Source organism: Roseixanthobacter psychrophilus (assembly GCF_043195195.1).
Lineage (GTDB): Bacteria > Pseudomonadota > Alphaproteobacteria > Rhizobiales > Xanthobacteraceae > NCEH01.
This window is the reverse complement of record NZ_JBAFWT010000026.1, coordinates 1-56,217: the sequence shown is the minus strand read 5'-3', so window position 1 is coordinate 56,217 and position 56,217 is coordinate 1. Positions and strand designations below refer to the sequence as shown.

Annotated in this window: 53 protein-coding genes, 1 pseudogene and 1 other annotated feature (1 of these 55 only partly in view); of the genes and pseudogenes, 18 read left to right on the top strand and 36 right to left on the bottom strand. The window is 63.4% G+C overall.

Annotated features, from left to right (window positions below; all coding sequences use genetic code 11):
* Together V5F77_RS19765 and V5F77_RS19760 are read right to left on the bottom strand one after the other, a co-directional pair.
* A protein-coding gene (locus tag V5F77_RS19765; protein ID WP_429007059.1) for an alpha/beta fold hydrolase crosses the window boundary here: on the bottom strand, positions 1-437 show its start. Its footprint begins 484 nt before the window's first position; only the first 437 of its 921 coding nucleotides appear in the window; its start codon is at positions 435-437; its stop codon lies off the left edge, out of view.
* On the bottom strand, positions 434-1,285 hold the full coding sequence (locus tag V5F77_RS19760) for an SDR family oxidoreductase (RefSeq protein ID WP_429007058.1): 852 nt from the start codon (positions 1,283-1,285) through the stop codon (positions 434-436). Before V5F77_RS19760 ends, V5F77_RS19765 begins: the two co-directional genes overlap by 4 nt.
* A 113-nt stretch (positions 1,286-1,398) precedes the next feature.
* Here V5F77_RS19760 and V5F77_RS19755 point away from each other — a divergent pair, with 113 nt between their 5' ends.
* Entirely contained in the window at positions 1,399-1,800 is a 402-nt protein-coding gene (locus V5F77_RS19755; protein WP_429007057.1) for a winged helix-turn-helix transcriptional regulator, read from the top strand.
* A gap of 76 nt (positions 1,801-1,876) precedes the next feature.
* Here V5F77_RS19755 and V5F77_RS19750 read toward each other — a convergent pair whose 3' ends face one another.
* From V5F77_RS19750 to V5F77_RS19730, 5 genes are all read right to left on the bottom strand, one after another.
* The gene (locus tag V5F77_RS19750) at positions 1,877-2,185 is read right to left on the bottom strand and encodes a formylglycine-generating enzyme family protein (protein ID WP_429007056.1); all 309 of its coding nucleotides are present in this window, start codon (positions 2,183-2,185) and stop codon (positions 1,877-1,879) included.
* Positions 2,182-3,413 (bottom strand): IS3 family transposase gene (locus V5F77_RS19745; protein ID WP_429007055.1). Its coding sequence is split into 2 segments (ribosomal slippage): positions 2,182-3,119 and positions 3,119-3,413, totalling 1,233 coding nucleotides; the frame shifts between segments, so codons are not numbered across the junction. The genes V5F77_RS19750 and V5F77_RS19745 overlap by 4 nt, the downstream gene beginning before the upstream one ends.
* Positions 3,013-3,129 (bottom strand) — a sequence feature (AL1L pseudoknot). (Overlaps the previous gene by 117 nt.)
* A 61-nt stretch (positions 3,414-3,474) precedes the next feature.
* On the bottom strand, positions 3,475-4,476 hold the full coding sequence (locus V5F77_RS19740; protein WP_429007054.1) for a S41 family peptidase: 1,002 nt from the start codon (positions 4,474-4,476) through the stop codon (positions 3,475-3,477).
* Positions 4,477-4,528: 52 nt separating this feature from the next.
* Positions 4,529-5,359 carry a VOC family protein gene (locus tag V5F77_RS19735; protein ID WP_429007053.1) on the bottom strand — a complete coding sequence of 277 codons (831 nt, stop codon included), beginning with the start codon at positions 5,357-5,359 and terminating at the stop codon, positions 4,529-4,531.
* A 181-nt stretch (positions 5,360-5,540) separates the two neighbouring features.
* Positions 5,541-6,212: a L,D-transpeptidase gene (locus tag V5F77_RS19730; protein WP_429007052.1), complete on the bottom strand. Its 672-nt coding sequence runs from the start codon at positions 6,210-6,212 to the stop codon at positions 5,541-5,543.
* 221 nt (positions 6,213-6,433) lie between these two features.
* On the opposite strand from V5F77_RS19730, the gene V5F77_RS19725 reads away from it, so the two are divergent.
* A complete protein-coding gene (locus V5F77_RS19725) occupies positions 6,434-7,408 on the top strand; it encodes a LysR family transcriptional regulator (RefSeq protein WP_429007051.1) in 975 nt (324 codons plus the stop codon).
* A 289-nt stretch (positions 7,409-7,697) separates the two neighbouring features.
* The gene (locus V5F77_RS19720) at positions 7,698-7,982 is read left to right on the top strand and encodes a helix-turn-helix transcriptional regulator (RefSeq protein WP_429007050.1); all 285 of its coding nucleotides are present in this window, start codon (positions 7,698-7,700) and stop codon (positions 7,980-7,982) included.
* Here the strand turns inward: V5F77_RS19720 and V5F77_RS19715 are convergent.
* The 6 genes from V5F77_RS19715 to V5F77_RS19690 all read right to left on the bottom strand — a co-directional run bounded on the left by V5F77_RS19715 (position 7,948) and on the right by V5F77_RS19690 (position 13,904).
* Entirely contained in the window at positions 7,948-9,204 is a 1,257-nt protein-coding gene (locus tag V5F77_RS19715) for a tyrosine-type recombinase/integrase (RefSeq protein ID WP_429007049.1), read from the bottom strand. The genes V5F77_RS19720 and V5F77_RS19715 overlap by 35 nt on opposite strands.
* A gap of 294 nt (positions 9,205-9,498) precedes the next feature.
* Positions 9,499-11,061 (bottom strand): glutamine-hydrolyzing GMP synthase, encoded by a 1,563-nt coding sequence (gene guaA, locus V5F77_RS19710; RefSeq protein ID WP_429007048.1) that lies wholly within the window; start codon positions 11,059-11,061, stop codon positions 9,499-9,501.
* A 137-nt stretch (positions 11,062-11,198) separates the two neighbouring features.
* Positions 11,199-11,420, bottom strand: coding sequence for a hypothetical protein (locus tag V5F77_RS19705; RefSeq protein WP_429007047.1), 222 nt, complete (start codon positions 11,418-11,420; stop codon positions 11,199-11,201).
* A 109-nt stretch (positions 11,421-11,529) separates the two neighbouring features.
* The gene (locus tag V5F77_RS19700) at positions 11,530-12,828 is read right to left on the bottom strand and encodes an RsmB/NOP family class I SAM-dependent RNA methyltransferase (RefSeq protein ID WP_429007046.1); all 1,299 of its coding nucleotides are present in this window, start codon (positions 12,826-12,828) and stop codon (positions 11,530-11,532) included.
* Between the two features lie 5 nt (positions 12,829-12,833).
* On the bottom strand, positions 12,834-13,517 hold the full coding sequence (locus V5F77_RS19695; protein WP_429007045.1) for a 5'-methylthioadenosine/S-adenosylhomocysteine nucleosidase: 684 nt from the start codon (positions 13,515-13,517) through the stop codon (positions 12,834-12,836).
* Between the two features lie 48 nt (positions 13,518-13,565).
* On the bottom strand, positions 13,566-13,904 hold the full coding sequence (locus V5F77_RS19690) for an MAPEG family protein (RefSeq protein WP_429007044.1): 339 nt from the start codon (positions 13,902-13,904) through the stop codon (positions 13,566-13,568).
* A 191-nt stretch (positions 13,905-14,095) separates the two neighbouring features.
* Here V5F77_RS19690 and V5F77_RS19685 point away from each other — a divergent pair, with 191 nt between their 5' ends.
* Positions 14,096-14,752: a low affinity iron permease family protein gene (locus tag V5F77_RS19685; protein ID WP_429007043.1), complete on the top strand. Its 657-nt coding sequence runs from the start codon at positions 14,096-14,098 to the stop codon at positions 14,750-14,752.
* 68 nt (positions 14,753-14,820) lie between these two features.
* Here the strand turns inward: V5F77_RS19685 and V5F77_RS19680 are convergent, their stop codons facing one another.
* Positions 14,821-15,459 carry a transglutaminase-like cysteine peptidase gene (locus V5F77_RS19680; RefSeq protein WP_429007042.1) on the bottom strand — a complete coding sequence of 213 codons (639 nt, stop codon included), beginning with the start codon at positions 15,457-15,459 and terminating at the stop codon, positions 14,821-14,823.
* 186 nt (positions 15,460-15,645) lie between these two features.
* On the opposite strand from V5F77_RS19680, the gene V5F77_RS19675 reads away from it, so the two are divergent.
* Positions 15,646-16,395 (top strand): rhomboid family intramembrane serine protease, encoded by a 750-nt coding sequence (locus tag V5F77_RS19675; protein WP_429007041.1) that lies wholly within the window; start codon positions 15,646-15,648, stop codon positions 16,393-16,395.
* Positions 16,396-16,546: 151 nt separating this feature from the next.
* On the top strand, positions 16,547-16,978 hold the full coding sequence (locus V5F77_RS19670) for a CBS domain-containing protein (RefSeq protein WP_429007040.1): 432 nt from the start codon (positions 16,547-16,549) through the stop codon (positions 16,976-16,978).
* A 45-nt stretch (positions 16,979-17,023) separates the two neighbouring features.
* Here the strand turns inward: V5F77_RS19670 and V5F77_RS19665 are convergent, their stop codons facing one another.
* The 3 genes from V5F77_RS19665 to folE all read right to left on the bottom strand — a co-directional run bounded on the left by V5F77_RS19665 (position 17,024) and on the right by folE (position 19,477).
* Positions 17,024-18,082 carry a patatin-like phospholipase family protein gene (locus V5F77_RS19665; protein ID WP_429007039.1) on the bottom strand — a complete coding sequence of 353 codons (1,059 nt, stop codon included), beginning with the start codon at positions 18,080-18,082 and terminating at the stop codon, positions 17,024-17,026.
* 139 nt (positions 18,083-18,221) lie between these two features.
* A complete protein-coding gene (hisI, locus tag V5F77_RS19660) occupies positions 18,222-18,707 on the bottom strand; it encodes a phosphoribosyl-AMP cyclohydrolase (RefSeq protein WP_429007038.1) in 486 nt (161 codons plus the stop codon).
* A 53-nt stretch (positions 18,708-18,760) separates the two neighbouring features.
* Positions 18,761-19,477: a GTP cyclohydrolase I FolE gene (gene folE, locus V5F77_RS19655; RefSeq protein ID WP_429007037.1), complete on the bottom strand. Its 717-nt coding sequence runs from the start codon at positions 19,475-19,477 to the stop codon at positions 18,761-18,763.
* A 332-nt stretch (positions 19,478-19,809) separates the two neighbouring features.
* Here folE and V5F77_RS19650 point away from each other — a divergent pair, with 332 nt between their 5' ends.
* The 5 genes from V5F77_RS19650 to V5F77_RS19630 all read left to right on the top strand — a co-directional run bounded on the left by V5F77_RS19650 (position 19,810) and on the right by V5F77_RS19630 (position 27,351).
* Positions 19,810-20,280: an iron-sulfur cluster assembly scaffold protein gene (locus V5F77_RS19650; RefSeq protein ID WP_429007076.1), complete on the top strand. Its 471-nt coding sequence runs from the start codon at positions 19,810-19,812 to the stop codon at positions 20,278-20,280.
* A gap of 159 nt (positions 20,281-20,439) precedes the next feature.
* Complete coding sequence (gene yidD / locus V5F77_RS19645) at positions 20,440-20,742, top strand: membrane protein insertion efficiency factor YidD (RefSeq protein WP_429007036.1); 303 nt, start codon at positions 20,440-20,442, stop codon at positions 20,740-20,742.
* A 117-nt stretch (positions 20,743-20,859) separates the two neighbouring features.
* Complete coding sequence (locus V5F77_RS19640) at positions 20,860-22,095, top strand: lipase family protein (protein WP_429007035.1); 1,236 nt, start codon at positions 20,860-20,862, stop codon at positions 22,093-22,095.
* A gap of 126 nt (positions 22,096-22,221) precedes the next feature.
* Positions 22,222-24,198: a threonine--tRNA ligase gene (gene thrS, locus V5F77_RS19635; protein ID WP_429007034.1), complete on the top strand. Its 1,977-nt coding sequence runs from the start codon at positions 22,222-22,224 to the stop codon at positions 24,196-24,198.
* A gap of 174 nt (positions 24,199-24,372) precedes the next feature.
* On the top strand, positions 24,373-27,351 hold the full coding sequence (locus V5F77_RS19630) for an autotransporter outer membrane beta-barrel domain-containing protein (RefSeq protein WP_429007033.1): 2,979 nt from the start codon (positions 24,373-24,375) through the stop codon (positions 27,349-27,351).
* Between the two features lie 47 nt (positions 27,352-27,398).
* On the opposite strand, the gene V5F77_RS19625 is transcribed toward V5F77_RS19630, so the two are convergent.
* Both V5F77_RS19625 and V5F77_RS19620 read right to left on the bottom strand, forming a co-directional pair.
* A complete protein-coding gene (locus V5F77_RS19625; protein WP_429007032.1) occupies positions 27,399-27,875 on the bottom strand; it encodes a DMT family transporter in 477 nt (158 codons plus the stop codon).
* Between the two features lie 36 nt (positions 27,876-27,911).
* Positions 27,912-28,919, bottom strand: a complete 1,008-nt coding sequence (locus V5F77_RS19620) for a hypothetical protein (protein ID WP_429007031.1) — start codon at positions 28,917-28,919, stop codon at positions 27,912-27,914.
* A 219-nt stretch (positions 28,920-29,138) separates the two neighbouring features.
* Here V5F77_RS19620 and V5F77_RS19615 point away from each other — a divergent pair, with 219 nt between their 5' ends.
* Both V5F77_RS19615 and V5F77_RS19610 read left to right on the top strand, forming a co-directional pair.
* Entirely contained in the window at positions 29,139-29,702 is a 564-nt protein-coding gene (locus V5F77_RS19615) for a nitroreductase family protein (protein WP_429007030.1), read from the top strand.
* 37 nt (positions 29,703-29,739) lie between these two features.
* Positions 29,740-30,729 (top strand): rhamnan synthesis F family protein, encoded by a 990-nt coding sequence (locus tag V5F77_RS19610; RefSeq protein ID WP_429007029.1) that lies wholly within the window; start codon positions 29,740-29,742, stop codon positions 30,727-30,729.
* Between the two features lie 4 nt (positions 30,730-30,733).
* Here the strand turns inward: V5F77_RS19610 and V5F77_RS19605 are convergent, their stop codons facing one another.
* The 6 genes from V5F77_RS19605 to V5F77_RS19580 form a co-directional block, all read right to left on the bottom strand.
* Entirely contained in the window at positions 30,734-31,837 is a 1,104-nt protein-coding gene (locus tag V5F77_RS19605) for an alginate O-acetyltransferase AlgX-related protein (RefSeq protein ID WP_429007028.1), read from the bottom strand.
* A gap of 4 nt (positions 31,838-31,841) precedes the next feature.
* Positions 31,842-33,260 carry an MBOAT family O-acyltransferase gene (locus tag V5F77_RS19600; RefSeq protein ID WP_429007027.1) on the bottom strand — a complete coding sequence of 473 codons (1,419 nt, stop codon included), beginning with the start codon at positions 33,258-33,260 and terminating at the stop codon, positions 31,842-31,844.
* Between the two features lie 42 nt (positions 33,261-33,302).
* Entirely contained in the window at positions 33,303-34,085 is a 783-nt protein-coding gene (locus V5F77_RS19595) for an NAD kinase (RefSeq protein ID WP_429007026.1), read from the bottom strand.
* A gap of 126 nt (positions 34,086-34,211) precedes the next feature.
* Positions 34,212-35,183: an MBL fold metallo-hydrolase gene (locus V5F77_RS19590; protein ID WP_429007025.1), complete on the bottom strand. Its 972-nt coding sequence runs from the start codon at positions 35,181-35,183 to the stop codon at positions 34,212-34,214.
* A gap of 270 nt (positions 35,184-35,453) precedes the next feature.
* A complete protein-coding gene (locus tag V5F77_RS19585) occupies positions 35,454-36,467 on the bottom strand; it encodes an amino acid ABC transporter substrate-binding protein (protein ID WP_429007024.1) in 1,014 nt (337 codons plus the stop codon).
* A 68-nt stretch (positions 36,468-36,535) separates the two neighbouring features.
* Entirely contained in the window at positions 36,536-37,099 is a 564-nt protein-coding gene (locus tag V5F77_RS19580) for a L,D-transpeptidase (protein WP_429007075.1), read from the bottom strand.
* A gap of 457 nt (positions 37,100-37,556) precedes the next feature.
* On the opposite strand from V5F77_RS19580, the gene V5F77_RS19575 reads away from it, so the two are divergent.
* Positions 37,557-39,233 carry a thiamine pyrophosphate-binding protein gene (locus V5F77_RS19575; protein ID WP_429007023.1) on the top strand — a complete coding sequence of 559 codons (1,677 nt, stop codon included), beginning with the start codon at positions 37,557-37,559 and terminating at the stop codon, positions 39,231-39,233.
* 1,069 nt (positions 39,234-40,302) lie between these two features.
* Here V5F77_RS19575 and V5F77_RS19570 read toward each other — a convergent pair.
* The gene (locus V5F77_RS19570) at positions 40,303-41,010 is read right to left on the bottom strand and encodes a response regulator transcription factor (RefSeq protein ID WP_429007022.1); all 708 of its coding nucleotides are present in this window, start codon (positions 41,008-41,010) and stop codon (positions 40,303-40,305) included.
* 10 nt (positions 41,011-41,020) lie between these two features.
* On the bottom strand, positions 41,021-43,000 hold the full coding sequence (locus tag V5F77_RS19565) for a sensor histidine kinase (protein WP_429007074.1): 1,980 nt from the start codon (positions 42,998-43,000) through the stop codon (positions 41,021-41,023).
* Positions 43,001-43,728: 728 nt separating this feature from the next.
* Here V5F77_RS19565 and V5F77_RS19560 point away from each other — a divergent pair.
* From V5F77_RS19560 to V5F77_RS19550, 3 genes are all read left to right on the top strand, one after another.
* The gene (locus V5F77_RS19560; RefSeq protein ID WP_429007021.1) at positions 43,729-44,970 is read left to right on the top strand and encodes a tyrosine-type recombinase/integrase; all 1,242 of its coding nucleotides are present in this window, start codon (positions 43,729-43,731) and stop codon (positions 44,968-44,970) included.
* Complete coding sequence (locus tag V5F77_RS19555) at positions 44,946-45,392, top strand: hypothetical protein (RefSeq protein ID WP_429007020.1); 447 nt, start codon at positions 44,946-44,948, stop codon at positions 45,390-45,392. Before V5F77_RS19560 ends, V5F77_RS19555 begins: the two co-directional genes overlap by 25 nt.
* 75 nt (positions 45,393-45,467) lie before the next feature.
* On the top strand, positions 45,468-45,641 hold the full coding sequence (locus V5F77_RS19550; protein ID WP_429007019.1) for a hypothetical protein: 174 nt from the start codon (positions 45,468-45,470) through the stop codon (positions 45,639-45,641).
* Positions 45,642-45,850: 209 nt separating this feature from the next.
* Here the strand turns inward: V5F77_RS19550 and V5F77_RS19545 are convergent, their stop codons facing one another.
* The 8 genes and pseudogenes from V5F77_RS19545 to V5F77_RS19510 form a co-directional block, all read right to left on the bottom strand.
* Positions 45,851-46,417 carry a terminase small subunit gene (locus V5F77_RS19545; RefSeq protein WP_429007018.1) on the bottom strand — a complete coding sequence of 189 codons (567 nt, stop codon included), beginning with the start codon at positions 46,415-46,417 and terminating at the stop codon, positions 45,851-45,853.
* Positions 46,417-46,773 carry a hypothetical protein gene (locus V5F77_RS19540; RefSeq protein ID WP_429007017.1) on the bottom strand — a complete coding sequence of 119 codons (357 nt, stop codon included), beginning with the start codon at positions 46,771-46,773 and terminating at the stop codon, positions 46,417-46,419. The genes V5F77_RS19545 and V5F77_RS19540 overlap by 1 nt, the downstream gene beginning before the upstream one ends.
* Positions 46,757-49,144: a DUF927 domain-containing protein gene (locus V5F77_RS19535; protein WP_429007016.1), complete on the bottom strand. Its 2,388-nt coding sequence runs from the start codon at positions 49,142-49,144 to the stop codon at positions 46,757-46,759. Before V5F77_RS19535 ends, V5F77_RS19540 begins: the two co-directional genes overlap by 17 nt.
* Positions 49,145-49,235: 91 nt before the next feature.
* Positions 49,236-49,601: a hypothetical protein gene (locus tag V5F77_RS19530; RefSeq protein WP_429007015.1), complete on the bottom strand. Its 366-nt coding sequence runs from the start codon at positions 49,599-49,601 to the stop codon at positions 49,236-49,238.
* Between the two features lie 2 nt (positions 49,602-49,603).
* A complete protein-coding gene (locus V5F77_RS19525) occupies positions 49,604-49,804 on the bottom strand; it encodes a helix-turn-helix domain-containing protein (protein ID WP_429007014.1) in 201 nt (66 codons plus the stop codon).
* Positions 49,805-50,246: 442 nt separating this feature from the next.
* A pseudogene (locus V5F77_RS19520) lies at positions 50,247-50,363 on the bottom strand (integrase core domain-containing protein); the annotation flags it as partial.
* Positions 50,364-50,752: 389 nt separating this feature from the next.
* Positions 50,753-53,734, bottom strand: a complete 2,982-nt coding sequence (locus V5F77_RS19515) for a hypothetical protein (RefSeq protein WP_429007013.1) — start codon at positions 53,732-53,734, stop codon at positions 50,753-50,755.
* A gap of 380 nt (positions 53,735-54,114) precedes the next feature.
* Positions 54,115-54,651: a hypothetical protein gene (locus V5F77_RS19510; RefSeq protein WP_429007012.1), complete on the bottom strand. Its 537-nt coding sequence runs from the start codon at positions 54,649-54,651 to the stop codon at positions 54,115-54,117.
* Between the two features lie 191 nt (positions 54,652-54,842).
* On the opposite strand from V5F77_RS19510, the gene V5F77_RS19505 reads away from it, so the two are divergent.
* A complete protein-coding gene (locus V5F77_RS19505) occupies positions 54,843-55,727 on the top strand; it encodes a hypothetical protein (RefSeq protein WP_429007011.1) in 885 nt (294 codons plus the stop codon).
* A gap of 261 nt (positions 55,728-55,988) precedes the next feature.
* Here the strand turns inward: V5F77_RS19505 and V5F77_RS19500 are convergent.
* Positions 55,989-56,217, bottom strand: a 229-nt coding sequence (locus V5F77_RS19500; protein ID WP_429007010.1) for a hypothetical protein, incomplete at its 5' end; no start/stop codon positions are given.

The window sequence follows — 56,217 nt, the reverse complement described above, 5'->3', positions numbered from 1 at the left end:
CCGAAACCGGGTATGAGCGATTCCGCGAAAACAAGGGCGCCGATTTCCTGCGGATGGCGAGAAGCATAGGCGTAAGCGACCATCGCGCCGATATCGACGCCAACCAGGTTTATTGGCCCACCTCCGGACAAGCGCACGATCTCGCGGATGTCCTCCGCGACATTCAGGCAATCATAGCCGTCTTCAGGCTTGCTTGAATGGCCCAGGCCGCGCAGGTCGGCTGCAATCACCGTGAAACCCGCGTCCGCAAGAAGCGGCATCAGCTCGCGCCACAGCATCCACGTATAGGGGAAGCCGTGCAGCAGTACGATCTTCGGACCAACGCCGCCGATCACATAGTGCAGCCGCGCTCCATTCACATCCGCATAGCGGTGGACAAAGCGGGGAAGGCCCGCAACCGCACTCTCCGGCGTGGGGTATTCAGGTGCGGGTGTCATCGAGCGAACGCCTTGGCCAGCACGTCGACAAGCGGCATGGGAGCGCGGCCCGCAAGCTTCTCGACATCTCCAGTAACGATGTCATAGGCGCCTTCGGCCTGGCTGGCCTTCATGCTCACGACGGCATCGATCACGAAGTCCGGCAAGCCAGCGCCAGCAAGACCCGAACGCAGTTGCTCCTCGCTGAATACGGCATATCCGTACGGCTTGCCGATGGCCTTGGAGATCGCCTCTGTGCGTTCGGCGCCCGAGAGGGATTCCGGGCCTGTCAGATTGTAGATCGCACCAGCATGTCCGTCGGTGGTGAGTGCGGCGGCAGCAGCAGCAGCAACATCGTCCCGCGAGACGAAGGCAACCTTGCTCTCTGCGATGCCCGGAAGAGCACCTCGATCGAACGACATCCTCGCCTCTTCGACCAAGGTTTCACTGAAATAGTTCATGCGAAGGATGGTCCAGGACGCGATGCCGCTTTTGATCAGCCGCTGTTCGCTTTGCCAGTAGGCCGCACCCATCGAAGGTTCTTGTTTCTCGCGGGTGCCGCATGCCGAAAGGAGGTAAACTGCCTTCACGCCGGCCTCGACAGCCGCGTCGATGGCCGCAATGCCCTGCGCACTGCGAACCCCATAACCCAGGTCTGCGCTGGGGATGATGAGCAAACGGTCCAGTCCAGCGTAGGCTTGAACCAGCGTTTCCGGTCGATCGTAGTCGCCGACACGACCTTCGACGTTCCCGATCGTCTGCGGCGTCCTCGATATCGCAACTAGCCCGTCTGGAGGCAATTGTGCAGAAAGCCTCTCGATCACCTGTTTCCCAATATTGCTGCTTGCACCGCTCACACCGATCTTCATCACAAACTCCATGTGGTAAAAAATTGTTCGTGATGATATGGAAATGCGTAACGCACGCAAGAGCGCATGAAAATGTTCGAAACGAACAGTCACGTACGTAATGGAGTTTTCGGATGAGCAGAGCCGGCAATAAACACCTCAGTCCCACGCTGCCGGCCGACACCGAGGAGGAATGCCGCGCGCTGGCCCAGATTATCGATCGCATCGGAGACAAGTGGGCGGTGATGGTGCTCGGACATCTGTCCGAGGGCACGAACCGTTTCAACGAACTCATGCGGAAGATACCAGGGATCTCCCATCGCATGCTGACGCTCACCCTGCGTGGACTTGAGCGTGACGGGCTCGTACAACGCACAGCGTTCGCAACGATACCGCCCCGCGTGGACTACGCGCTCACGCCCCTGGGCCACACGCTGAAAGAGCCGATCGCGATGCTCGCCGATTGGGCGCGCGCGAAACGCGGCGACATCGAACAGGCCCGTACTCACTTCGACCGGGAAGCCGGCGGGAGATAAACGCGCAATGCCTGAGTTGCAGTTTCTGACCTTATGGTCGAGGTCTTTGGGGGAGAGAGGATACACAGTTACCCCTCTAGTCGCCAGGAAAGGATCCGAGGAGAACACGAAAGCCGAGGTGCTCGTTGCGGTCGGACGGCGGGTACCCGTACCGCATGGTGGTCCGACAGGCGAGGCGCCCGGGGTTGCCCCAGCTGCTGCCACGATCGACCCGCCACGAGCCGCTCTTGGGAGGCGAGAAGTCGTTCTGGACGGTACGCGGGAAGCCCGCCTCGTCCCACCAGTCCTCGCACCAATTGAAGACGTTCCCCGCCATGTCGAGCGCGCCGTAGGGCGACGCCCTGAACCGCTCCGGGTTTCCCGGAGGCCATTTCGTTTGAGTCACGCCGCCATGGCTGGCTCGTCCAGCATGGCGTAATAGCGTTCCTCGGCCTCGGCCGGCGGGATGTTACCGATAGGCTCCAGCAGCCGGCGATTGTTGAACCAGTCGACCCAGCTCAGCGTTGCGAACTCGACGGCCTCGAAGGATCGCCAAGGCCCCCGACGATGGATGACCTCGGCCTTGTGGAGGCCATTGATCGTCTCGGCGAGTGCGTTGTCATAGCTGTCACCAACACTGCCGACGGAGGGCACGATGCCGGCCTCAGCCAGCCGTTCAGTGTAGCGAATGCTCACATATTGCGAACCGCGGTCGCTATGGTGCACCAGGCCGCCGCGATGGGCGGGCCGTCGCTCGTGAAGGGCCTGCTCCAGCGCATCCAGCACGAAGCTGGCATGCGCGGTCCGGCTCACCCGCCAGCCGACGATGCGGCGAGCATAGGCGTCGATCACAAAGGCGACGTAGACGAAGCCCGCCCAGGTGCTGACATAGGTGAAGTCCGAGAGCCAGAGCCGGTTCGGCGCCGGCGCATGGAACACCCGGTTCACACGGTCGAGCGGGCACGGTGCCGACTTGTCCGAGATGGTCGTGCGGACCGGCTTGCCGCGGATCACACCGGCCAAGCCCATGCCCTGCATCAGCCGTTCGACGGTGCAGCGCGCCACATCGAACCCCTCGCGCATCATCTGTCGCCAGACCTTGCGCGCTCCATAGACCTCGAAGTTCTCGGCGAACACGCGCTCGATCTCGGGGCGCAGAACCTCGTCCCGTAGCGCCCGTGCCGAGCACTTCGACGGCTCAAGCCGCCGGGCGACATGCGCATGATAGGTCGATGGGGCGATCGGCAGCACCTTGCAGATCGGCTCGACCCCATACGCACCGCGATGATCATCGATGAACGCGATCATGTCTTCGACCGGCGGTCGAGCTCCGCCAGGGCGAAATAAGCGGATGCCTTGCGCAGGATCTCGTTCGCCTGCCGCAGCTCGCGGTTCTCGCGCTCAAGGGCCTTCAGCTTCGCCGACATATCCGTCGTCACGCCGGCCCGCTTGCCGGCATCGACCTCGGCCTTCTTCAGCCACTCATTCAGTGAGTGCGCCGAGCAGCCGATCTTCGCCGCAATCGACACGATCGCCTGCCAGCGCGAAGGGTGTTCAGCCTCGTGATCCAGCACCATCCGCACCGCCCGGGCACGCACCTCAGGCGAGAACTTGTTCGTCGTCTTGCTCGTCATAGCCCCATCCTCTCAGGAGTTGGGGCCTCCGGCAAAGCCGGGGCGGTTCACAATGTTTCCCCTATCTCGCCGACGGCGTCGCTACCTGGCCCATTGCCATGGCCACGGCAGCTTCCTGAGCGGCCTCTGGCGTAGCCTGAACGTCGGGGCGCACGCCCACACCTCCCCAGTTGCCGCGCGTAATGGGATTTTCGGCCCTGCCTGTCGGCACGACAACGAATAGGTCGGAACCGAGATCATTCAGGCCACCCGGGTTCGCTCCGCCGCGCGTCTTTTCGCCAACTACGGTCACGCGCTTGAGCACCTGCAGATCGTAGGCAAATTCCTCGCCCGCCGAATAGGTTTTGGGGCCAACTAGCACATAGACGGGCTTGTCGAGATAACTCACCGGCGTCGGCGAACTCCAAAACGATTCCGTTCTGAAAGTCGAAGTCCCGCGATTGCGCCAGATAAGGTCGTTGATATGAACGCGCTTGCCGGGATCGAGGAAGAAACTGGCAAGGTAAGCTACCGACGCCGGGTGACCACCACCATTGTCCCGCATGTCGATGATGAGCGCGGCAGTGTCCGACAGGCTGCGCATGACGTCGTCGGCTGCCGGGTTAAAGACATCGGGCGGAACGAACCGCGCCAGGTGGATGTATCCGATATTGCCGTCTAGCCGTTTCACCTCAAAGCCGGCATCCTGCGGCGTGGCCGGTGGAGGCTGGTTGCGGAACGGCGAGCCGAAGATCACCCGCATATGGCTGTCCTCGGTGATCGCCCGCAGTTGTTCGGTCAGTTGCGCCGCAAACTTGCTCGGGTCGGAGACGCCGGCATAGGCGTTCTCTGCCAATGCCTTTTCCAGCGCCTGAGCCGCCTGCGCTCCCCTGTCCGGGAACACGTAATCTTCGCGCAACTTGACGGCAATCCCATCGATTACATTCCTGACCGTAGTCTGGTCCAAGAGCACGTTTTGCGCCGTATCGGGAGCCACCTCGGCACTTGCCATTGATGGCGTGGCCAGAAGTGTAGAAATTGTCGCAAGACAGGCGATAAGAAATGGCGATCGACGATACAGCATATGCTTCCCCTGTTACGGTTCGATTGATGATGCAGTGACTCGGTACGTTTTGTTAGATTGCCGTCAACCGAACTCTCGTTCCCCATGGGTCTTCGACTTCTATTCCCCCGGCAATGGTCTTGAATAGTACGCCCGCTTTACCCAGACGCGCTTTCCGATCATCCAGCACTGATCGATCTGCTATCGCAATCGAGAACCACGACAGTCCCAGATCTGTTTCGCTGCGTTGGCCTGCTCCCGGGCTCTCCCAAATGTTCACTGCTACGTGGTGATGATATTTGCCGGAGGACGTGAATACGACGCCGGGGGCGCGCCGCGTCACATCGAAGCCGATCAATTCGGAATAGAACCGCTCAGCGGCCGCCAGATCACCGACCCTCAGATGGATATGGCCGATGCGCATCGACGTTGGCGCCACCGTGTAACCGTCCTTGCTCCGGTCAACGAGTTTCAAAAGCGGATCAAGGTCGAGGTCGAAGACGCCCATCTCGACTTGCCCGTGCTTCCACTGCCATTGTGCTTCCGGCCGGGAGGCGTAGATCTCGATACCGTTGCCCTCGGGATCGTTGAGATAAACGGACTCGGTGACACGATGATCAGCTAGGCCCGACACCTGGAAATGATTGGTGGCCGCATGAACGATCCAGCGAGCAAGATCCCGCCGTGTCGGCATCTCGAAGGCGAGATGATAAAGGCCCGCCGCATTCGCGGGAGCAGGCGTCCCGCCAAGGTCCCGCGTCAGTTCGAGAAGGCCGGTGCCGCCGATGCCGAGGACGGCACCTTGCTCGGCGCGACTCATGATCTCTAGGCCAATGACCTGTTGGTAAAACAGGATCATTCCTTCCAGATTGCTCACCCACAGTCCCGCACGGTCGATGAACATCGGCGGTCGATGGGCTGGAAGACTATCCGCTCCCCCCGACTGGGCCTTGCCGGTTCCGCAGAGCCCAATCAGAACGCTGGCGCACGCGGCGCTCGCAAGTGCTGCCAGCAACGACCGACGATTCGTCCTGCTTCTACCTGTTGCTAGCATCGCCGCTCTTCCTCTCGCCCTAAGTCCGGTTTCAACTCGTCGCTGGGCTGGCGGGCAGGACGACGACCTTTGCGCCGACGGGAACGCGCCTGTACAGATCCATGATGTCTTGATTGAGAAGTCGGATGCAGCCCGACGACACCATCGTGCCAATGGTCCACGGCTCCACGGTGCCATGGAGCCGGTAATATGTGTCTCGACCATCGCGATAGAGGTAAAGAGCCCGTGGCCCGAGCGGATTCCCAGCGCCGCCCGGGAGACCGTCCTTCAAGGGGCCGTATCTCTCAGGCTCACGCTTGATCATGTCCGGTGTCGGTCGCCAGCCCGGCCATTCGGCCTTGCGGGCAATCGTCGCCTCGCCACGGAAGTTGAACGCTTCCTGCTTGCCTACGCCAACGCCGTATCGAAGAGCACGGCCGTTTTCCAGTACCAGGTAGGCGTAGCGAGCCGCTGGATCGACGATGATCGTGCCCGGCCGCTCGTTTGTCTGATACGCGACCTCGCGGCGCAGAAACTCGGGCCTGACCTTCTTCAGATCGATCGCCGGCAGAGGAAACGGCTCCGTGTCGACTGCCGCATACATGGATAGGTAGGATGAGTTGACCGCCGGCTCGGCCAAGCTGGGGCCTACCTGATCGCGCATGGCGCAGCCTGCCAGGACAAAGGGAAATGCGGCCACAAAGCCACGCCTGTTGATAGTCATACTTCCTTCGCACCTCGCAAGAACAAAAATCCCTGCAATCAGAAACAGATGGCGCGAGTTGCGTCTATGTATTATGATGTAATTGATCCCATAACCAATGGTTATGATCGGGTCGTGCGAGCGATTGGGCGGTCGACGAGCGGGTGCCGTTTCACTCGAAGGATAGATACCCGGGACACGCTGCGTCTCGCTCGCAGGTTTTGGATTTGAGGTCATAACCGATGGATATTGCTGCGGCACTGAGAGCTTTTGTACGCACCGTCGAGCGCGGGTCCGTGACCGCCGCCGCACGTGATCTCGCGATCTCCCAGCCCGGCGTCACGAAGCACCTGCGCAATCTCGAACGCCATGTCGGCGCACGCCTGCTGGAACGCTCGGCACGGATTGTACGGCCGACCCCCCAGGGTCAGGCTCTCTATAACCAGAGCCGAGAGGCGCTGGCCACGATCGAGGCGGCGCTCGAAGGCGTCCGCCGCGACATGGGTGCGGTGGAAGGCAATTTGCGCATCCACGCTCCGTCATGCCTCGGGGCGAAGCACCTCCATGGCATCGTGATGGCCTTCCAGCGGCGCTACCCCGATGTCACCGCAGATCTCGTTCTCGACAATCGCGATGTCGATCTCGTCTACGAGAACTTCGACCTTGCCATTAAGTACGGCCGCCCGGCCGATCAGGAGCTTATCATCCGCCGGCTCGGTTCGATCCGACGCATTCTCGTCGCCGCGCCAGAGTTCCTGGATCGGTTCGGGCCGATCAACACCGTAGAGCGTCTGTCGGAGGTCGGTATAATCACGAGCGCCGCCCTGCTCGCCTCGCGTGACGTCCTCACGCTTCGCCACAGCAGCGGCGAGTTGGTCGGCGTTCCGGTTCGCGCCGTTCTGCGGACCAATAACGCCAACGTCATCGCCGCGACACTGATCGAGGGGCATGCCGCAGGTCCGGTTCAGCAGCTTCTCGTCAACGATGACCTCGCTAAGGGGCGTCTCGTGCACATCCTGCCCGACTATGAGGTCAAGCCGACCGAAGCCTTTCTTGCTTATCCTTCTGTCCGTTTCATGCGGCCAGTCGTACGAGCGTTCACCGACTTCGCTGTTCCGGCGCTTCGTGCGGTCGAAGGCATCGTGAGCATCGGTGAAAGGCGGTCGACTGAAGGCCTCGCAGACGTTGGTGACTGTAAGATCACAGCCAAAGTCTGAGAGCCTCGTTCGTTGAGAGTTGGTGCGGGTGGTCGGAATCGAACCGACACTCCTTGCGGAACCGGATTTTGAAGGGAGTCGTGTCATGCGCAGGCCTCTGCCTTGTCGCGAATATCGCACTTCCGGACTCGTTCATCAGCCTCTACTCGCCCCTATGCTGCACCTAGCGAACAACAGACACCCGCCGATGTGTACGCTACAGCACGAAAACGCCGCAGGGCAGTTCGAGGGGGCTTCCGGTACCGACATCTATTGTTCTCAATCGCCTCAGCAACGAAGGAGATTGAGAATGCCGAAGACCGAAGCTCCCCAAATCAGGCGAACAATCCGGCGCCACCAATTGCGCGAGGTGGTGCCGATGGCTGACAGCACGATTTATGAAATGGAACAACATGGCGAGTTCCCCCGTCGGTTCGCGCTCTCGCCACGGTGTATTGTTTGGGACCTCGCCGAGGTCGAGGCCTGGCTAATGGCACGGCGGGCTGCCCCGATCCGTAGAGCACAGCACCCTGACGTCACCAAGCGCAAAACCCGCCCGGTCAAAGGGCGGGATCAAGCTCCATCACAGGCATAGCTGGCGGCAGAAGCGTTGGAGCGTGCTTCCGACCGTCGATCCAGGCGTCCACGGTATCCGCCCACTGCTGCATCATATGCCGGCGCTGCACCTCATACTCGGCCTTGTTGTAAACGCCGCGCGATGAGCGCCCGTCCTCGTGCGCCAAGCACTTTTCGATCCAGTCGCTGTTAAAGCCCAGCTCATTTAGCAGCGTCGAGCCCGTCCGCCGCAGATCATGGACCGTGAAAGGCTCCAGCGGCAGCCCCTCCTTCTTGGCCTGTTCGACGACGGCATAGGTGACCCGATTGAAGGTCGCGCGCGACATCGGCGCGTCCGCGTCGTACCGGGACGGCAACAGATATCGGGAGTTGCCGGAGCACGTCTTGAGCGCGATCATGATGTCCAACGTCTGTCGGCACAGGTAGACGTTGTGCGGCTTCGACCGCTTCATGCGCTCCTTCGGGATGGTCCAGACGGCGTTGTCGAAATCGATCTCGTCCCACACTGCATCCTGCAGTTCGCTTTTCCGGACCATGGTGAGGAGATAAAGCTTCATGCCAAGGCGGATCGTCGGCAACGTCGCAACATGCTCGAGCTGTTTGAACATGATGCGGATCTCGGTGGGCGAAAGAGCGCGGTCCTTCGGCGTAAAGGTGGCGATCGAGGCCGGACCGACGTCATCGGCCGGGTTGGCGACCTTCTCACCGTGCAGAATGGCATAGCCGTAGATCTGCTTCAGGATATCCCTCACATGAATGGCGGTGGCAGGAGCACCTCGTTCGACGATCTTGCCGCAGTGAGCGCGAAGGTCGTCAGGTGTGATCTCTGTCAGGAGACGATTCCGCCAGACGGGCATGAGCTCGCGCTCGAAGATAGAGCGACGCATCGCGCGCGTGCTGTCGGCCATGGTCGCATTGGTCAGCCATTTCTCACCGAATTCGCCGAAGCTCTTAGCTTCCTTGATCCGGCGTTTCTCCCGCTGCTTCTCGATAGCGGGGGACCGCCCCTCGGCAATCGCCCGGCGCGCATCAATGCATAGCTCTCGAGCTCTGGCGAGCGATATCCCGTCACGGGCATACCTACCAAGATAGACGGTCTCCCGCCTGCCGTTCAGCCGATAGTCGAGCCTGAACGAGATGGCGCCCGACGGTGCAACGCGCACATACATGCCATCACGATCGCTCACCTTGTACATTTTGGCTTTTGGCTTCAGACACTTAAGTGCTGCATCGGTCAACATTTCGGGTCTCCTCGCGGAAAAGTACCGTCACGCGGTTTTTGGAGGCCGATGGCGTAGAAAACGCTTATAATTCAGCGTCTTATATCAAAAAAAGTACCGTCAGTAGCCTCATTGCTCCTGACGGTACTTTCGTTTTTCCGGTTGATCAATGGGGGCGAGGCCCGTCAGCGGGGCCGACAAACGCCATCTATGCCCACCGATAGATGTCGATAGGCACAGAATGGATTTATTTTTATTTTCAGTGCGTTAGATCGTATCGCAGCGTAAATTTGGCGGCGTTTAGATGGGCCTGAATCATTCCCACTCGATGGTGCCCGGGGGCTTGCTGGTCACGTCGTAGACGACCCGATTGATGCCCTTGACCTCGTTGATGATGCGGGTTGCCGCGCGGCCGAGGAAATTCATGTCGAAGGGGTAGAAATCCGCCGTCATGCCGTCCACCGAGGTCACGGCGCGCAAGGCAAGGACGTGGTCGTAGGTGCGTCCGTCGCCCATGACACCGACCGTGCGCACCGGCAGGAGCACGGCGAAGGCCTGCCAGATCACGTCATAGAGGCCGGCGGCGCGGATCTCTTCCAGATAGATGGCGTCGGCCTTGCGCAGGATCTCCAGCTTCTCCGGCGTGATCTCGCCGGGGCAGCGGATGGCAAGGCCGGGGCCAGGGAAGGGGTGGCGGCCGACGAAGCTCTCGGGAAGGCCGAGTTCGCGGCCGAGCGTGCGCACCTCGTCCTTGAACAGGTCGCGCAGCGGCTCAACCAGCTTCATGTTCATGCGCTCGGGCAGGCCGCCCACATTGTGGTGGCTCTTGATGGTGACGGAGGGGCCGCCGGTGAAGGAGACGCTCTCGATCACGTCGGGATAGAGCGTGCCCTGGGCGAGGAAATCCGGCGCGCCCTTGCCGTCGGACGCGATCTTCTTCGCTTCCGCATCGAACACGTCGATGAACAGCTTGCCGATGGTCTTGCGCTTGGTCTCGGGATCGGAGACGCCGGCCAATTCCTGAAGGAACAGCTCGGAGGCGTCCACATGCACGAGCGGGATATTGTAGGTGTTGCGGAACAGCGAGACCACCTGCTCGGCTTCGCCCTGCCGCATCAGGCCGTGATCCACGAAGACGCACGTCAACTGGTCGCCGATCGCCTCATGGATCAGCACGGCGGCGACGGCGGAATCCACCCCGCCGGAGAGGCCGCACAGAACGCGCCGCTCGCCCACCTGGGCGCGGATCTTGGCGATGGCGCTTTCGCGGAAGGCGCCCATGGTCCAGTCGCCGGAGAGGCCGGTGATTTTGCGCACGAAGTTGGAGAGCAGACGGGCGCCGTCGGGGGTATGAACCACCTCGGGATGGAACATCAGGCCGTAGAACCGGCGGGCTTCGTCCTCGACGACGGCGAAGGGGGCATTGGGCGAGGTGCCCTTCACCTCGAAGCCGGGGGGCAAGGCGGTAATGCGGTCGCCATGGCTCATCCACACGGTGTGGCCTTCGCCCTGGTTCCAGATGCCGTCGAACAGAGCGGAGCTGCGTTCCACCTTCACCGTGGCGCGGCCGAATTCGCGATGATGGCCGCTTTCCACGGTGCCCCCAAGCTGCTCGGCCATGGTCATCTGGCCATAGCAGATGCCGAGCACCGGAATGCCCGCCTCAAAGATCTCCTGGGGCGCGCGGGGGCTATCGCCGTCGGGCACGGAGGCGGGGCCGCCGGAGAGGATGACCGCCTTGGGCTTCATGCGATCGAAGGCTTCCTTGGCCTTCTGGAACGGCACCACCTCGGAATAGACGCCTTCCTCGCGCACCCGGCGGGCGATGAGTTGGGTCACCTGGCTGCCGAAATCGATGATGAGAACGGTGTCTTGCATGGCGGCGCGGCTTTCCGGCGGGAGTGGCGAGGATTGCGCCCTCCTTTAAAGGCAAAGTCGCGATTTGCAAAAGCGAGAGCCGCGCCATCGGGCGCGACCCTCGCATGTCGTAGGCGCAATGCCAGAAAGGGTGGGCCTCAGATGGTGGACCAGTGACCCTCGCAGCCCTCGGGGGCGGCGGTGGCGGTGGTGTGACGCTTCTTCAGCTCGGCGCAGCCATAGGCGCGGGCTTCTTCCGGCAGATGGGAATTGATGGCGACGCCGATCTGGTCATAGGGCGAGGGAGCCGCAAAGACATAATAGGCCCAATAGCCGCCGACGGCGACGATGAGCACAACGAGCAGGCGGATGATGAACATGGCGGTCTCCCAAGGTCCGATGGGCGCGCGAGCGCAACCTCTGCGCTAAGGACGCTTCGGGAGAGGGAAGGTTCCCATCATAAGGCGCCGCAAGCCGGCGCCCCATGGATCAACTTCTCTTCAATACGCTCACAAAGAACCCGTCGGTCCCGGTCCGCCGCGGCGTCAGCAGCAGCCCTTCGGTGCTCTCCAGGGCCGCTGTGCGCAAGGCGAGGCCTTGGCTGCCGAGGGCCAGAACCGTCTCCATCGGCGGCACCACCGAAAAATCCGGGTGCTTTTCCATCAGGGCGCGGATCTGGGCGCCATTCTCCACGTCCAGCAGCGAGCAGGTGACATAAGCGAGGCGGCCGCCGCTTTTCACATAGCGCGTGGCGGCTTCGAGGATCTTTGCCTGCTCGGCGATCCGCTCGGCCAAGGCGCCGGGGCGCATGCGCCATTTCGCGTCAGGGTTGCGGCGCCAGGTGCCGGTTCCTGTGCAGGGGGCATCGACAAGCACCAGGTCCATTTGCCCGACGAGGTCGGCGAGCACGTCGGCGTCACCACGCGGCGCACGGATCTGCACGTTGCGCACACCGGCGCGGGCAAGACGCTCGTGGATCGGCTTCAGGCGGCGAATATCGGCATCGTGGGCGTAGAGCTGGCCCTTATTGTCCATGAGGGCGGCGAATTCGAGCGTCTTGCCACCGGCACCGGCACACAGATCCAGCACCTGCGAACCGGGCAGGGGGCTCGCGAGGATGGCGGCGATCTGCGAGCCCTCGTCCTGCACCTCCACGTCGCCTTTGACGAACGCGCCCTCCGAGGTGAGGGGCGGGGCCTTGCCCTCGGCATCAAGGATGATGCGCAGGGCCAAGGGCGACCATTGGCCCGGCTGGGGCGACAGATGGGAGAGTTCGGCGAGGGTGGCTTCGGGCGTGGATTTCAGCGTGTTCACGCGCAGGTCCAGCGGCGCGCGGGCGGCCAGCGCGCGCCCTTCCTCAACCCGCTCGGGGCCGAACACCTTGTTCAACTCGGGATCGAGCCATTGGGCATAATCCCCGATCACCCAGGGGGCGGCGCCTTCCAGGCTCGGATTTGCGAGCCGTGCGGTTTCCTCCGCGCTCAGCGGCGCGGGGGCAAAGCGCGCGCCGTCGCACAGGCGGGCGATGGCATCAAGGTCAAGGCCGCGCATCACGGCGAGCGTGCCGAGCACCAAGGCGCGCGGCGTGTCGGCGCCCATGACATGGGACGCGGAGGCGCGTCGACGCAGGGTGTCGAACACCAGGCCGGAAATGGCGGCGCGGTCGCCCGAGCCGGCATAACGGTGGGCGAGGCCCCATTCCTTGAGGCTGTCGCCGGCGGGACGGCGCTTTGCGGCGATATCGCCGAGCACCTCGATGGCGGCGGACAGGCGGGCTGAGGGGATCAATTCAATCAGGTCCTTGGGGCGAGGAGGAAGGCGCCGGCTTTCACCTGCGCCTCGAAATGATCGAGTGCGGCGGCGAGCCGCTCATCGATGATGTGCAGATATTCGGTCCAGTCCTCATAGCGGGACAGCTCGGAACGCCCGTCGCTGATGCCGCGCAGGCCGACCAGTGGTACGCGAAACCGCTGTGCAGCGCGCAGCACCGCGAAGGTCTCCATGTCCACCATATCGCAGGCAATGGTGTCATAGGCCGCGCCCGAGATGATCGCCCCGCCGGTGGAGAGGGAGGCGGTGGCGATGCCGGGAATCTGATGCGGGATTTCTACCACCGCGGGCAGATCGAGAAACGGCGTGCGGCCTTTTTCGAAGCCGAGCGGGGACGCGTCCATGTCGCGATAGGACAGGTGCGAGACTTGATAGATTGCGGCATGGTCGAGGGCGCGTGCGCCCGCTGAGCCGAGGGTGAAGACCAGATCCGGTAAAGCGTCGGCGGCGGTGAGATGGGCAAGCGCATGGGTGGCCGCCATCGCCGCCTCCACCGGTCCAACGCCGGTGATCAACGGATCGATGCGCGCCTGAAGGTGCGGCCCGTATTCCATTTGCGTCGCCATGACGAACAGCACGTCGAGATTGCCGACGGTGCGGACATGGCGGGACGGGTTTTCCATCGCGGGATCATCCAAGGAGCGCATGGATCGCACTCCTCGGCTGACGCAGCGATCCTGTCAATCACCCTTCCGTCACACATTCAGCAAGATGGAGAGCGCGAACAGTACCCACATGATGGCCAGCACGATGGCGCCGACCGCATAAGCGGAAAAGCGTGAGGAGAGCTGGTTGCCGGTGGTGAAGACGAAGGCATGGGCGATGCGGGACAGCACGAACACCCAGGCGAGCACCACGAAGACGATGTCCGCCTTGCGGGTGAACAGCGCCAGCACCGTGATCACATAGAACAGCACCGGCAATTCGAACTGGTTCGAAAGGGCATCGGCGAAGCGCTGGGCGCCGGCGGGATAAGCCGAGGTGCTCTCGGCAGCGGCGGCACGCGTGACCTCGCCGCTGGAGAGCGCGCGCATGCGCACCGGCAGCAGCGCGAACAGCAGCAGGAAGGTGAGAGGGCCACTTCCACGAACAGGGGCAGCAGGATCATGGCAACGGACATGGACGGGCCTTTCGGTTGACGGTCGGGATGCCGCAAGGGCGCTTGCGGCAAGGAAGGAACCTCGAGCGCGGCGGCACGTTCCTTGGGTGAACAGGAAACATTCCCATGGCCCCGTCTTCCCCGTCTGTCCGTTTGCCCGAAGGCTCCGTTGCCAATCCCTCAGCAGGCGACGCCGAGCAGCCCATCGCATCCCTGCGGGCAAAGGCGGAAAGCGGTCGTGCTCCGCGTCCTTTCTTTACCCGATTTGCGCAGGAGGTGTCGCGCTACGCCGGCAAGCCCGCCACTTTCGTCTGTGCGGTGGCGATCATCCTCATCTGGGGCGCGACGGGGCCGATGTTTGGCTATGACGACACTTGGCAGCTCATCATCAACACCTCGACCACCATCGTCACCTTCCTGATGGTGTTCCTGATTCAGAACAGCCAGAACCGCGATACGGCGGCGCTGCAAATCAAGCTCGACGAATTGATTGCGCGCACCGAGGGGCCGCGCAATGCGCTGCTCGATCTGGAAGACCTCGACGAAGTCACTTTGGAGAAGCTGCGGCTTGAATATGCCCTTCTTGCCGACCGGGCGCGGGAGCAGGGGCGGGATAATCCCGGAAAGGCAGTGGGCGATGCCGCGATCCTGCGCACCGCCGAGGCGGGGGTTGAGGGCGAACTTGAGGCGGTGGAGGCAGGCCCGAAAGAGAGCAAGGCCTCCGCCGGTTCATTCGGCGGCGGGCGAAAGGTGGCCGTCGGCGATTGCCCTGAAGTCCCATGATGCGCGTCGTGGTGCTGCACCGCCCGCCTCATGCACCTCGACTGGAAGGGCAGCAAAGGGGCGCGGGCTCAACGCCCGCCGCCGACCACCGGGGGAGAGCGCGTATCGCCCAGCGACACCCATAAGGTCGGATCGCCCTGCGACTGGCGCTTCACATAGCGGTAGCCGGTATCCTGCCAGGGCAGGATCTCGTTTTCCTGATTGTCGAGGATCAGGTCGCCGCGGTCGGTGACCACGGTGAGCACGGCGTGGCCGTCGCCTTCCTTGTCACGTACCACCGTGATGAGGAGCACCGATGCCGGCCAGCCGAGATTGATCAGCGCGCGACGCTTGGCGAGCACGTAATCCTCGCAATCGCCCTTGCCGTCGTCCGGATAGCTCCAGCGTTCCACCTCGCCATAGTGGTCCATGTCCGTCACGGGTGCGATGGCCGTGTTGAAGTCGCGGTTCACCTGGTCGAGGGTCGACAAATGGGCGGGATCGAGCCGAACCTGCGGGATCAGGTCGCCCTCGGCGGTGCAGGCGCCCTTGTTCTCTGCGCAGAAACGAACGTAGCCGATGGGTGCCGACGTTCCGCCTACCGCCTGGAGATGCGGCACGAGGACCGGCGAGAGGCTCGCGTGATGCCGGTCGCCGGCCACGGCGCTTCCAGCACCCGCACAGAGCAGGACCGTCAGCAGAAGCTTTCGAGCGAGATGAAACGGCATGGCACGCTGTCGCGAGGGGTTAACAACTTCATAATGCCCGAGGTTTGCCGCATTCGCGCCGTCAACCTTTCATTAACCTTAATAGCCGTTAACACTCTTGGCCAGCGCCATGCGGCTGCACGCAGGCGGAACCACCACACGCGCTTTTTCCTTGCTGCGGACCCCGCCGGCCCTTATGTGCGGGACGTGCTCGACCTCAGCGATCCACGCCGCGCGCCGCCCCGCGAGCCGGTGTTCAACATTCCGGGCGTAGTGGTGCTGCTGGCCCTGACCATGGCGGCGATCGCCTTCGCGCGCGAATTCGTGCTGGACGAACGAGCCAACGTTGAGCTGCTCGCCTATTTCGCCTTCATCCCCGCGCGCTACGATTCCGCCTTCGACCTGCCGGGCGGGCTCGGCGCGGATGTCTGGACATTCGTCAGCTACGCCTTTCTCCACGCCAATCTGGTGCACCTCGGCGTGAACCTGATCTGGATGCTGGCCTTTGCGACCCCGGTCGCGCGGCGCTTCGGAACGTGGCGGTTCCTTGCCTTCGTGGTTGTCACGGCTGCAGCCGGTGCGCTCGCCCATCTCATCGCCTATCCCGACGCCATGGTGCCGATGATCGGTGCCTCCGCCGTGGTGTCGGGGGCGATGGCGGCGGCGGTGCGCTTTGCCTTCGGGCCGGGCGGCGCCCTCGGGCCGCCCGCGCGGCGGACGCAGGAGCATCCTCCCGCCGCCTCCCTGATCGGCGCGTTTCGCGAGCCGCGCGTGCTGACCTTCGTTGCGGTCTGGGTGGTGGTGAACTTCTTGTTCGGCGCGGCGATCACCTTGCCCGGAACCGAAGGGGCAGAAGTTGCCTGGCAGGCGCACATGGGCGGCTTCTTCGCCGGCCTCCTGCTGTTTCCGCTGTTCGACCCGATTCCGAGGGCAACGCGTTCGCCCCCTTCACACTGAGGCTGTGCTGAAATTGCAGTCAGACAGCCGCCCCGTGCGAGATGCGGGGTTGCGGATCCGGGCAACGCAGACGATCATTCCCATGAGGCATACCGGCGAGCGTCAATAACGCCGGATCCGCCACAAATTATCTAGGGAATGGAGGTCAGCCATGACCGTGAAAATGATTTTACAGCGAAAGGCGTCCGAGCTCGTCACCATTTCGCCCGAGGCGTCGCTGGAAGAAGCGGTGAAGAGCCTGTCTGAGCATCGCATCGGTGCCATCGTGGCCACCGGCCGCGAAGGACGCTTGGAAGGCATCCTCTCCGAGCGCGATGTGGTGCGCCTCCTCGGGGAGCGCGGCCCCGACGTTCTGTCTGAGACGGTGGGATCGGTGATGACACGGGCGGTGGTGACCTGCACCGCCGACGAGACTGTCCCCGCCATCATGGAGCGCATGACCCGTGGACGCTTCCGGCACGTTCCCGTGATGTCCGGCGACAAGCTGATTGGCATCATCTCCATCGGCGACGTGGTGAAGTACCGGGTCGAGGAGATGGAGCGCGAGAGCGCGGAACTGCGCGACTACATCATGACCGCCTGAGGCGGCCGATGGCCAGGGCGATTGCGTCCTGGCCGTCTCGCGGGATTATTTCAGCGCTTCCACCGCGCTGTGGACGTCATCAACGATCCGCTCCACGGCTTCGCGCCCGGCCGCTATCGCTTCCTCCGCCCGGTGGAAATCGAACAGGCCGATGCGCGACAGCTTCGGCGAGACCGCCACATCCGGCGGGTCGCCGGCGAGGCGCGAGCGGGCGATACGATCCTGCGTGATGTTAAACGCATCGATCATGACCGCCGAAATGCCCCGTGGCCCCTCGCTCGGTCCCGACAGGAATTGCCGGCGCAGCATGCGATCTGGCCGCAGCATGCGGGACAAACCTTCCTTCTTGCGCTCCACAACCACGTCCGCGACGTCGGCGATGGCGCTGCCATGGTCCTGGATCACCGTGCCGCGCCCGAAGATTTCGGAATTGAGGTTCACGGCGATCACGATGCGCCCGCCGAGTGCACGTGCCGCCGAGACCGGCACGGGATTGACCAGCGTGCCGTCCATCAGCCACCGCCCGCCCACCTTCGCGGGGGTGAAGATCCCCGGCAGGCAATAGCTGGCGTGGATTGCCTCCACCAGCTCCCCCCGCGTGAGCCAGATTTCGTGGCCGGTGCCGAGTTCGGTGGCGATGCAGCCGAACGTCACCGGCAAATCCTCGATGGTGAGATCGCCGAGTTCCGAGCGCATGCGCTCCATCAGCCGGCGGCCGCCGATCAGCCCGGCCGCGCCGAGCGAAAGGTCGAGAAAGCTGAGAACATTGCGCTTGTTGAGGCTGCGCGCCCAATCTTCCAGGGCATCGAGCTTGCCTGCCGCCCAGATTCCGCCGACCACAGCGCCGATGGAGGTGCCGGCGATCACGCTTGGCCGGATCCCGTGCGCCTCAAGTGCTCTCAGCACGCCGATATGGGCAAAGCCGCGCGCCGCGCCGCCGCCCAATGCCAGTGCAATCTTCGGTCCGCCTTTGCGTCCAGCCTTCCATGGCGGCTCGGCGTCGATGCGCACCTCCATTTCGGGTGCGACGGCAGCGCCGGCGGATGCGGCCCCTTCGGTGGGCGCCTCCTCGGTGCGATTGCGGCGGGTGAAACCTTGAAACATGCACGATCTCCAGCCGGCTGGCGGGCCGGTGGCAAACTCAGGGATTCAGAGCTGAATACCCGCGTTTGGTGTCCGAAGCGTGGCCTCCGGGTTCCCCAGGGGCCGGTATGAGGCTGCGCCCGTGCGTTTCAAGAAATTCTTAATCGTGGGAGTGGCCGGAATGGGAGCCATAAACCGCCTTCGGATCGAAGCGCGGCTCATCACCGGTGAATTCCAGCGACGTCGCGGCGGAGGCTTTGCCGCCAATGGGAACCCGGCGATAGAAGCAGGAGCGACGGCCCGTGTGGCAAGCGGCGCCCGTGCCGCCCATTTCCACCTTCAGCAAAACCGCGTCCTGGTCGCAATCCACGCGGATTTCCAGAACTTTCTGGGTGTGGCCGGAGCTTTCGCCCTTCTTCCAGAGCTTCTTGCGGGAGCGACTGTAATAATGCGCCTCGCCGGTCTCGATGGTCAGTGCGAGCGCGTCTTCGTTCATGAAGGCCAGCATCAGCACTTCGTTGGTCACCGCATCGACGGCGATGCATGTGACCAGGCCGTTGACGTCGAAGCGGGGGGTGAGGCGCGTGCCTTCCTCCAGGTCGGCCGTGCTGGCGCTGCTTGCGAAGACGGGTGTCTCGACGCTCATCACAACTCCGAAATCGGCCGATCTCTGCGGCCCGCTGGTGCGTCCGCTGTGGATCAGCCCTTGGCGCGCACCAAAGTGATGAAGCGCACCTGCTCGGCCGGGTCGTTGCGGAAGGCGCCGGTGAATTGGCTGGTGATGGTGGACACGCCGGCCTTGGTGATCCCGCGCATAGCCATGCACATATGCTCGGCCTCGATCATCACGGCAACCCCTCGTGGCTTCAGCGTCTCGTCGAGGGCAGTGACGATCTGCGAGGTCAGGTGCTCCTGGGTCTGCAAACGCTTGGCGTAGATGTCCACCACCCGGGCGATCTTGGAGAGGCCCACCACCCGCTCCACCGGGAAATAGGCGACATGCGCTTTTCCTACGAACGGCACCATGTGATGCTCGCAATGGGAATGGAAGGGAATGTCGCGCACCAGCACGAAATCGTCGAAATTGCCGATCTCGCCGAAGGTGCGGTCAAGTGCCTCTGCCGCGTCGTGGCGATAACCGGAGAACAACTCCCCATAGGCTTTCACCACGCGATGGGGCGTCTCCAGCAATCCCTCGCGGTCCGGATCCTCGCCGATATAGGCCAGCAGGGTCCGCACAGCCGCCTCCGCCTCGCGCTTCGAGGGCCGGGCGGGGTCGTGCGGCGGCTCCGCCTGCGAGACCGCGGTGTCGACCGCGTCGTGGCGACTGGCCTGTTCCTGAAGATGTTTCACATGCTTGCGGGCCTTGGCCTCGTTCTCGGCCTGCGCCCGCAGCAACTTTACAACAGCATCCATGCCCAACTCCGTCCGACCCGCCTCGGAACGCATCCCGGGCGAGAGTGTCACCGGTGTCGGCTACGCATGCGCGGACCCTTTCCTCCGCGCCCCACCGGAAGCCCCGGCGGCGGCCTTGCCGTCCGTTTTTGCGCGGAGCGATGCTCCGCACCCGCGGCGCGCGTCTTCCGCCACGCCGCATAAGGACTATATATGTCGGCGAACCAAGCAACGCAAAGTGCGCTTTTGCTTGAGTGTGCCGCGCAAGCCGCATGACGGCGCCCCCGGAGGGGACCGTCGCGGGGCGGGCGGTCTTCATGAGTGCGCCGCTTTGGTGCGGCCGGGATCGTATGATGATTAACGACGTCTACAACACCCGTATCCTTGGTTATGCCGCAGATATCCGGCGCCTCGGCCGGCTGGAGCAGCCGCAGGCCAGCGCTACCGCCCATTCGCGCCTGTGCGGCTCCACCGTGACCGTCGATGTCGCCCTGGATGGCGACACGGTGAGCGATTTCGCCCATGAGGTCCGCGCTTGCGCGCTCGGGCAGGCTTCCTCCTCCATCATGGCCCGCAATGTGGTGGGCTCCAGCGTCGCCGAATTGCGGGCGTTGCGCGAGACCATGCGCAAGATGCTGAAAGAGAACGGCCCGCCGCCCGCCGGCCGCTGGGCCGAGCTGGAAGTGCTGGAACCGGTGCGCGATTACAAGGCGCGCCACGCCTCCACCCTGCTGACCTTCGACGCGGTCGTGGATGCCATCGACCAGATCGAGGCCAAGCGCAGCGCACCTTCTCTCGGCGCGGACGTCCATGCCCGGGGCTGACTTGCGCCCGCTGTCGCGCGCGGTCTTGGTCAGGATGGTGAAATGAACCAGGATGAGGGAGCGCCCGAGGGCCTTGCAGGCTCGCACCTGCCGTGGGCCGTGGGCGGGACACACGGCACACCCACCGCTTCTTCTTCGCGGGACGCTGCCCCCGTTCGGATGCTGGACCTGCTGCGCCGCGTGCCCCGAACCCTCCTGCGGGTCCCGATCCTGATTTATCGCTACACGCTTTCCTCATTCATGGGCCGGCATTGCCGCTATTTGCCGACGTGCTCGGAATATGCCGACGAAGCGATCTCGCGCCATGGCGCCTGGGCCGGCGGCTGGATGGGCGCGGCGCGGTTGTGCCGCTGCCATCCATGGGGCGGCTCGGGTTTCGATCCGGTGCCGCAATGCCTGTCGGCCGAGGGGCGCTGGCACCGGCCCTGGCGCTATGGGATCTGGCGCCAATCGGCGGATTGACGGGCCGAATTTGCCTGTCGACGGATGGTCGCACTTCCTGCCTAAGTGTCTTACCTGCCTGAATGTCGCGCCGCACGCGATGAAAAGCGGATGCGGCCTAAAGGTTTGGAGCGAGCAATGCGTGTTGTCAGGTATGCCTTCGGCTTTGCGTTGAGTGTCTTGGCGGTCGTTGGCTGCTGCGGGTCCGCATTCGCGATCCGGCCGGGACCTGAGGGCGATGCTTTCTATGTGCCCCCGACCCCGCTGGCGCCGGGCACCAACGGCTCCGTCATCTGGGTCCGTGCCCTTTCCGGGACCATGGCGTTACCTGGTGCCGCCCGCAATCTGCTGGTGCTTTACCGGTCCGAAGATCCGCAGGGCCAGCCGGTTGCGGTCTCTGGCACCATCGCCCTTCCCGAGGGCACCGCTCCAGCGGGTGGGTGGCCAGTGATCACCTGGACCCACGGCACAACAGGTCTTGCCGCCATCTGCGGCCCTTCGCGCGACACGGCCGATGGACCCGAACATGCTTATATCGCCGATATCCGCACCCTGTTGGACCGGTTCGTGGCGGCCGGCTACGTCGTGGTCGCGACTGACTACCAGGGTCTTGGGGTGGCCGGGTTTCATCCCTTCCTTCAGGGCGTCCCGAACGGCAAGAATGCGCTCGACATGGTGCGCGCCGCCCGCGAGCTGGAGCCGGAAATCGGCACGCGCTATGCGGTGATGGGCCATTCCCAGGGCGGTCAGGCGGATTTGTTCACCGCCGCGGAGGGGCTGGACTACGCCCCTGAACTGCAACTCATGGGCAATGTCGCCATGGCGCCGGGTACCCATATTGCCGACCGCGTCGCGGCAGTCCGTGCCTCGGACAAGACCGAACTGGCGCTGCCCTACGTGCTCTATACGCTGCAATCCTATGCCACGATCGACCCGACCATCGACATCGGCCGCATCCTGACCGCGAAGGCACAGCCTTATCTCGCGGAACTCCATCAGGGCTGCATGACCAAAGCGTTGACCGACACCTATTGGGCCACCGCAATTGCCAAGGACCAGTTCCTTCCCGATCCCGACCTCTCGGCTTTCCTGAAGATGGCGGCTCAGAACGAACCTGGAACGCTCAAGCTCGCCGTGCCGACCCTCGTGATGCAGGGGACGGCGGATGTCACGGTCCGTCCCAAGGACACGGATGCCTCGGTGCGCGCACTGTGCGCCAAGGGAAATATGGTGACCTATAAGACGTTCACCGGCCAGGACCATGATGGCGTCATGGCCGCGGGGGCAGGGGATGCGCTGGCTTTCATGGCCGATCGTTTCGCCGGCAAGCCCGCACCCGGAAACTGCGACAGCTTGCCGAGTGCGGCCCCATAGGACGGGCCCCGCATCCCAGCTTTACACTGGCTTCACTCTTTACGGACGGCGTCGGGGGGCCTAGATCAGGCCCCCTCGACAACAGCCTACCTGCCTGGTGCGCAGGAGTGGGCAGGAGAAGAAGCTATGGTTACATTGACTTTCCCTGATGGCGCCCAGCGTGAGTTCGCCTCCGGGACCACCGGTGCCGAGGTGGCGGCCGCCATTTCCAAATCGCTGGCCAAGAAGTCCGTCGCGATCGTCCTTGACGAGGCGCTGACCGATCTTTCCGAGCCGATCATCCAGGATGCCCGCATCCAGATCGTCACCCGCGATGACGCCCGCGCATTGGAACTGATCCGCCATGACGCGGCCCATGTGCTCGCCGAAGCGGTGCAGAGCCTCTATCCCGGCACGCAGGTCACCATCGGCCCGGTGATCGAGAACGGCTTCTATTACGATTTCGCGCGAAACGAGCCCTTCACCACGGACGATCTCCCGAAGATCGAGGCGAAGATGCGCGAAATCATCGCGAAGGATCGGCCTTTCACCAAAGAGATCTGGTCGCGCGAGGAAGCCAAGCGCGTGTTCGCCGAAAAGGGTGAGGCCTTCAAGGTGGAATTGGTGGATGCCATTCCCGCGGGCCAGGACCTGAAGATCTACAAGCAGGGCGAGTGGTTTGACCTGTGCCGCGGCCCGCACATGCCCTCCACCGGCAAGGTGGGCAACGCCTTCAAGCTGATGAAGGTGGCGGGCGCCTATTGGCGCGGCGACAGCAACAATCCCATGCTGACCCGCATCTACGGCACCGCCTGGCACGATCAGGCCGCGCTCGACGCTTATCTCCATCGGCTGGAGGAAGCGGAGAAGCGCGACCATCGCCGCCTCGGCCGGGAGATGGACCTGTTCCACTTCCAGGAGGAAGGACCGGGCACAGTGTTCTGGCATTCCAAGGGCTGGACCCTGTTCCAGAACCTCGTTGCCTATATGCGCCGCCGCTTGAAGGTGGATTATGCCGAGGTCAACGCGCCGCAGGTGCTCGACAAGTCGCTATGGGAAATCTCCGGCCATTGGGGCTGGTACAAGGAGAACATGTTCAAGGTGCAGTCGGCCGGCGACGACACCGAGGACGAGCGCGTGTTCGCCCTGAAGCCCATGAACTGCCCCGGACACGTGCAGATCTACAAGCACGGGCTGAAATCCTATCGCGACCTGCCGCTGCGCCTCGCCGAATTCGGCGCCGTGCACCGCTACGAGCCCTCGGGCGCGCTGCATGGGCTGATGCGCGTGCGCGGCTTCACCCAGGACGACGCCCACATCTTCTGCACCGAGGAGCAGATGGCGGCCGAGTGCTTGAAGATCAACGATTTGATCCTCTCGACCTATGCCGACTTCGGCTTTGACGAGATCATCGTCAAGCTCTCCACGCGCCCGGAAAAGCGCGTTGGCTCGGATGCAGTGTGGGATCATGCGGAGGACGTGATGATGCGCGTTCTCAAGCAGATCGAGGAGCAGTCCGGCGGCAAGATCAAAACTGGCATATTGCCGGGAGAGGGTGCGTTCTACGGGCCGAAGTTCGAATACACCTTGTCTGACGCCATCGGCCGCGAGTGGCAGTGCGGCACCACCCAGGTGGACTTCAACTTGCCGGAGCGCTTCGGTGCCTTCTATGTGGACGCGGACGGGCAGAAGAAGACGCCGGTGATGATCCACCGCGCCATCTGCGGCTCCATGGAGCGCTTCACCGGCATATTGATCGAGCATTTCGCGGGTCATTTCCCGCTCTGGCTCGCGCCGGTGCAGATCGTGGTGGCAACCATCACGTCGGAGGCGGACGATTACGCCGCCGAGGTGACGGCAGCGGCGCGCGCGCGCGACCTGCGGGTGGAAAAGGACATTCGCAACGAGAAGGTCAATTACAAGGTGCGCGAGCATTCGCTTGCCAAAGTCCCGGCATTGCTGGTGGTCGGCCGCAAGGAAGCGGCGGAAGGCACCGTCTCGATCCGCCGCCTCGGCAGCCCGGATCAGGTGTCCATGTCGCTCGACGCCGCCTTGGACTTGCTGGCGGGTGAGGCGGTTCCGCCCGATCTTCAGCGCCGCGTGGCGGTAACCCGAGCCGCTTGATCGGACCGGCCAGAAACGGCGCAGAGGGTGCAGGCTTTTACGCCCGCGCCCTCTGCGTTCAGATGGTGGAGATTTTTGTCCGTATCGCTCAATACCGTCGTATTAGCCAGCGCCCCATGTAACACTTCAGAAACACCTTGCGCGGCTCAGCGCATGATTCTTGGGGCTGGAAACATGAAGACCATTAAAGTGAGGCGCTGGCGCCTCATGTCCAGCGTGGCTCCTCTCGCACTTGCTGGTCTCGGCGTATGTGTGACGGCGCCGGTCTGGGCCGAGCCCTCACCAACTCCGACGCCCTATACGACGCTGAATTACGGCACCACCGGCACCTTCCTGACTGGTATTCGCGGCAACACCATCGTTGGGAATTACGTGGTGCCCGGCACCACGGCCACCGGCGGGCTGCTGTACAACATGTCTACCGGCCAATGGTCGGCCATGCCGGTCGCCACGGCCAACGGGGTGAACTATCCCGACGCCATCGGCTCCTCGCCCTACGGTCCCAGCTTCGGCAACCAGGGCGGCGTCCTGCGCACCGTGGGCAGCTACATTACCTCTGCCTCCTCACCGTACGACCTGAGCTATCTCTATGACGCGGCGGCGGCGCCGGGCCAGCAGATCACTCAGCTGGCCTATCCCAGCGCGTCCGGCAACCCGACCCTCTACACCATCGCCCACAGCACGTTCGGCGATACGGTGGTGGGCAATTACGACACCCGCCTCGCGACCGGCAATGCGATGATCTACACGATCTCCACCGGCACCTACACGACCAACAACAAGCCCGGCGCGGCCAGCACCACCGCCTACGGCGTCTATGGCAACATGATCGCCGGCGGCTATTTCGATGTGCCGGGCGGCGGCATCGGCGCCGAGCATGGTTATCTCTACAACCAGACCACCGACACGTGGGCGACCTACGACCACCCTGGTGCCGTCGTCACCCATCTGGAAGGCATCACCGGTGCCGGGCGTTCCGGCGAATACAATATGGTGGCTGACTGGGTGACAGTGGATGGCGTGGTGCATGCCGGGGTGCTGCATGTGGACGCGCTGGGCATTCCCACCTGGTACGAGATCAATATTCCCGGCGCATCGCTGGTGTCCTCGAACTCGGCCTATGGCGATACGGTGGTGGGTATCTATCTCACGCCCGGCTCCACCACGCCCAATGGCTATGTCGCGACCATTGAGGGGATCTATAATCCGATCCGCAACACCGGCACGCTGACCTCCAGCGCCGATAACGCCGCCGCTTTGTCCGGCCGCATCGGCGACGACATCGTCAACAGCGGCACGGTCCAGGTCAGCGGCAATGGCGGCATCGGCATGCGCGGCGAGACCTATGGCGTGTTGACCAATACCGGAACCGTCGTCTCCACCGGCATCGCCGGCGCGGCGGTGGAGCTGCACGGCCTTTATGGCACCTTCCTTAATTACGGCATCTTGCAGACAACCGCCGCCTCCGACGCCTTGCGCACCGGCCCCGACAGCTTCGGCACGGTGATCGTCAACACCGGAATCATCGACGGCCGGCTCGCCGCGACGGCGGGGCCGCAGAAGCGGTTCGAGAACAGCGGCTGGCTCGGCGTCTCCGGCACCGGCGTGTCGATCACCCATCTCCTCAGCGGCACCTTTGTCCAGACCTCGGCCGGCACCCTCTCCTTGCGGGTCACATCCACCGGCACTGATTTCATGGGCATAACCGGCGTGGCACGCCTTGCCGGCACGCTTGAGGTTCCCTTCCAGACCTCGACGCTGGCAAACAGCTACACCTTGCTCGCCGCAACGGAGGGGACGACGGGCGCCTTCGAGACGCTGGCCACCTCTGGCTTACCCAGCTATGTCAGCCCGACACTCGCCTATTCCGGCACCAATGTGTCGCTGAACCTGACCTCCCAGATGGCTCAGCAGGCCGGTTTGACATCCAACCAGACAGCGACCGGCGCCGCACTGGATCGCGCCTTCAACAGCGGCGCCTCGGCGAACACCGGCAATTCCACCTGGGGGGCACTCGGCAGCATCTACAGCCTGAGCGCAAGCCAGCTTCCCGCCGCCCTGAAGTCGCTGTCCGGCGAAGCCTATGCGAGCGAGCAATCGGTTCTGATCGGCGACGGCATTTATGGCCGGCAGGCGGTGATGGACCGGTTGCGGCAGGGCGCTTACGCCGGCCAGAGCGGCCCGATGGGCGCGCTCGCCTATGGCGGGCCGGCGGCGATGTCCTATGCCGGTCCCGAAGCGGCGTCGCGGGCTGCGCCTTCAAGCGCGCTTGGCGCACTGGCCTATGCCACCAAGGCCCCGGCGGTTGCGCCGGAGCCGACATACGGCACCACCGTGTGGGCGCAGGGCTTCGGCGGTTGGACCAATCTTGACGGCAACGGCAACGCTTCGAGTGTGAGCGAGACCATCGGCGGCGTGATCTCTGGCGCTGATATCCGCGCCGGCAATTGGCGTATCGGCGCGGCGCTGGGCTATTCCCAGTCCAACGCCGATGTTGGCGCGGTGGCGAGTTCCACCGAGGTGAACAGCATGCTGGTGGCGCTCTATGCCGGCACCAGCGCGGGTCCGTGGAACCTGCGCCTCGGCGCGAGCTATGCCTTCAACCAGATCGACGCCACCCGGACCATCGCCATGCCGGGCCTGCTCCAGCAGGCGAATGCGCAATATGATGGCGGCACGGCGCAGGTGTTCGGTGAGGTGGGCTACGGCTTCGCGCTGCAGTCGATCGCGCTGGAGCCTTATGCGGGTCTTGCCTGGGTGCAGCTCAACACCGACAGCTTCGCCGAGAGCGGCTCCGTAGCAGCGTTGTCGGGCGCATCTACGTCCGCAGGGGTGGGTTATTCCTCGCTCGGCCTGCGGGCGGCCACCGCGGTGGCCCTTTCGAACGGCATGGTGCTCGCGCCCCATGCCTCGGCCGCCTGGCAATATGCGTTCGGCGATGTCGACCCGACCGCACAGCTTGCGTTTCGGAGCCTTCCGGGCGCGAACTTTACGGTCGGCGGCGTGCCGTTGGCAGAAAATACCGCTTTGCTCGAGGTCGGCGCCGACCTGCATCTGTCCGCACAGGCCCGTTTCGGCCTGTCTTATGTCGGCCAGTTCGCCGATGGCGTGACCGTCAACGCTTTCCAGGCCAACGTCGCCTGGCGGTTCTGATCTTCGCGAGCATTAACCGCCCGGCGGCGTCGCATCGCCGGGCGGGATCAGGAACTGCGCAGGGCGTTCAGCAGGCGGTCGCCGAACAGCATGAACACCACGCCGGCCATGATGACGATGGCGCCCACCAGCTTGACCGGTGTCAGCTTGCGCTCAACCAGGCCGACGAGCCCGAAATGGTCGAGCATCAGAGACGAAATGAGCTGGCCGCAGATCACCAGCGCCAGCAGGCTTGCGAGGCCGATCTTCGGCACCAGATAGATCGAGCCGATGATGAAGGCGGCACCCAGGAACCCGCCGCACAGCTTCCAAAGCGGCTGGCTCGGGAGCGCGGCCAAGGCAGTGGGAATGTTGCCGCCGGCAACAGCGACCACCAGCAGAAAGGCCGTGCCCACCAGGAATGAGAACAGGGCGGCGAGAATGGTGTTCTGTCCGAACGCCTGCGCCAACTGGTTGTTGATGGGCGCCTGGAGCGAGATGCAGGCGCCGATGATGAATGCGGCCACGAGGTAGAGGGTCGTCACATCAAGGCTCCCGGGGCGAGGTGAGGGGCTGCGGCATCATTTGTTGATGACCTCCACCTCACGGTCCTTGCCCGCCTCCACCTTGAAGTCGCGGCTGATCACCTTGCCGTCGTTGCGCGCAATCGCGGTGTACTCGCCCTCGCTCAGCACCACCGTGGGGAGGGCGCCGATGGATTCCTTGATGGAATCGCCGCCCGGCGTCACCACGGACCATTGGGTGTTGGCCTGGGCATCGCCGCCCTTCTCCGCCACCAGCTTCAGCACGATCTGCGCCGCGCGATGGTGAAAGGTGGCGTCCGTGAGCTTGCCGGCCTGCACCGTCACGTCGGCGCGCACTACGGCGTTCGCGTCGCCATAGGTGGAGACCACGTGATAGGTGCCTTCCGGCAGCAGCACGACATCGCCGGCATTGGCGCCGCGATAATAGGGCTGAGTTGAGGTGCGGCCCTGCAGGAACGAGCCTTCGTAGATGTCGAAGGTGACCTTCTGGCCGGGGATGGTCTTGTTCTCAACGTCGGCCTGGAGGCGCAGGCCTCCGGCAGGCAGGACGAACTGCTCGCGCCGCGCCACCTGGCCCACCTGCAGGCGCTGGGCCGCGGTGGCGAAGCCGTAGACGACGTGCACGATGTATCCGCCCGGATTGAGGAAGAACACCGGCGCGGGCTCGGTGCTCTCGGCCACCAGGGGGAAGGCGCCGGAGGCCTCGGGCGTATCGGCGAAGACGCGCCACATGAGGCCGTGGGGAATGGCCGGGCCGTCGGCGCCGAAGCGGGCAAATACGCCGACCGTCGTCTTGCCCGCAGGGGCGGCCGGAAGTACCGCGTGGGGTTCTCGGCCGCCGGGTTGTCCCAAAGGGCTGGTGCGCAGGCCGGGAGCGGGAGGGGCAGAAAAGGCATCGCTCGGCGGCGAGGCGGGAGACGCCCCGGCAAACGGCATCGCCTGGCCGAACGCAGCGCCGTTGGCCAGCACGGCGGCCATCAGCGGCAGGAGGAACGGGAATAGCCACGTCTGCCAGCGGCGCGAGGCACGGATCTGAGGATGCATGCATCTGACGTGCATCGAAACCGCGGCAGTTTCAAGTCATCGCAGTGGCATGGGTCTCGCAAGGCGCGTCCGCGAGGAGGGCGCGGAACGCTATGTCGCTTTTGGCGGCGCGGCCCGGCGTGATAAGGCAAGCGCGGAAAACGCGGGCCGCAACCGTCCTTGACCGCCGCCCGGGCGGGTTGGGCGATGCGGTGCATCGCGGCTGCTCGAAGGTCTGCCATGTCCGATATTCTTGACGTGCTCCGTACCCGCCGGTCCACACGCATCCTCGATTTCGCCGAACCCGGCCCCTCGCCGGAGGATCTGCACACGATACTGACCATCGCGGCTCGGGTCCCGGACCATGGCAAGCTCGTGCCCTGGCGCTTTATCCTGCTGGAAGGCGAAGGCCGCGCCCGTGCCGGGGCGGCATTGACGGCGGTGCTGCAAGAGGTGGATCCCGACGCCACGCCACGGCGCATTGAGGACGAGCGCAATCGCTTCATGCGCGCGCCGGTCGTGGTGGCGGTGGTGTCCAGCGCGGCAGCCCATGCGAAGATCCCGGAATGGGAGCAGGTGCTTTCCGCCGCCGCCGTGGTGGAGAACCTTCTGATCGCCGCGACGGCGCTCGGGTATGGCGTAACCTGGCTCACCGAATGGCCGGCCTACGAGCCCAAGGCCCGCGCCGCTTTGGGTCTTGCAGAGCATGAGCGGATCGTCGGCTTCGTCTATATCGGCACCGCCACGCAGAAGCTGGAGGATCGCCCTCGGCCGAACCTCGACGAGATCGTGACGCGCTTTTGACCTTTGGATTGCGGCGAAACGTCAAGGGAGCTGGCGCATGGTGTCCTTCAAGGCCCGCATGGAAGCATCCAAGCAGCTTCTCATCGCTTCGCTCGATATAAGCGCGCGGGCCAATCCCTTGCGCCGTATCCGCAAGGCGCTGCGCCTCCTCTCCACGCCCTCTGATGCGCCGGTGCAAGAGGATAGCGACGTGCTCGGCCCGGCGTTCCGCGCTGTGCGGTTGCCGTCGGCGTCCCTGTCGGGGGGACCGGTCTGCCTGCTCGTGACGGCGGCGGCCGACGGGCGCCCGTTCAACCACACATTGCGCCTCTGCGCGGATTTTAAGGCCCATGGCTTTCAGGTGGTGCTGATCGTCGCCACGGACCGGCCGGATCTCGATTGCCTCGACCCGGGGCCGGAAGTGGCGGATGCGGTCGTGACGCGGGAGAATCACGGCTATGATTTCGCCGCCTGGGCCGCCGCGCTGCGCTATCTCCCGGAGGTATGGGCGGCACCCGAGGTTCTGTTCGCCAATGACAGCGTCTATCATGCCGCCCCGGCGCTGGCGGCGACGCTGGGGCGGATGCGGACCAATCCGGCGGGCGTGGTCGCGCTGACCGAGAGCACGGAGCTTGCCCGCCATTTCCAGAGCTATCTTTTCCTCTACAAGGCAGCGGCTCTTGCACATCCCGCAGCCCGCGCGTTCTGGGGCGAAGTGCGCTCGCTCGGCGACAAGCTGCAGATCATCCGCGAATACGAAGTCGCCCAGCGCGCGGTGCTGGAACAGGCCGGGCTCGATGTGGAGATTCTGTTTCCCGCAGCTCCGGGTGGAGTGCAGGGCGAGAACCAGTTGCACCAGGGCTGGCGCGATCTGATCACGCAGGGGTTTCCCTTCGTGAAGGTGCAGCTTTTGCGCGACAACCCTTATGGCGTCGATCTCGCCGGCTGGCGCGCCTTTCTCGACCGCGCGGAGTTCGACGTTGGTGAGATCGCATTCCATCTCGGCGCCGGCCGCGATGGCGCGGCGGCGCTGCTGGAAATGCGCTGATCGCTCAGCGCGGCGGCAGGCCGATGGGCTGGCCACGGCAGGGCAGGGATCGCTCGGTGACCATATAGATCACCAGATCGGGCTTGAAGCGCTCCACAGCCGGCCATTCGAACTTGCAGGCGCTATGGTGCATCCAGGCGAAGCGGCTCGCCACGCGCTCCAGCAGGCGCGGCCAATAATGCTGCGAGAAGGAATCGCCGATCACGAGAATGCTCGGCCCGTCATGTCCGGTAGAATAGGCGTAGGGCTGGAACGGGTCGTCGGCCGGGCGCGTCGGCATCAGGCCCTTCAGCGGGGTGAGGACCGGCTTGGGATTGGAGGCGATCTCGCCATAATCCTTGTCGCCGACCGGATTCGCTTCGCCGAGATAGCGGGCAAGATCGCCGGAGGGGGCATCCTGTAGCGGGCCGATGGCACTCTGCGGGGCGATCTCAAGGTTCGGCCGGCCCGCCGCCGCCATCACGGCATTGAAGGCAAGCACGGAACTGCGCTGGTTCCAATGGGTGTCGGTGCGGCGAAACACCGGCCCTTCCGCCTTCGCTGCCATAAGGACCGTGCGGAGGTCCACATAGGGGACGCCACGCTTCGTCATCTGCGTGGTCAGGTAGTCAAGTTCGGTCGGATGGGTCATCTGTCCGCGCGCCCAGGCGGGCAGTTTTTCCGGCAGCACGGTCGCGGCATTGGGCGGGGAGGCGACCACCAGGGTCGCGCCTTGCGCCTTCAAGGCGGCATCGAGCCGGCCCAGCATGCTCGCCAGTTCGCTCATGGGCTTGATGCGGAACACCCGGCCCAGAGACTGCTCCAGGGTCTGTTCGCCGGTGAAGAACATCTGCCCGCCCTCGCCCAGCAGCACCGGCCGCTCGCGGGTGGATTTCATCGCCCGGAGATAGCTGGCATTCCCCGCCATCACGATCCCGCGAAAGCCGTACCGGCCGTTGATGAAGGGGTCGAGCCGCTCGGTGGCGTGCACCCACCAATGTTCCGCCGGAGCGGTCATCAGGCGCACCGGGCCGGGCAGGTCTGGGAGCACCAGCCCCAGCGTTGGCAGTGTCAGCACCGCCATGAAGAAGAAACACCACCAGCGGCGATAGGCGAGCAGAAGAGGCATGCCGCTAAAACCGGAAATAGAGGAAGGGGCTATAGTTCGACGCCCCGACCGTGATGAAACAGAGCACGAACAACACCAGCATGATGAGGCTGTCGCAGGCACCGTATATCAGCCGCCGCATCCTCGGCGAGAGGGGACCGGCCGGCAAGGTGGGCAGTCCGTAAAGCGCCAGCGGCCAAGCGAGGATCATCACCGCGATCGTCAGCGGCTGCAGGGCCACCAGCAGGCCCGGCGCCAGTGGCCCGAAGCCGTTCAGCCCCACCATGCCGGCGAAGATGTCCATGGCCTGCGGCAGCCCCAGGGCGCGGAACCAGACCCATCCGAACAGCACCACCAGGAGGACATAGAGGTGGTTCACCAGCTTGGGCGCAGCGGCGAGGGCTTTGCCGAAACGGGTGCGCTCCAGTACCAGGAAGGCGCCGTGATGCGCGCCCCAGATCACGAAGGTCCAGCTCGCCCCGTGCCAGAGCCCGCAGAGCAGGAACACAGTCCAAAGATTGAGCGCGGTGTGCAGGTGGCCGTGTCGGTTGCCGCCGAGCGGGATGTAGACATAGTCGCGGAACCAGCTCGACAGGCTCATGTGCCATTTGCGCCAGAAGTCGGTGATCGACATCGCGCCATAGGGCAGGCGGAAATTGCGCGGAAAATTCAGTCCCATGGCGAGCGCGAGGCCGATGGCCATGTTGGAATAGCCGCCGAAGTCGAAATAGATCTGCAAGGCGTATGCGAGCACGCCGATCCAGGCGGTGAAGAAGTTAGGCGCGTTGGTCTGGTCGAACACCATGGTCGCGAGCGGTGCGACCTCGTCGGCGATCAGCACTTTCCAGGACAGGCCGATGACGAAGATGCGCAGGCCCGCCGAAATTCGTCCGACCGTGGTGCGGCGTTCACGGATGCGATGCGCGATGGTGGAATAACGCACGATCGGTCCCGCCACGAGCTGCGGGAACATGGTGATGTAGACCGCGATCTCCTCCAGCCGGCCGTTGGCGCGGGCGCGCCCGCGATACACGTCGACGAGGTAGGAGATGGCGTGGAAGGTGAAGAAGGAGATGCCGAGCGGCAGTGCGAGGTGAACCACCGGTACGGAAACCCCGAGCGGCTCCAGCACGACGTTCAGGTTTTCTGCAAGGAAGCCGGCGTATTTGAAGGCAATCAGCCCGGCGAGATTGAGCGCCACGGCAAGCGCCAGCATGGACAGCCGCTTGCCCGGCGGACGCGCACCGAGCACCTGTGCAAGGGCGAAATTGCCCAGCATGGAAACGGCCAGCACCAGCAGGTTGAACAGGCCGCCCCAGGCGTAAAACACCAGGGAGAAGGCCAACAGCACGAAGTTCCTCGCCCGGACGCCCGGCGTTGCGAAATAGCAGACGAGGAACGCGGGCAGGAAATAATAGAGGAATGTAACGGAGGAAAAGACCATCTCACTCGCAGCTCGGTCCGCGCCGGGGCGCGGTGGTCAAGGTCAATACACGAATTGCTCGCGCAGGATGCGCTCGTCCAAGCTGTGGTCGGGATCGAACAGCATGTCCATGGACGAGGTCGCGTCGAGCCGCGCGGAGACGCTCACGATGTCGCGCACCTCGTGATGATCGGCAACCGCGCTCACCGGCCGCTTTTCCGGCTCAAGCACGACAATGTCGATGCGCGCCTTGTCCGGCACTAAAGCGCCACGCCAGCGGCGCGGGCGGAAGGGCGAGATGGGGGTGATGGCAAGCAGGGCCGTGCTCAGGGGCAGGATCGGCCCGTGGGCGGAAAGATTGTAGGCGGTCGAGCCCGCCGGCGTTGCGACGATCATGCCGTCGCAGATCAATTCCTCCAGCCGCACCTTGCCATCGATGGAAACGCGCAGCTTGGCGGCCTGATAGGTCTGGCGCAGTAGGGCGACCTCATTGATGGCCGGCGCCTGGTGCCGCATGCCGGAACGGTCCACCGCCTCCATGATGAGAGGATGAATGACCACGTGCTGGGCGGCCGCGAGGCGCTCGCGCAGGGCGTCCTCGCGATAAGTATTCATGAGGAAGCCGACCGAGCCGCGATGCATGCCGTAGATCGGTACGCCGCGGTCGCGGAAGGCATGCATGGTCTGGAGCATCAGCCCATCGCCGCCGAGCGCGACGATCACGTCGGCGTCTTCCCCTGCCACGTCGCCATAGCGTAGGATCAGCCGCGCGCGGGCAGCCTGGGCCTCCGTGGTCTCGCTGGCCACGAAGGCGATTTTATCGAGGCGTCGGCTGGGCTCGCTCATCCGGACGGTCGCGCGGCGACCCCTTCTTCCCGGCGCCACCAGGGCACCCGCGCCTTTCGTATCGGTCTGCGCAACGCTTGTCGAGGCGGGGCGCGGTCCTGTTTGTCGCGGCCGCAAGGGCAGGCCTCAGAGCACCGGGCTCCAGGCCACGGGCACGTAGCGGAAGTGGGCGCCATCCTTCTCCACATGGGCGGCACCTGGGAAGGGAAAATGAAAGCCCGCCACCATCATCCGGTCGGCCGAGAGGCGGTCATAGGTGCGCACGCGCGCCTGCTGCGCCTTCGCGGGATCCATGTCGAACATGACGTGCCAGGTGGGATTGCGCATAAACAGGGCTGGGATGTTCGTAACGTCCGACTGGACGAACAGCGCGGCATCGCCCGAGGCGAGCACGAACGAGGTGTGGCCCGGCGTGTGGCCGGCGGTTTCCACGCTGGTGAGGCCGGGGAGGATTTCCTTGTCCCAGGCATATTGCTCGGGCGTCGCGCCGAGGCCGCCGAACACCCGGCGCACATTCTGAAACGCGCCCTTCGAGGCCTCCGGTGCGCGACTCATGATGCCGTCGTCGGTCCAAAACGCCCATTCTGCCTGGGGCACCAACACCTGTGCGGCGGGGAAGGCCGGCTTGCCTTCGGCTGTGAGCAGGCCGTTGATATGGTCGCCGTGGAAATGGGAGATCACCACCGTGTCGAGCGCGGCGGGGTCGATGCCGGCGGCCTTCAGATTGGCCTGGAGCTGACCGACCGTGCCCTGGGCCGGGCCGTTGCCGGTGTCGATCAGGATCAGTTTCGAGCCGGTGTTCACCACCAGCGCCGTGAATGGGATGGTGATCTGATTTTCGGTGAGAAAGGCAGCCTTCAGCGCGGCGTTTACCGCATCGCGCGGCTGGTTGCGCACGAAGCTGTCTGAGAGCGGCATGGTCCGCGCGCCGTCGCTGATGGCGGTGACCTCGAAGGCCCCGACCTTGTAGCGATAAGCGCTCGGCATTTGGCTGTTGGCCAGGGGCGCTGCGGCTGAGGCCGGTAAAACACCGGTGACGCTCGCGGCGGCAGAGGCAGCAGCGGCGGCGAGGAGCGTACGACGGGAGAGGTCGGCCATGAGGGGTCTCCGTGAATTCTGGCGGAGACTAGAAGGCGGAGCGATCCAGGTCGACGACGGCGGGGCGCTCCGCCGCTCACGTTTCAGTGCCCACCCCCTCACCCGTCCGCTGCGCGGTCGACTCTCCCCGGCGGGGAGAGGTGGGACCGGAGAGGTGGGGCCGGAGGGGGCCAAGGGGAACCTGAGACAGACAGATCCGGCGGCAAGGCTGAAACCGCTTCTCGCCCCCAGCGCAGGAGTTCCCCCTCTCCCCGACGGGGAGAGGTGGGATCAGCGCACGGGCGGGGCGTATTGGATGCCGCCGGTGCTCCAGAGCTGGTTGATGCCACGGGGGATGCCCAGCTTGGACCCGGCGCCGACGTTGCGCTCAAACACTTCACCGTAATTGCCCACCGCCTTGACGATGCGCACAGCGAAGTCCTTGGTCAGCCCGATCTGCTCGCCATAATTGCCGTCGGTGCCGACGAGACGCTTCACGTCCGGCTTCTCGGACTTCAAGGCCTGATCGAGATTGCCGCTGTTCACGCCCAGTTCCTCGGCGTTCAGCATGGCGTAATGGGTCCATTTCACCACGTTGAACCACTGATCGTCGCCCTGGCGCACCACCGGGCCGAGCGGCTCCTTGGAGATGACGTCGGGCAGAACGATATGGTCACCGGGCTTCGCCAGGACGAGGCGCAGCGAATAGAGCTGCGACACGTCGGTGGTGATGGTATCGCACTTGCCGCTCTCATAGGCCTTCACCAGTTCGTCCGAGGACGGCAGGCTGACCAGCTCGAGCTTCATGTTGTTCGCGGCGAAATAATCGGTCGCATAGGCGGCGGCGGTGGTGCCGGCCTGGACGCAGACCTTGGAATTGTCCAGTTCGAGCGCCGAGGTGACCTTGCGCGCCGTGCGCACCATAAAGCCCTGGCCGTCATAATAGGTGATGGGGCCGAACAGCAGGCCGAGTTCGCCTTCGCGCTGCAAGGTCCAGGTGGAATTGCGCGAGAGCACGTCCACCTTGCCGTCCTTAAGCGCGGGGAAGCGCTCTTCGGCGTTCAGGGGCACGAACTTCACTTTGGACGGATCGTTCAGCACGGCCGCCGCGATGCCGCGGCACAAGTCCGCGTCGAAGCCGCTCCACTTGCCGGTGGAATCCGGATTGGAGAAGCCCGGCAGGCCACGGCTCACGCCGCACACCAGCTCGCCACGATCCTTGACCGCCTTGAGCGTCTGCGCGCTCGCGCCGTGCGCCGACAGCGCCACGACGGCGCCGGTCAGCAACGCCAGGAGTGTCTTCATGAATCCCGCCCCATTGAGGTGATTGGAAGAAGGAGCCGCCGCGGATGCGGCGGCCTTTTATGCGGCGCTCAGAGCGTGACAGCCTGGCGCACGATGACCTTGGTGCCCACGGGCACGCGGCTGTAGAGGTCGATGATCTCGCTGTTCACCAGCCGGAAGCAGCCGGACGAGACAGCGTAGCCGATGGTGTCGGGCTGGTTGGTGCCGTGGATGCGATAGACCGTGCCGCCGAGATAGAGCGCGCGAGCGCCCATGGGATTACCAGGGCCGCCGGCCATGAAGCGCGGCAGGTAGGGCTGGCGCTGGATCATCTCCGCAGGAGGGGTCCAATCCGGCCATTCCGCCTTGCGCACCACCGTGACGAGGCCTTTCCAGGTGAAGCCGTCGCGGCCGACGCCGATGCCGTACCGCAGCGCCCGATTGTTGCCTTCCACCAAATAGAGGAACTTGTCGTCGGTGCTGATGATGATGGTTCCCGCCGGCTCGGTGGTGCGGAAATAGACCGGCTGGCGGCGGTAGGCCGGGTCCATGTCCACCTCGTCGTCGGCGGGCGGGACGAGGCCGGGCTGGTCGCCGATATCGAGCATCGCACCCGGTACGCCCCTCTGGGGCACCGGTGTGGACTGCGCCATGGCATAGGAACCGAAAGCGAAGGCACCGACCTGAAGCAGGGCGGTCAGCGCCAGGGTCTTAAACAATTTTGGCATCATGCCGACCTCTTTCTTCGCGCCCCCAAGGAGCTCAGCGGGCAGAGACTGGCAAGACAGGGTTAAGATTGCGCTTCCGGGCCATTGCTCCGTCACGCAAAAAAACCCGATGCCGTCCTTCCCACGTCGTCCCCGCGTGCCGCTCGCGCGGCGCACCCCATGCTTCGATTAGCTGAGCTTGCGAGGCAGGAAAAGTGAAAAAGCTTGACCTATCGGCCGCACACGGCCCTGTGCGCGGGCCGGCTGGCTGGGAGGCTCGCCCGTGGCACCCTGAATCGGCTAGGATTGGCTGCATTCGCCCGGGGCCGGTCCCCCGCGCGGCCCGTCGTGGCCGTGGTTGCCCCTCCGACGCCCGCCGGGCGCCCCAAAGCGAAGTTTGTCCATGCCATCTGCCGAGAATGCTCCCTTCACCGGCGCCCGCCTGCTCGTCGCGCAACTCGCGCTGCACGGGGTGGACCGCATTTTCTGCGTTCCCGGCGAGAGCTATCTCGCAGTGCTCGACGCCTTGGTGGATGTGCCGCAGATCGCGGTCGTCACCTGCCGGCAGGAGGGCGGTGCGGCCATGATGGCGGAAGCCTATGGCAAGCTTACGGGACGGCCCGGCATCGCCTTCGTGACGCGCGGCCCCGGCGCTACAAATGCCAGCGCCGGCGTACATGTGGCCCATCAGGATTCGACGCCGCTGATCTTGTTCATCGGCCAGATCGAGCGTGCCGCCACCGGGCGCGGGGCGTTTCAGGAGGTGGATTATTCCGCCATGTTCGGCCCGCTTGCCAAATGGGCGGCGCAGATTGAGGACGGCGCGCGGATTCCCGAATTGGTCAGCCGGGCCTTCCACACCGCGACTGCCGGCCGTCCCGGTCCTGTGGTGCTGGCCCTGCCCGAGGACATGCTGATGGATGGCGTGGAACCGCAGGCGGCGCGCCCCTATCGGGCGGCGCAGGCGCATCTTGCACCCGAGGATGCACAGGAGATCGGTGGCGCCCTTGCTGCCGCGCAGCGCCCGGTTGTCATCGTCGGCGGGGGCGGCTGGTCGCAGGCGGCGAGCGCGGATGCCGGCGCTTTCGCGCAGGCCTGGGATCTGCCGCTGATCGCCGCGTTCCGCTGCAACGATTATATTGATAACGCCCATCCCAATTATGTCGGCAATCTCGGCCTCGGGCCCAATCCAGACCTGGTGGCGGCCGTGCGCGGGGCAGATTTGATCCTCGCGGTCGGCGCACGGTTCGGCGAGGTGACGAGCGCGGGCTATGGCCTGCTGGCCATTCCCGACCCGGCGCAAAATCTGATCCAAATCCATGCCGAGCCCGCCGAGCTTGGCCGCATCTACCAGCCGGACCTGGCCTATGTGGCCAATGCCACGTCCAGCTTCGCGCGCCTGAAGGCTCTGGAGGCGCCGGTTGCGCGCCCATGGGCCGGCGCGCGCGAAGCTTTGCGCAGCTCCTTCCTTGCCTGGACCACGCCGCCGGCCATTCCTGGCGCGCTGCAGATGGGCGCGGTGATGGAGGTGCTGCGGGCGCGGCTGCCGGCGGATGCCATTCTGGCCAATGGCGCGGGGAATTTCGCCATCTGGCCCAACCGCTTCCACCGATATTGCGGGTTTGGCACCATGCTGGCGCCCACCTCCGGCTCCATGGGCTATGGCCTGCCGGCGGCGGTGGCGGCAAAGCTGCAGTTTCCTGACCGCACGGTGGTCGCCTTTGTCGGCGACGGCGATTTCCTCATGACCGGACAGGAATTGGCCACGGCCATGAAGGAGGATGCGGCGATCGTCGTGCTGCTGGTCAATAACGGCATGTACGGCACCATCCGCATGCACCAGGAGCGCGAATATCCGCGCCGGGTCAGCGCCACCACCCTGGCCAATCCCGATTTCGTCCAATATGCCCGCGCCTTCGGCGCATATGGCGAGCGGGTGGAGCGGACGGAGGAATTCGAGCCCGCGCTCGACCGCGCGCTCGCCTGCGGCCGCAGTGCGATCCTGGAGCTGATGCTCGATCCCGACGTGCTCTCGCCCACTCTGACCATATCGGCGCTGCGAGCGAAGGCGGGCGCGTGAGCGCGGATGCCAGCTCCCGTGGCTGATCTGGAGCGTAGGCGTGTCGATGACGACCCGCTTTGCCGGGGGCAATTCGCGTCGCGCGGCGCCCCCGCGGTCACGCTGATGGTGTCCCCCGTCACCACCAGCGTGCCGCCCGCGGCGCCCCGACCCGCCGCGGAGGCCGTGCCGGACATTGAGGCGGCCTTATCGGACGCTCCAATGTCTCCGCCGGCCGTGGTTCCGGAGCTTGTCCCGCGCGAAGCGGAAAGCTTGCCGGAGACCTGAACCTGCCCGCCTCGCGCGGTCAGAAAGATGTGTCCGCCATTCACGGCTACCAGGGTCCGGTGCCGGTGGCTGGCTTGCCGATGGCGAACGCGCAGTCAGGGTCGGCGGGGCCGATATGAAACGGCCGCCGGCCACCGCGTCACGGCCTGCAGCCGAGTTGGGGCGCTGCACGCGGAATGACGATCAGGCCGCCCGATAAGACGATCGAAAGCTCGCGGGCCGACGCCGGCAGAAAGAGCGAAAAACCGTGAAGGCCCGCTAGCGAGAAAGGTCTGCGTCAAAAATACAACTCTGCGAGGCATGATGACCATCATGCGCGGAAACCGCGCAGTCGGCGTTCCGGAGCCCGGACACACTAAACAGCGTTTAATATTGATGGATTTCGTAGAGAGTCAATTATGAATTCATATTCTAGCGGTCCGAACAATTCTCGTTGCGCACGAAAGAATACATAACAATCTCATTTCATTTACGGATTAACTTATGATCGAAGATAAATAATAGAATTAGAACAAATAAAATTATGCAAAGGTGTGGCTGAAAATTCAGGCACTTGGCGGTGAGCGGCCGGGTTGGCAGGCGAGGACCACGGACGTTTCCGTTCGTGGATCGGCGCGCGCGAGACCGCATTTTGGTCAAGGCAAGCCGGTCCATTTTCCGTGCCGGGGCAGGACCGGGATTGTCAGGTCCCTGAGGAACAAATCTGGCCCGCGGCCCGCGAGGGCAGTTTGGGTCCAAGCCCAACCGGCGCTGCGTCGCGCGATCCGGATCTGCGCTTGAGGCGATGCGCACTGGGAGGATCTCAATCCTCCCGCACGACCGCCTGGGTGAAGACGTAACCGATGCCGCGCGCGGACGCGATCGGCAAGGCATCGCCTGCCTCAACTTCCACTTTCCGACGAAGCCGGAAGACCACGAGGTCCAGGCTGCGTCCGAGAGCGTCGGGCGAATATCGTTTGGCATCCACGAGCAGCTGCGCGCGCGGCACGGACTCGCCGGCGCGCGCGGTGAGCTGGTCCAGCAGGTGGTGTTCAGCGGCCGAGAGCGAAACCACGGCGCCCGCCGGGGAGATCAGGCTCCAGCGGGCGGTCAGGAACACCCATTGGCCAGGCGCGGGGCGCTCGGGCGCGGGCAGGTCCGAGCGGCCGCTGAGGCGCCGGTGCAGGTTGCGTATCAGCAACTCCAGTTCCTCCGGGTCCGCGGGCTTCGTCACATAATGGTCCGCGCCTACGGACAGGCCTTGGAGACGATCTTCCCGCTGCGCGCGGCCGGTAAGGATGATGATCCCCACGTTCATGCGCTCGCGCAGCTTTTCCGCTGTCTCGAAGCCGCTGAGGCCGGGGAGATTCACGTCGAGGATGATGACGTCCGCAGGCCGTGAGGCCATCTCGCGTTCGAGATGGCGTGCATCCCGGATGCCGCGCACCTTGAAGCCGGCGCCGGTGAGATAGGTCTCCAGACTGTCGCGCAGGTCGCCGTCATCTTCGATGATCAGGACATGGATTGCCATCGTCGCCTCGTCACTTGGTGTGCGCGCGTTGGGGCGCTTCCGCGGGCATGCGGACGGGCAGCCAGATCTCGAAGATGCTTCCGCCGGCCGGCGCCGCCGATAGGGTGATCCGTCCGCCGTGCAGATCGACGATCTGCTTGGCGAGATAAAGTCCGATGCCCGCGCCCGGACGCGCTCCGGCGGCCGAGGAGCGAAAATAACGCTCGAAGATTTCCTCGCGTTCCGTGGCCGGGATACCCTCGCCCTGGTCTTCGACCTGCAGGGAAATCCCGTCCGGGGCGGTGTGCAGGGAGACCAGCACGTTGCCCTCGGTATGTTTGAGGGCGTTGCCGATCACATTTTCGACTGCGGCGCGAAGCAGAACCGGGTCCGCTTCGATCACGGCGACGGCGCTGGTGGTGACCGCAATGGCCCTGGATGCGTTCGATGCCTGTTCGCTGCTGACTTCACGGAGCAGGAGGGCGAGATCCACGGGTTTTCGCTGTATCTGCATGGCGGTCTTGTCGAGCCATTCTTCCGCAAGGAAGGTATCGATCAGGTTCGACAGCCGCAGGGCGGCGCGAGAAATCTTGCGGGCCTCGTTGCGGAGCCGTTCCTCGGTCGAGGCGAGTCCGCGTTCGATGATCGCCACCGCTAGGCGCATGGTCGAGAGTGGGGTGCGGAATTCGTGACTGACCATGACCAGAAAATTGCGCTGCTCCTTGAGCGCCTTGTGCAAGGCCGTCTCGGCCCGCCGTCGGGCCTCGATCTCCGCGTTCAGGGCAACGGTGCGCTCCGCCACAGCACGTTCAAGCTGTCGCTCGTTGCGCTGGGAGGCCACGAGCAACCGGGCCTCCAGCCGCCTTCGCTCACGCGAGCCGGCGCGCATCGCCGAGGCGAGCCCAGCGAAGATGGCGCCCATGTGCAGCACGCCGATGGTCTGGTAACCCCATTCGGAGAATTGCGTCAGGGGTGCGAAACCCAGCGCCACAAGCGCGAACCAGACGGTCGCAAGCGAATAGCTGCCGAAGCCGACCAGGTACCACACCGCAGCCGGCTTGCGTTCCAGATATTGCTGGAACGCGAGGGCCGGAACCAGCAGGCTCAGCAGGAGGACGCCGAGGATCAGCGGCGGCGCCACCTGACCATAAAAGCCGAAAGCTGAGGCCACCATGCCAAGGCCGGCGAAACCGGCCATGCCGAGGACGAAGCCTGTGATGATGCGGGAGCGGCTGGGGACGCAGAAGATCGACCGGATCAGGAGGGCGCCCGTCATGATGGAGAGGCAGCCGATTACACCTTGGAGCCGAAGCACGTGCACCGGGTTCCAGGTGTTCAGCAGAACCGACCCGAAGCCGCTGTTGCCGAGGAAGACCAAGGCGGTTGCGCCGGCATAGGCGCCATACCAAAGGAAGGTCGGGCTGCGGAGCCAGGCGCCGAAGATCAGGGCCCCCGCCGAAGTGATTCCCGCCGCGCCGACCGCGAGCGACAGAAGCAGCACGCCGATGGTGAGATGCTGCAGCAGATCGGGCAGGCGCCAGAGCGTGAGCTTTGCGCTCAGGGATCTTGTGCCGGACAACCGTAGGTAGATGTCCGTGCGATCGTTCGGCTTGAGGTGCACCTGCGCCAGATAGGCATGGGTGAAGAGTTCGCGGCGCGCGGCGGGGACGAGGCTGCCGGTTTCCTTCCGGACGATCTCGATCTGGTTCGACGGCCCGAGGTCCGGCCCGTATACCTCGATCAGGTCAGTGTAGGGGGCGGTTATGGCCAGCCACCAGGCCTCACTCGCGTTGTGCGTCGATACGATAGAAAGGCGTAGCCACCAGGCCCCCTTGGGCGTGTAGCCGGCATTGAAATTTCCCGGCAACAACCTGAACTGAGCGTTCGGAGCGCTGACATCTGAAAGGGTCATGGTCCCTAAAGGATCATAGAGCGCTTCCAAATGCCCATAAGCTGCGATTTCCCGCGTGGTCTCCTCGGCCAGCAGCGGTTCTGCCTCCGCCCTCGGCACAACTGCGAGGCAATCTGATGCCAACAGCCCCAAAAATGCAAAAGCGAAAATAAATATTCGTACGAAAGCTACGCCAGAAGCGAGCTTAAAATTAATCAAATTTATTGTCCGGGTTCCAGACAAAAGAGAAGTCCTCAAGATCAGAAGGGAAATAATATTTGGAAAGATACATCTTGTCGTGACGTGCGGACTGTCTCGTCGGGTCGCCGGCGCGCCGACGCCGCGCCACCGTAGCGCCACCTAGCGCCTGCGACGTCAAAAAAATCCGGTATTTGGTAACCTTCCCTCAGAAATAATCCGGCTGGTCTGTCACACCACTGGGGTACGGCGTCAATGAAAGATTGCGTAAGTGTGCACGGCTTGTTGCGGGCTGCCAATCAAGCTCTGTGCCAAGCCAAGAAAGCAGGGCAAAACACGTATTGCGCCTTCGAAAGAGAGGCCGCCGAGTAGAAGATCCCGCTCACGCCCGTTGAGCTGGGTCGGGCAATCCGGACTATTCGGATGAGGTGGGCTCTCCGCCGCGCGGCATGTCCCGCAAAGCGTTGAAGAAGCTGGTGCCGGTTGAGGGCACCAAACTAAGGTTCATATCTGGCCGCCGATGTCGAAAAAGTATTTGAAAATAAACGATATTCTATAGACAGGGTCCTTGATCGTCCGCATGCATTCGCTACAATCCAGCTCCATTTTGTGGGCCGATTTGTGGGCTGTATTGTGGGCGGGGGGATCATATGGGGCAACTGACAGACCTGAAGGTTCGGAAGGCCGGTGCGGGAAAATTCGGGGATGGGGACGGACTCCAGCTTGTCGTCTCCGCTTCGGGGGCGAAAAAATGGATCTTCCGCTTCATGGTGGCGGGACGAGCGCGAGAGATGGGATTGGGGACCTATCCCGACGTGTCCCTTGCTGAGGCGCGGAATGCGGCTTTCGAAGCGCGCAAGCTGGTGGCGGAGGGCAGAGACCCCATCGAAGCGCGCCGCGAGGTGGAGCGGCAGAGGGAAACGGCTCTTATCCGCCTGCCAACCTTCGCGGATATCGCGGCGCTGGTAATCGCCGACGCCCAAGCCCAATCAACGAATGCCAAGGTACAGTATCAGTGGTCCCGCCATCTCGGCCCGGTGTTCTGCGGACCGCTTCTCGACCGGCCGGTGCGCGAGATCACCACTCTCGACGTGGCCGAGGTCCTGAAGTCGGTGTGGGAGGCAAAGCCGGAAGTCGCACGGAAGCTCCATCCAGCGATCCGCCGGGTGTTTGATCGCGCCCGGGTGGTGCTGAAGGCCAAGCACAACATTCAGATGCTGGAGAACCCTGCCAACTGGGTTGACTTGAAGGCACAGGGCTTCTCGCGACCCAAGGAGCTCTCCCGAGGGCGGCATCCATCGCTGCCGTACCCGAGAATGAAATCCTTCGTGCAGGCTTTGCGGGCGCGCGACGCAGCATCTGCACGGGCTCTTGAATTTTTAATCCTGACGAACGTGAGAACGGACACCGCCTTGAGGGCGGAGTGGCGGGAATTAGACTTGGTCGGCGCCGTTTGGTCGATCCCGCCCGCGAAGCTCAAAGATCGAATCCATCGAAAAGACCCCTTCCGCGTGCCGCTGGCTCCGCGCGTGATCGAGATCATTCAGGAAATGCGCCCGCTTGGAACCTCCGACTACGTGTTTCCGGGTCAGTCGTCGGGCCGACCCCTGTCGAACATGGCAATGGCCACGGTTATCCGACGCATGAATAACGTTGCGCCGCGCGAGGAGCGCTGGATCGATCCCGATCAGGACCGGCCGATCGTGCCGCATGGTTTCAGGGCGACGTTTCGCGTGTGGGCGGAGGAGGCGGGCAACTTCCGCAACGCGATCATCGAGGAAGCCATGGGGCATTCCGTCGGTTCAGCCGTGGAACGGGCCTATCGTCGAACGGACGTTCTTGAGCTGAGGCGGGAGCTCATGGACGCATGGTCGATGTTCTGCGCGCCATGAGGGACACCGGAGATCGATTGGGTGCCAGCGGCCCCGGCGAGGATCGGCCTCGTCACCTCGCCCGTGGGCCAAAGCACCGCGATCGGACGACCGATCCGACATGCATATCTGAGTGTGCTCCACGTTCCACTGCGATGTTCGTCGGGTCCGTGAGGTGCGCCAATCAGGATCTGAACACTTCTGACCAGCAGTCGATTGCGTTTGAGAAAGGGCTTGGGCTGCCACTCGACGCCCTTCAGGCCAGTTTCCATCTGAAATGTTTCGATTGGGCGATGCAGGTGGATCTGCAGGCCATCAAGCTTCTCTGCAGCCCGGTGGGCCTGCGCATCCGCCCCAATTGCGCAGCCATGATGGAAAGTGGAGGCTTTCGTCTCCTGCAGCAGCCGGATCAATGCATCCAGCTGTTCATCGCTCATCCCTAAGCGGGAACCAGTAAATCCGACATCCATGCAGCCGCCTCGTTCAGGTTCATTGGCAGGCCCTCAGGTGACAAGCCCGTGAGCGAGCGGATCGCCCTCCCATCCACGGTTAATTTTGAGAACGATCTTCCCTTACCGCTCTTCCGGGCGCCGGTCGATCATGCGGCCCGGCTTGAGTGCGCGGCCCTGAATCTCCTTGATCATAAGCGCCAACAGGTTCTCGATCTCAATCTGCGGCTTATGATTGAATAGGCTGAGGTGGCGGCCGAGGAGTCGGAGTGTTCGCTGCGGGGCTAGATAACGACCGAGCCACCTGAATCGGCTCAACCGCAAACTTGTCCCCGCACTTGCATTCCGGTATCCCTCGTTCTGTGGCCTTGGCCCGAGATTGCGTCAGGGGAACCGGCAACGGTTTGATTGGACGGCGCCCCTTCCCAAAGCTGCACCCACGTGACGAAGCATCACGCGTCCTCGGGTTCCAGGTCGATGGTCTGCACCGGCCTGATCGAAGTACCCTGGACGGATCGGATCAGGAGCGTCAGCGGATTTTCCGGCTCGCCTTGGAGCTTCAGCTTGTCGTTCAGCATGCCCATGTGGCGCATGAGAAGGGTCAAAGCCCCGAGCTTGTCCGCAAGGCGCAGCTTCTTCGCCGATCCGACCGGCACCCCGTCGGGATCTCGAATTTCCGAGACCTCAAGGTTCGCGATCGCCGCGGTGATGTTTGGCGACAAATCCTGGATCGGCTTCACCGTGCCGTCAGCGTTCAGAAGATCGCTGACGTTCGCAAACGCAACTGCGGCCACCTCCCGAAGGACGCGATCCATCGTGATCTCCACGCGCGCGGCACGTTGCGCCTGGCGCTTTGACACCGCCGCCGCAATGTCAGGTTTCGACAGGTTTTCCTCGCCGATCTGGCGTGCCGTGCGGCGGCTGTAGCCGGCCCGGATCGCCGCCTGCGTGGCGTTGAGATCCACCAGATACTCGTCGACGAAGCGCTCCTGGCGGGGCGTGAGGCATCGGCTCTTCATCAGCTGCACTCCGGTTTCACTGGCTTGAGATGGCCGGTCCGAGCGAGGAGCTCGAGGCGGCGCGCGACCCTGGCGATGATCCGTACGGTGTTCGGGCCAAGATCCAAGGTTTCGAGGGCCGAGAGCACTTCTGCATGCGCCCTGGGAAGACCACCATCATGCTCGGCGATGGCGGCGCGCTCTTCAAAGGCATCCAGCCTATCGGCGCTGATGGTGCCTGCCGTCTTCATGACCGCGTAACAGCCGTTAATGGCGTAACGGCCGGCAGTCTCAGGCGTAGCGTAAGCCGTATCGCTACGGGTCATGCGAGTGAAACCATCGAAGGCGGCAGAGAAGATGTCATTCAGGGAGGTCATCGGAACCTCCACCAAGCACAGCATCCGTGAGCACATAAAAGCGTCGCGGCCGACCGTCGACTGTCACATGGCAGGTATTTCCGTCTCTCCCGCGGCGGAGCATGTTGCGCTTCACCAGTGTCTTGGCGGCGAGCCGCGGGTCATGGCCTTTGATGACCTCCGCGTGCCACGTCTCCTTGGGGATTAGCCATTCCCGCCGCCCCTCGTGCTCCCGGCGGAATCCCAGGCGATTGAGAGCCGGTCGCTCGGGAACATCGCAGCCCAGCGGATCAAAACGGCTATCGCCGAAGCGCTCGATGAGCTCGCAGACCTGGGACACCACGGCGCGTTCCTCGTAAGGCTCCGTGCCGCCGCGGGTGTCCAACCACGCATCGAAACAGGTCTTCGCCGCCGCAATCGCGCTCCCTTGCTCCCACGGCGCGATACCAAACCCGATGGCCATTTCGCCCGCCACGGCGACCACAGCGAAGCGATCGGCGGCCCGGAGCACCTGGCCATCTGCACCCCGCGGGGCCAGGAGGCGCTGGATCTTCTTCACCTGAGACGCGGCTTCCCGCGTCACCGTGTCGGTGCCCCCCTCGATCAGGCAGTCGATGAAAGACAGGCCAGCCGATCCATAAGCTGATTGGGCCGCGGCCTTGATAGCGTCGGCGAGGTCCTTCGCACTTGCGGCGGATCCTGCATTATCGAACGAGCCAAAGCCCTTGCCGGCGTCCGCTGGGATATCCAGGAATCGCACGGCCTGACCGGCCATGACCTTCTGATTGGCCTCCGCGAGTTTGGCTGAAAGCGGCATCTCGCCAGTGGAGAGGATCTGGATGCGCCATTCGGCCGGCTGTCGCAGGCTGCCGCCGTGGCTCGCACGCGTTTTGCCAGTGCCGCCGCTGAGCAGATACGTCGCCGAGGAGATTTCGCGCGGGTCTCCCAAGCCGAGCTCATCGAGCGGCAGGCACGTGTCGCAATGTGCGACCGCTGCCCCCTCCAGCCCGTTCGTCGTGGCGCGCCAGGCGCGGATGAAGCCCGGTGTCGCCCCCTTGCCGTAGACCGAGGCGGCCGCAGCCAGGGCGGTACTCTTGCCGGTGGAGGAGCCGCCGAAAAGATTGATGCCACCGCCTTCCATCCCCAGCAGATGCAGGAGCGGACCGGCAAATGCGGCCGACACCATGAACATATGGCGGTGATGGCCCGTAACGAGCTGACCGACGCCATTGCGCCATTGCTCAAGAGAACCGCGCATCTCCATTGGAGCCCGGACACCGCCGATCGCCATGACCTTTTCGCCGGTCGGCTCGCCGATCGTGCGATCACCAAGAACAAAACACAGGGTGTCGCGCACCCGCTGCCAGCCGGTCCGCGCGACCACGGTCGCGGTTTCATGGATCTTGGTGCGGTTGAGATAGTCCGCCAGAAGCGACGCGGCTCCATGTCCGGTGGCAATCCACAGACCCTTGTCAGCCAGATGCTGGCAAAGAAGACGCGGCTCGCCGTGAACCTGGCTGTCCAACACGATCTCAGTCCTCTCGCGGCTATCTTCGTCGCGCCAACGCACCAAGCGTCCCCGACCATTGCCGTCCGGATCACGGCACCGGCCGATGATCTCGAAGGGACCGCAGACGAGCACTTCCTCTTCGGTGGCCTTTTCACCTGTCCCGTGGACCACGGTGGCAAACAGGCCCTCGGCGCCCATCTTGAAGCGACCGAAGGAACGCATAAGCCTGTTCTGCCGGGCGGCAGACGTATGCAGGGCGATCAGGCTCTTCAGAGCGGCAATGTCCTGCCATTCGGCGGCGGCATCGGCAATGTCCCAGCCCTTCGGAGCTGAGCGTTCGCCGCCCTCGGGAGCCATGGCAGCGACCGCACGCGCGTTCACCAACTGGATCGTCTCCACCTCCGCCAAGGTGAGCTCGTTGATGAGCCCCATCGCCGCAGCATCACCGGGCTCGTCCGCATCTGGAAAAATGGTAACGCGCCTGCGCCCGGAGAGAGGGCTCCAGTCGGTGCGCCGGGTCGCGCTGGCGCCGCCGCACCAGGTGATTACGACGTGATCGGAGAACAAGGGACGCGCGGCTTCCGCGCATTTCTCGCCTTCCACAATGAGCACACCCGCGTCGGGCCGCGCCGCGAGAAGGTCCAAACCGTAGAGGGGACGCTTTGGCACCTGGAGGCCGATGACATAGCCTTCGCTGCCATCGGCCTTCCGTTGCCAGCTCATGGGACGGATGTCCTTGGGGCGCCCCACGCGGTCTCGGCGGACAACGTGAAAGAGCGGCTGAGCCTCGGCATCCCTGTAAGTCCAGATCTCGTTCGGCATGCCGCGCATCAGGCGCTTTGCTGCCGCGCGCGCATCTTCGGCCTGGTCCGGGATCGGCATAATGGTCAGCGGCTTACCCGCTGCCGGCGCAACGGTCGGAACATTGACGGCGATCTCGTGCTCGGCTTCCGTCAGCGGTGCGAAGGAAAGGTCAGCGGTCATTATGCCCTCCCAACATTTTGGCGAGACGGCGCGCTGCTTCCGATTGAGAGACACCCGCGAGAAACGCGGCGAGGCTGATGACGTCGCCGCCCGTCTCCCCCGTGGCGAAATCCGCCCAGGCCCCGGCACGTGCACCGCGCAGGCGGACCTTGAAGGAGCCCGGCGAGCGGTCATTGCGCTTAGGATTGCGGGCGACATATTCATCGCCAACGGTGCGGCCCTCCGGGAGCCACCGGCTCAGCAGGGCGGGCAGGAGCCGAAGCGCCGAAGCGTTGACGTCAGTGAAGTTGATCGGCTGGGCGCTTGGACCGATGGGAGAGCCAACATAGAGGTGGGAGATCATTGGCGCGTGCATGGTCAACCCTCCCCATAGATCAGGCGGTCCATGTCTTCGGCGAGCACGAGACGCCGCCCCGCGATCTTCACATCCCGCAGCTTGCCCTGCTTGAGGAGGTTATAGATCGTGCTTCGGCCGATGCCGTACTGGTCAGCGGCATCTGGAATCCGCAACGCCTTGCGGGCGGGAGAAGAGAGGGATGGGGAAGAAATGTTGTGCATTTCGGTCAACTCCAAAACGAGGAGTCGCCTGCTCAACGAGCAGCTTCCTTAGCATCTTAGGAAGGCCGCACATCCGAGGTGTGCAGCTCAGCACACGAGACATGAAGCTTCCCCGCCAGGGAAGCCGCACGTCATACGCGGCCGACAAAGTGAACCCTACAAATGCACGAACGATCATGCAAGAGGGTGGACGCAAGATATTGTGTTTACGCTGCCAACCAATCTGGATGTGGTGGCTCATCAGCCCCCATCGCACCTTCGCCCATGCATGAGCCGGTGATTATTTTCCGAAACGGCGTGGACCTGCATGCGTCAGACGCATCGTTCGGCACTGCCGTGAAGTGCAGTGGAACGCCATCAGCCTTACGAATCGCGTGGCGATGGTGACCGGCAATGCCCAAGGTGTCGGACAAGAGGTGCGCAATCCAGGTCTTGGCTAACGGGCAAGCGAGGAGAAGGCGTGCTCGTTGAGGCACTCATCCCGCAGGCGGCCGTTGAAACTCTCCACGAAGGCATTCTGGATCGACTTGCCCGGCGCGATGGAATGCCATTCGATGGCGGTCTCCGGCATCGCTTCTGGCGCAAAAGACGGGTGATGACCGATAGCGGCCCCTCGACTGCTCTTTCAGCGACGTCCGCTTTGCGCCCCCATTCCGGACGTTGACGGGATCCGCTAAGGTGCTCGAACGCGGACATTCATCCATCCAGTAGGGCGCGCATTCGCATTGGCCGTTAGCTTCGTCGCATCGGACGAGGCTGGCTGGATCACGGGCGAAGCCGCGATCTTCGCTAGCGGCGCAGGCATGGGATCATGCGAAATGGTTCGACTGGCAATAACGGGGTCGAACCAGGACATTGGCGGAATGTTAGTCGCCGAAAGGGGACGGGGCGGCTGGGTTCGATTCCGATTGAAGACAACCCAGCCGCCCCGACCAGCAATCAAGCCGGTCACTCGTCATTGTCGAATTCGATTTCGCGCAGTGCCTTTCGGGCGTCGGCACTTCGTTTCTCGGTGAGGATCGAGCGATCCAAGGAGCGCGTCTGTTCCGCAGCAAACTTCTCGACGGCGTCGCCTTCTTCCAGCCATGGTTGGATCAGTGCCTTCTTCGCTCGAAGCGTCTCGACGAAGCCGAATTCACCGTGAACAACGCCGGTGTTGCGAATGCTTCGCGCCACACCGTCTTCGACCATCTCGTCGTCGGGAAACGTTCTGAGCAAGGCCTTTAGAACGCCATGCGTGGTCTCTTCCCCGTGGTAGTTCGTCATCACCGCGACGACAAACTTTGCATCCTCCGGTCGACCTTTCGCGATCTCCGCCAGCAGCGTGTCCGCGAACGCTTCCGTCATCGTCGGGAAGGCCGCGGCCAGAACACGGCCTCCGCGATAGCTGAACAATCTGGAGTTCGTCTCGAACCATCCGCGAGCTTTCGCTGTGGCGAGTCCCGGCTCTGACGCCAGCGGTGCGTTGAGATGATGAAGCCGGTGCGGCACGGCATCGTAGCGCATCCCTTCGACGCTATTTCCATGATGTTCGAGGCGACGTCCGAAATAGTCCCAGACGAGGTCGAGGTGTGTTGCGGCAACATATGAAAGAACGCGGTCGACATTGTAGACGACTTCTGGAACCTCAAGAAGGCTGTCGAGAATGAGCAGCGCGTCCACGGTCTCCAGGGTCCGAAAGAAGGCCGTCGAGTGCGGAAGGAAGGCGATGCGCACCCACCGTGAATCCTTGACTTCGATCAGATATCGGATTGCGGGACGGAAGAACTCCTCGTGGGGAGGCGTTCCTTCTGGAAAGTTACGCATCGCGAACATCATGCATTCGGCGATGGTCGGCCGGTCGTCATCCTCGATCGCTCGGTCTAGGAGCCGGAGCAGGATGTGAGGGGCGTCGGGCTTAGAAGATCCCCAGTGCGCCGCGATCGGCCAGAGGTGACCGGGCATTTGCAAAAACCTGTCGATTATCTGACCATATACCGTTTGGTCTCCGGCCTTGAAAAGACCGTTCAGGAAGGCGGCAAGAAAGCGGAGGAGGTCGCCGGTTGCATGCTCGAGGACAAACTCCGCGATGTCTGGCGACCTTTGAGACAATCTTTCAAGGAACCTCGCGAATCGGGGAAAAGTCGCCAGGTCGTTCGATTTGGTCGCTGCGCATCGCTCAAGAAAAACAAGCCACAAGTCCTGCGTTTCTGCGGACACTTCGGCGAGCATGGATTCGAGCTGCTCATCTCTGTAGGACTCGACACGTTCAAGATCGGATTCGCTGTCTTCCCACTGCCACGGCATGACACCGTCGAATCCTATGAGGATTTTGTACCGGGAGTATGTCCCGTCGTTGTTCAATCTTTCCCGCAGTTCGAGAATTGCCTCTTTCAAAGCTGCCGCCTGAACTCTGCACTTAAAGGGGTCGTTCTCTGCGACGAGCTCGGATGCGCGGTAATAGGAGTAGAGCGCCGCGTGCTCGATCGTCTCACGCAGCTCGTAAGACATGTCTTCGGCTCGCTCGCTGAAAAACTTGATGATCTGCAGATGGTCAGTGAGGCTCTCGCGCATGAATTCGGCACTAGGGCCATTGCGACCAGATCGCGTGGCGTTATCCAGGGCATGAAAAATCTCGCGCCGGTCGCCATCGGTCTCGGCACTCTCGTACATCGTGAACAGCGCGGAAATAGCGCGCTGTCGGAGTTCGCGAACCTCCTTCACCGGCACCTCGCCGGAGTTCAGCGAAACGGTGTTCGCCGACCATGTACTCGATGTCGCTTCGGCGTCGAGGAGGCTCTTCCAGAACTCGACGATGATCGGGCGGACGTCGCGCTCGACGAGAGCTGGGTCGCCAACGAATTCCGCCAGCCGGTATTGAACTTCAGGCCCGACCTGCTCCCAAACTCCAAGGTGATAGCCGGCCAGTTGGCCGACGATTTCTATGATGCGTTTTTGACGTCGCTCGTCGGATTCCTGAGGAAAGATCCGCTTCAACGCAAGGAATGACTGTTCGACCGCCGCGTACTTGTGGGCTTCGATAAGGTCGATCACCGCATCGACGATTTGTTCGGCGTCATACCCGGCGAATGATCCGAACGTCCCGTCAATCGGCTTCGTCGCCGTGGCGCGAGCTTTTTCGCTGGCCTCGACGATCGCTTCCAGAACCTCCGGGAGGATCGATGGAACGTCGTCATATAGAGGAAGAAGATCGTCTGCGAGCGACCGAAGGAGTTCGTGGCGTTGGTTGTTGTCTTCAGCCTTCTTCAAGGATTCGAGAACGTTCTGATCGAACAACATCTTGCCGGCTACAAGGCGCTCGTAGTCCTGCTGCACCCGTTGAAATTCGTAACCTGCCGGAACCAGATATTTGTCCATGATGCGGTTGAACCGCTTTCTTATCTGTTCAAGGGCTTCGTTCCCGAAGCCCTCTCGACCATCTGCCTTGTAGACGATGTCGTGCGACGTCTCCGCCCACGCGTGAATCAGAATTGTCTGAATCTGAACCTCGCAGCGCAATCCCGCGAACGCTCGGTACTCCGGCAGGGCCAGGCGAGCTGCATTCAATGAAACGGTGTAGTGGATTGCCTGGTACCGGACCTCGCCATTCTCCTCCACAGGATGGTGTATTTTGGTGGCGTTCCGATCTACGTCGAAATTGTCGAACACGACGCTGGAATTGATGAAGCGGTTGACTTCGCCGTTTGTATAGAAAATCAAACGTACGCCAGCGAGGTCCCTACGCAAGGAAGCGATATCGGGAGCGTCGAGATTTCCGGCCTCCTGAAGACGCTTGCGGAGACTAGCGGGCGTCTTCGCTCGAGCCTGGATCGATTGCGGCCGAGGAAGACCGTCCTCCGCGCCGATCGCGTTTTCGAGAACTTGCCTGACGGTATCGGCAAAGGCTTGGTACCTGTTGAACTCTGAGCGCTCGTAATCGTCGAAGTTCACCGCGCCCCCCACTTTCTGTTATTATACCGTTCCTTTAAGCTGGACGCCATCGCCACGTTCGGTGCCGGCCCCGCTTCGGGATAATTTCCGCTACGCGCCGCCATTCCGGCCGCCCAGCTGGGCTGGCCGCGTGCACAGAAGCAGCCACGTCCCAGGGACGGTGGTTCAGCGCAGGAGCGCCTTCAGGCCGACGCAAGCACCCGACCTTAGGGCGATCCGCGGCTGGTAGACGAGCGCCAGTTGATCGTCCGCGGCCAGCGCCGCCAAGGCCGGCGAAGAGGTTGTGCCGGATTCCGAACTGCACGCTGGCATAGCAGTCGATGATGCGCGACCCCGAGGTCCGTGCAACTCGAATTGTTGTTACCGAGAAGAGTAATCGCTCAGGTTCTGTCGGCCGGTTTGGGCAGAAGCTGTTCTAGCTTATCTTTGAAGTCCGCCGATCCCTTCAGCTCGCGGTGCAGTTTGTCGAGACCTTTTGATTTCAGAGTCTCACAGTGGTTCTTTGTCGAAGCATCGAATATGCGTCCGGTGAGTGCGTCGATTTTCAATCCACGCTCATAGTCGTGACCGTGGAGGGGTGACGGGAAGTTGTCGGCATCGTTTTTGTGGAAGCGCCACTTGTAGCCGCTGCCTTTGACGGTCTTCTCGTCGAGACGACGCAAGGCGCCAGTCAGGATCTCGACAGCATCCTCGTCAGATTCGAGGACGAGCAGGACCTCTGGTGCGACGTCCTTGTATTCCGGCAGCCGCTTGAGCCCGTTCACGAGATCGACGACGGGCTGAAACCAACTGTCGTCGTTGACGGCATAGCTGAAGTTGATGGTTACGGTGTGCTTGCCGTCGCGACACTCGTGAGTCGCGATCGTCTCGCCGTCGAAGACGAGCTTGTCATTGTCTATGGCGATCGTTTTAGCCATAGGGCGATCATAGGCATCCGACACCGTTCTGAGAAGCCGGTCAGAACATGCGTGCTGCTGTTCAAAGCGGCGATTTCGCGGAGGTTCCCCTCGAGGCTTGGCACAACACCGTAACGTTGTAGGATTGTTTACGGTACTCGAGCGCTCCCCCAAGATCCGTTCGCTGCGCGACCCTTCGGTCAGGTTCACAGATGAAGAAGCCTTCTCCAAAGCTGACCTATACCGACGCTATGGAGACACTGCTCCAGGCGATCGACGCAGCTCCGATCGCATCCGACCACCCCATCTTCAAGAAGCAGGACGACAAGGAGTTCTACGAGACCCAACTCATGTTCTCGTACCGGAAGCAGCAGGCCGCTCAGCACCACATCGACAACATCAGCACCATGCTGAAGACGGCGAAAGCGGACGCGACTAAGAGAGCGAAAGCCGCGGCGGCCAAGAAGCATCCCGAGAACGTCGTGACCTCATCGGCCTCAATGACGTGGTCCTCGGAAGCATATATCCACGAGTTGTCTGCCTTCCTCGCCGCGATCAGGTCCGGGCTCGACTTCCTCGCTATCGCAGCGGGTCGCACCATGAAGGGCATCGTCAATCCCTCCATGCACACCCTAGAGGGCCTCGAACCGAAGCCACATCACGGTCTCGTTATCCACGTCGTCAAAGCCCACGCGGCTTGGCTCAAGGAGCTCCGCGAGTACCGCGACGAAGTCGTCCACCGCCTCGTCGTCCAGGCCCCCGTCTCGGGCTGGCTGGTGTCAGGGAAGGGGAAGACCTCGACGGTCATCATTCCTGTCGTGGTCCCCCAGGCGACACCGAAGCGTGGCTACGATACCCGACGCTCCAGGACGATGGAAAGCGATCTGCCGGTGGGCCTGAGCCGTTCCGAATGGCACGCCTCCGATACCTATGACGATGGCACCACCGAGAACATCGAGCACAAAATCTGCTACGAGCCTGCCGATGGATATATCCTGATTGCCAAGTTCATGGCGCACCACATCGCAGAATATCGGAAATTTTCGGCCGAGATGTTTGCGGCGATCGCTGCCAGCGGATTCGGGAGCGTGTTATGACCACGCCCGAGGAAGCTTTCCACCGTCAGTCCTATTGAAAACAAGACTGCAGCCAAGTTCGAAGACGGGTCGACATCGGACGGTAGCGAACGGCCACTTTACCGGTCAGCCTGCACCAAACCGGTCGTTCTCCTTTCGGCCCCAAAAGTGCCGGTCTGCAATGCGCCCCCAACTCGGTCGTTCAGCCGGTCGACGTCAGATCCCGAAAGCGGACATCAGCGAGTTGGGGCACACTGGCACCTTTGCGCCACTTTCGGACATTCAAACTTTGCCTGAAAGCGGACATTCGTTCATTGGTGTGGCTTGGAGCATCTCCTGGCAATCGAACTTGGTGAACGTCTTACGCGAAGATCCGCCAGCCGAATCGATGCATTCGCGAGCCTCTGCGTGCAAACGCCGGACACGGTAGAGCCGTCCGTGCTCAGTCAGAGAAATGCGACTGCGAAAGCCCATAATCCGTGGTGATGTGGTGCCGTGCCAGCGCATGGAG

Bases quoted from the DNA above. Each gene is read 5' to 3' on its own strand.
- V5F77_RS19760 (WP_429007058.1), bottom strand. From the start codon at position 1,285: ATGAAGATCGGTGTGAGCGGTGCAAGCAGCAATATTGGGAAACAGGTG.
- V5F77_RS19755 (WP_429007057.1), top strand. From the start codon at position 1,399: ATGAGCAGAGCCGGCAATAAACACCTCAGTCCCACGCTGCCGGCCGAC.
- V5F77_RS19740 (WP_429007054.1), bottom strand. From the start codon at position 4,476: ATGCTGTATCGTCGATCGCCATTTCTTATCGCCTGTCTTGCGACAATT.
- V5F77_RS19735 (WP_429007053.1), bottom strand. From the start codon at position 5,359: ATGTTCATCGACCGTGCGGGACTGTGGGTGAGCAATCTGGAAGGAATG.
- V5F77_RS19730 (WP_429007052.1), bottom strand. From the start codon at position 6,212: ATGACTATCAACAGGCGTGGCTTTGTGGCCGCATTTCCCTTTGTCCTG.
- V5F77_RS19725 (WP_429007051.1), top strand. From the start codon at position 6,434: ATGGATATTGCTGCGGCACTGAGAGCTTTTGTACGCACCGTCGAGCGC.
- V5F77_RS19720 (WP_429007050.1), top strand. From the start codon at position 7,698: ATGCCGAAGACCGAAGCTCCCCAAATCAGGCGAACAATCCGGCGCCAC.
- V5F77_RS19715 (WP_429007049.1), bottom strand. From the start codon at position 9,204: ATGTTGACCGATGCAGCACTTAAGTGTCTGAAGCCAAAAGCCAAAATG.
- guaA (WP_429007048.1), bottom strand. From the start codon at position 11,061: ATGCAAGACACCGTTCTCATCATCGATTTCGGCAGCCAGGTGACCCAA.
- V5F77_RS19705 (WP_429007047.1), bottom strand. From the start codon at position 11,420: ATGTTCATCATCCGCCTGCTCGTTGTGCTCATCGTCGCCGTCGGCGGC.
- V5F77_RS19695 (WP_429007045.1), bottom strand. From the start codon at position 13,517: ATGCGCTCCTTGGATGATCCCGCGATGGAAAACCCGTCCCGCCATGTC.
- V5F77_RS19690 (WP_429007044.1), bottom strand. From the start codon at position 13,904: ATGCGCGCGCTCTCCAGCGGCGAGGTCACGCGTGCCGCCGCTGCCGAG.
- V5F77_RS19685 (WP_429007043.1), top strand. From the start codon at position 14,096: ATGGCCCCGTCTTCCCCGTCTGTCCGTTTGCCCGAAGGCTCCGTTGCC.
- V5F77_RS19680 (WP_429007042.1), bottom strand. From the start codon at position 15,459: ATGCCGTTTCATCTCGCTCGAAAGCTTCTGCTGACGGTCCTGCTCTGT.
- V5F77_RS19670 (WP_429007040.1), top strand. From the start codon at position 16,547: ATGACCGTGAAAATGATTTTACAGCGAAAGGCGTCCGAGCTCGTCACC.
- V5F77_RS19665 (WP_429007039.1), bottom strand. From the start codon at position 18,082: ATGTTTCAAGGTTTCACCCGCCGCAATCGCACCGAGGAGGCGCCCACC.
- hisI (WP_429007038.1), bottom strand. From the start codon at position 18,707: ATGAGCGTCGAGACACCCGTCTTCGCAAGCAGCGCCAGCACGGCCGAC.
- folE (WP_429007037.1), bottom strand. From the start codon at position 19,477: ATGGATGCTGTTGTAAAGTTGCTGCGGGCGCAGGCCGAGAACGAGGCC.
- V5F77_RS19650 (WP_429007076.1), top strand. From the start codon at position 19,810: ATGATTAACGACGTCTACAACACCCGTATCCTTGGTTATGCCGCAGAT.
- yidD (WP_429007036.1), top strand. From the start codon at position 20,440: ATGCTGGACCTGCTGCGCCGCGTGCCCCGAACCCTCCTGCGGGTCCCG.
- V5F77_RS19640 (WP_429007035.1), top strand. From the start codon at position 20,860: ATGCGTGTTGTCAGGTATGCCTTCGGCTTTGCGTTGAGTGTCTTGGCG.
- thrS (WP_429007034.1), top strand. From the start codon at position 22,222: ATGGTTACATTGACTTTCCCTGATGGCGCCCAGCGTGAGTTCGCCTCC.
- V5F77_RS19630 (WP_429007033.1), top strand. From the start codon at position 24,373: ATGAAGACCATTAAAGTGAGGCGCTGGCGCCTCATGTCCAGCGTGGCT.
- V5F77_RS19620 (WP_429007031.1), bottom strand. From the start codon at position 28,919: ATGCATCCTCAGATCCGTGCCTCGCGCCGCTGGCAGACGTGGCTATTC.
- V5F77_RS19615 (WP_429007030.1), top strand. From the start codon at position 29,139: ATGTCCGATATTCTTGACGTGCTCCGTACCCGCCGGTCCACACGCATC.
- V5F77_RS19610 (WP_429007029.1), top strand. From the start codon at position 29,740: ATGGTGTCCTTCAAGGCCCGCATGGAAGCATCCAAGCAGCTTCTCATC.
- V5F77_RS19605 (WP_429007028.1), bottom strand. From the start codon at position 31,837: ATGCCTCTTCTGCTCGCCTATCGCCGCTGGTGGTGTTTCTTCTTCATG.
- V5F77_RS19600 (WP_429007027.1), bottom strand. From the start codon at position 33,260: ATGGTCTTTTCCTCCGTTACATTCCTCTATTATTTCCTGCCCGCGTTC.
- V5F77_RS19595 (WP_429007026.1), bottom strand. From the start codon at position 34,085: ATGAGCGAGCCCAGCCGACGCCTCGATAAAATCGCCTTCGTGGCCAGC.
- V5F77_RS19590 (WP_429007025.1), bottom strand. From the start codon at position 35,183: ATGGCCGACCTCTCCCGTCGTACGCTCCTCGCCGCCGCTGCTGCCTCT.
- V5F77_RS19585 (WP_429007024.1), bottom strand. From the start codon at position 36,467: ATGAAGACACTCCTGGCGTTGCTGACCGGCGCCGTCGTGGCGCTGTCG.
- V5F77_RS19580 (WP_429007075.1), bottom strand. From the start codon at position 37,099: ATGGCGCAGTCCACACCGGTGCCCCAGAGGGGCGTACCGGGTGCGATG.
- V5F77_RS19575 (WP_429007023.1), top strand. From the start codon at position 37,557: ATGCCATCTGCCGAGAATGCTCCCTTCACCGGCGCCCGCCTGCTCGTC.
- V5F77_RS19570 (WP_429007022.1), bottom strand. From the start codon at position 41,010: ATGGCAATCCATGTCCTGATCATCGAAGATGACGGCGACCTGCGCGAC.
- V5F77_RS19560 (WP_429007021.1), top strand. From the start codon at position 43,729: ATGGGGCAACTGACAGACCTGAAGGTTCGGAAGGCCGGTGCGGGAAAA.
- V5F77_RS19555 (WP_429007020.1), top strand. From the start codon at position 44,946: ATGGTCGATGTTCTGCGCGCCATGAGGGACACCGGAGATCGATTGGGT.
- V5F77_RS19545 (WP_429007018.1), bottom strand. From the start codon at position 46,417: ATGAAGAGCCGATGCCTCACGCCCCGCCAGGAGCGCTTCGTCGACGAG.
- V5F77_RS19540 (WP_429007017.1), bottom strand. From the start codon at position 46,773: ATGACCTCCCTGAATGACATCTTCTCTGCCGCCTTCGATGGTTTCACT.
- V5F77_RS19535 (WP_429007016.1), bottom strand. From the start codon at position 49,144: ATGCCGATCCCGGACCAGGCCGAAGATGCGCGCGCGGCAGCAAAGCGC.
- V5F77_RS19530 (WP_429007015.1), bottom strand. From the start codon at position 49,601: ATGCACGCGCCAATGATCTCCCACCTCTATGTTGGCTCTCCCATCGGT.
- V5F77_RS19525 (WP_429007014.1), bottom strand. From the start codon at position 49,804: ATGCACAACATTTCTTCCCCATCCCTCTCTTCTCCCGCCCGCAAGGCG.
- V5F77_RS19510 (WP_429007012.1), bottom strand. From the start codon at position 54,651: ATGGCTAAAACGATCGCCATAGACAATGACAAGCTCGTCTTCGACGGC.
- V5F77_RS19505 (WP_429007011.1), top strand. From the start codon at position 54,843: ATGAAGAAGCCTTCTCCAAAGCTGACCTATACCGACGCTATGGAGACA.